Source organism: Brevundimonas sp., assembly GCF_036400995.1.
Taxonomy (GTDB): domain Bacteria; phylum Pseudomonadota; class Alphaproteobacteria; order Caulobacterales; family Caulobacteraceae; genus Brevundimonas.
On the sequence record NZ_DASWWG010000058.1, the window covers coordinates 1 to 54,017 of the forward strand.

The 54,017-nt window shown below is 69.1% G+C and carries 57 protein-coding genes, 3 tRNA genes and 1 pseudogene (1 of these 61 running past the window's edge); 31 read left to right on the forward strand and 30 right to left on the reverse strand.

Features of this window, described 5'->3' with window-relative positions; genetic code table 11:
- Positions 1-681 (reverse strand): annotated as a pseudogene (locus VGE03_RS08170) (TSCPD domain-containing protein); the annotation flags it as partial.
- Positions 682-885: 204 nt separating this feature from the next.
- Between VGE03_RS08170 and VGE03_RS08175 the strand changes: the two are divergent.
- Entirely contained in the window at positions 886-1,278 is a 393-nt protein-coding gene (locus VGE03_RS08175; RefSeq protein ID WP_331045987.1) for an NADH:ubiquinone oxidoreductase subunit NDUFA12, read from the forward strand.
- Complete coding sequence (locus VGE03_RS08180; protein ID WP_331045988.1) at positions 1,275-1,922, forward strand: DUF2155 domain-containing protein; 648 nt, start codon at positions 1,275-1,277, stop codon at positions 1,920-1,922. Before VGE03_RS08175 ends, VGE03_RS08180 begins: the two co-directional genes overlap by 4 nt.
- Here the strand turns inward: VGE03_RS08180 and aat are convergent.
- The 4 genes from aat to aroQ form a co-directional block, all read right to left on the reverse strand.
- Positions 1,889-2,494 carry a leucyl/phenylalanyl-tRNA--protein transferase gene (aat, locus tag VGE03_RS08185; protein ID WP_414644914.1) on the reverse strand — a complete coding sequence of 202 codons (606 nt, stop codon included), beginning with the start codon at positions 2,492-2,494 and terminating at the stop codon, positions 1,889-1,891. The two genes, VGE03_RS08180 and aat, sit on opposite strands and share 34 nt — an antisense overlap.
- A gap of 96 nt (positions 2,495-2,590) precedes the next feature.
- Positions 2,591-3,943: an acetyl-CoA carboxylase biotin carboxylase subunit gene (gene accC, locus VGE03_RS08190; RefSeq protein WP_331045990.1), complete on the reverse strand. Its 1,353-nt coding sequence runs from the start codon at positions 3,941-3,943 to the stop codon at positions 2,591-2,593.
- A gap of 3 nt (positions 3,944-3,946) precedes the next feature.
- Positions 3,947-4,453 carry an acetyl-CoA carboxylase biotin carboxyl carrier protein gene (gene accB / locus VGE03_RS08195; protein ID WP_331045991.1) on the reverse strand — a complete coding sequence of 169 codons (507 nt, stop codon included), beginning with the start codon at positions 4,451-4,453 and terminating at the stop codon, positions 3,947-3,949.
- A gap of 19 nt (positions 4,454-4,472) precedes the next feature.
- Entirely contained in the window at positions 4,473-4,940 is a 468-nt protein-coding gene (gene aroQ, locus VGE03_RS08200) for a type II 3-dehydroquinate dehydratase (RefSeq protein WP_331045992.1), read from the reverse strand.
- Positions 4,941-5,039: 99 nt separating this feature from the next.
- Here aroQ and thiS point away from each other — a divergent pair, with 99 nt between their 5' ends.
- Positions 5,040-5,237 carry a sulfur carrier protein ThiS gene (thiS, locus tag VGE03_RS08205; protein WP_331045993.1) on the forward strand — a complete coding sequence of 66 codons (198 nt, stop codon included), beginning with the start codon at positions 5,040-5,042 and terminating at the stop codon, positions 5,235-5,237.
- A gap of 6 nt (positions 5,238-5,243) precedes the next feature.
- On the opposite strand, the gene VGE03_RS08210 is transcribed toward thiS, so the two are convergent.
- On the reverse strand, positions 5,244-6,683 hold the full coding sequence (locus tag VGE03_RS08210; protein WP_331045994.1) for a vWA domain-containing protein: 1,440 nt from the start codon (positions 6,681-6,683) through the stop codon (positions 5,244-5,246).
- A gap of 198 nt (positions 6,684-6,881) precedes the next feature.
- Between VGE03_RS08210 and VGE03_RS08215 the strand changes: the two genes are divergently transcribed.
- The 12 genes from VGE03_RS08215 (at position 6,882) to VGE03_RS08270 (ending at position 19,461) form a co-directional block, all read left to right on the forward strand.
- Positions 6,882-9,296 carry a membrane-bound PQQ-dependent dehydrogenase, glucose/quinate/shikimate family gene (locus tag VGE03_RS08215; RefSeq protein ID WP_331045995.1) on the forward strand — a complete coding sequence of 805 codons (2,415 nt, stop codon included), beginning with the start codon at positions 6,882-6,884 and terminating at the stop codon, positions 9,294-9,296.
- 39 nt (positions 9,297-9,335) lie between these two features.
- Positions 9,336-10,139 carry a thiazole synthase gene (locus VGE03_RS08220; protein ID WP_331045996.1) on the forward strand — a complete coding sequence of 268 codons (804 nt, stop codon included), beginning with the start codon at positions 9,336-9,338 and terminating at the stop codon, positions 10,137-10,139.
- Between the two features lie 308 nt (positions 10,140-10,447).
- The gene (gene serS / locus VGE03_RS08225; RefSeq protein ID WP_331045997.1) at positions 10,448-11,962 is read left to right on the forward strand and encodes a serine--tRNA ligase; all 1,515 of its coding nucleotides are present in this window, start codon (positions 10,448-10,450) and stop codon (positions 11,960-11,962) included.
- A 146-nt stretch (positions 11,963-12,108) separates the two neighbouring features.
- Complete coding sequence (locus tag VGE03_RS08230) at positions 12,109-12,522, forward strand: hypothetical protein (protein WP_331045998.1); 414 nt, start codon at positions 12,109-12,111, stop codon at positions 12,520-12,522.
- Between the two features lie 82 nt (positions 12,523-12,604).
- On the forward strand, positions 12,605-13,396 hold the full coding sequence (gene surE / locus VGE03_RS08235; RefSeq protein WP_331045999.1) for a 5'/3'-nucleotidase SurE: 792 nt from the start codon (positions 12,605-12,607) through the stop codon (positions 13,394-13,396).
- Positions 13,393-14,037, forward strand: coding sequence for a protein-L-isoaspartate(D-aspartate) O-methyltransferase (locus VGE03_RS08240; RefSeq protein WP_331046000.1), 645 nt, complete (start codon positions 13,393-13,395; stop codon positions 14,035-14,037). Before surE ends, VGE03_RS08240 begins: the two co-directional genes overlap by 4 nt.
- 201 nt (positions 14,038-14,238) lie before the next feature.
- Positions 14,239-15,414 carry a M23 family metallopeptidase gene (locus VGE03_RS08245; protein WP_331046001.1) on the forward strand — a complete coding sequence of 392 codons (1,176 nt, stop codon included), beginning with the start codon at positions 14,239-14,241 and terminating at the stop codon, positions 15,412-15,414.
- Between the two features lie 119 nt (positions 15,415-15,533).
- Complete coding sequence (gene yajC / locus VGE03_RS08250; RefSeq protein ID WP_331046002.1) at positions 15,534-15,839, forward strand: preprotein translocase subunit YajC; 306 nt, start codon at positions 15,534-15,536, stop codon at positions 15,837-15,839.
- Between the two features lie 31 nt (positions 15,840-15,870).
- Positions 15,871-17,460: a protein translocase subunit SecD gene (secD, locus tag VGE03_RS08255; RefSeq protein ID WP_331046003.1), complete on the forward strand. Its 1,590-nt coding sequence runs from the start codon at positions 15,871-15,873 to the stop codon at positions 17,458-17,460.
- Positions 17,460-18,446, forward strand: a complete 987-nt coding sequence (secF, locus tag VGE03_RS08260; RefSeq protein ID WP_331046004.1) for a protein translocase subunit SecF — start codon at positions 17,460-17,462, stop codon at positions 18,444-18,446. Before secD ends, secF begins: the two co-directional genes overlap by 1 nt.
- A 73-nt stretch (positions 18,447-18,519) precedes the next feature.
- Entirely contained in the window at positions 18,520-19,143 is a 624-nt protein-coding gene (locus VGE03_RS08265; RefSeq protein WP_331046005.1) for a squalene/phytoene synthase family protein, read from the forward strand.
- A 9-nt stretch (positions 19,144-19,152) separates the two neighbouring features.
- Complete coding sequence (locus tag VGE03_RS08270; protein WP_331046006.1) at positions 19,153-19,461, forward strand: hypothetical protein; 309 nt, start codon at positions 19,153-19,155, stop codon at positions 19,459-19,461.
- 1 nt (position 19,462) lies between these two features.
- On the opposite strand, the gene VGE03_RS08275 is transcribed toward VGE03_RS08270, so the two are convergent.
- Both VGE03_RS08275 and VGE03_RS08280 read right to left on the reverse strand, forming a co-directional pair.
- Positions 19,463-19,924 carry a GNAT family N-acetyltransferase gene (locus VGE03_RS08275; protein WP_331046007.1) on the reverse strand — a complete coding sequence of 154 codons (462 nt, stop codon included), beginning with the start codon at positions 19,922-19,924 and terminating at the stop codon, positions 19,463-19,465.
- A complete protein-coding gene (locus VGE03_RS08280; protein ID WP_331046008.1) occupies positions 19,924-20,805 on the reverse strand; it encodes an oxygenase MpaB family protein in 882 nt (293 codons plus the stop codon). The genes VGE03_RS08275 and VGE03_RS08280 overlap by 1 nt, the downstream gene beginning before the upstream one ends.
- Before the next feature lie 51 nt (positions 20,806-20,856).
- Between VGE03_RS08280 and VGE03_RS08285 the strand changes: the two genes are divergently transcribed.
- Positions 20,857-21,351 (forward strand): hypothetical protein, encoded by a 495-nt coding sequence (locus VGE03_RS08285; protein ID WP_331046009.1) that lies wholly within the window; start codon positions 20,857-20,859, stop codon positions 21,349-21,351.
- 3 nt (positions 21,352-21,354) lie between these two features.
- On the opposite strand, the gene VGE03_RS08290 is transcribed toward VGE03_RS08285, so the two are convergent.
- Positions 21,355-21,801 carry a hypothetical protein gene (locus VGE03_RS08290; RefSeq protein WP_331046010.1) on the reverse strand — a complete coding sequence of 149 codons (447 nt, stop codon included), beginning with the start codon at positions 21,799-21,801 and terminating at the stop codon, positions 21,355-21,357.
- 4 nt (positions 21,802-21,805) lie between these two features.
- A complete protein-coding gene (gene trmFO / locus VGE03_RS08295; RefSeq protein ID WP_331046011.1) occupies positions 21,806-23,203 on the reverse strand; it encodes a methylenetetrahydrofolate--tRNA-(uracil(54)-C(5))-methyltransferase (FADH(2)-oxidizing) TrmFO in 1,398 nt (465 codons plus the stop codon).
- Between the two features lie 154 nt (positions 23,204-23,357).
- On the opposite strand from trmFO, the gene VGE03_RS08300 reads away from it, so the two are divergent.
- A complete protein-coding gene (locus tag VGE03_RS08300; protein ID WP_331046012.1) occupies positions 23,358-24,176 on the forward strand; it encodes a hypothetical protein in 819 nt (272 codons plus the stop codon).
- 25 nt (positions 24,177-24,201) lie between these two features.
- Here VGE03_RS08300 and uvrA read toward each other — a convergent pair whose 3' ends face one another.
- From uvrA to VGE03_RS08315, 3 genes are all read right to left on the reverse strand, one after another.
- The gene (uvrA, locus tag VGE03_RS08305) at positions 24,202-27,144 is read right to left on the reverse strand and encodes an excinuclease ABC subunit UvrA (protein WP_331046013.1); all 2,943 of its coding nucleotides are present in this window, start codon (positions 27,142-27,144) and stop codon (positions 24,202-24,204) included.
- Between the two features lie 142 nt (positions 27,145-27,286).
- On the reverse strand, positions 27,287-27,766 hold the full coding sequence (locus VGE03_RS08310) for a group III truncated hemoglobin (protein WP_331046014.1): 480 nt from the start codon (positions 27,764-27,766) through the stop codon (positions 27,287-27,289).
- Positions 27,767-27,793: 27 nt separating this feature from the next.
- Positions 27,794-28,234 (reverse strand): hypothetical protein, encoded by a 441-nt coding sequence (locus VGE03_RS08315; protein ID WP_331046015.1) that lies wholly within the window; start codon positions 28,232-28,234, stop codon positions 27,794-27,796.
- A gap of 128 nt (positions 28,235-28,362) precedes the next feature.
- Here VGE03_RS08315 and VGE03_RS08320 point away from each other — a divergent pair, with 128 nt between their 5' ends.
- Together VGE03_RS08320 and VGE03_RS08325 are read left to right on the forward strand one after the other, a co-directional pair.
- Positions 28,363-28,500: a hypothetical protein gene (locus tag VGE03_RS08320; protein ID WP_331046016.1), complete on the forward strand. Its 138-nt coding sequence runs from the start codon at positions 28,363-28,365 to the stop codon at positions 28,498-28,500.
- Complete coding sequence (locus VGE03_RS08325; protein WP_331046017.1) at positions 28,466-30,034, forward strand: ABC-F family ATP-binding cassette domain-containing protein; 1,569 nt, start codon at positions 28,466-28,468, stop codon at positions 30,032-30,034. The genes VGE03_RS08320 and VGE03_RS08325 overlap by 35 nt, the downstream gene beginning before the upstream one ends.
- Here the strand turns inward: VGE03_RS08325 and VGE03_RS08330 are convergent.
- The 4 genes from VGE03_RS08330 to VGE03_RS08345 are packed head-to-tail and all read right to left on the reverse strand — an operon-like array spanning position 30,031 to position 33,513.
- The gene (locus VGE03_RS08330) at positions 30,031-31,608 is read right to left on the reverse strand and encodes an EAL domain-containing protein (protein WP_331046018.1); all 1,578 of its coding nucleotides are present in this window, start codon (positions 31,606-31,608) and stop codon (positions 30,031-30,033) included. The two genes, VGE03_RS08325 and VGE03_RS08330, sit on opposite strands and share 4 nt — an antisense overlap.
- Before the next feature lie 56 nt (positions 31,609-31,664).
- Positions 31,665-32,108 carry a flagellar basal-body protein FlbY gene (locus VGE03_RS08335; RefSeq protein ID WP_331046019.1) on the reverse strand — a complete coding sequence of 148 codons (444 nt, stop codon included), beginning with the start codon at positions 32,106-32,108 and terminating at the stop codon, positions 31,665-31,667.
- Complete coding sequence (locus VGE03_RS08340; protein ID WP_331046020.1) at positions 32,105-32,404, reverse strand: rod-binding protein; 300 nt, start codon at positions 32,402-32,404, stop codon at positions 32,105-32,107. The genes VGE03_RS08335 and VGE03_RS08340 overlap by 4 nt, the downstream gene beginning before the upstream one ends.
- Before the next feature lie 2 nt (positions 32,405-32,406).
- Positions 32,407-33,513, reverse strand: coding sequence for a flagellar basal body P-ring protein FlgI (locus VGE03_RS08345; protein ID WP_331046021.1), 1,107 nt, complete (start codon positions 33,511-33,513; stop codon positions 32,407-32,409).
- 183 nt (positions 33,514-33,696) lie between these two features.
- On the opposite strand from VGE03_RS08345, the gene VGE03_RS08350 reads away from it, so the two are divergent.
- Both VGE03_RS08350 and dksA read left to right on the forward strand, forming a co-directional pair.
- On the forward strand, positions 33,697-34,122 hold the full coding sequence (locus tag VGE03_RS08350; protein WP_331046022.1) for a flagellar assembly protein FliX: 426 nt from the start codon (positions 33,697-33,699) through the stop codon (positions 34,120-34,122).
- Positions 34,123-34,303: 181 nt separating this feature from the next.
- The gene (gene dksA / locus VGE03_RS08355; RefSeq protein WP_331046023.1) at positions 34,304-34,732 is read left to right on the forward strand and encodes an RNA polymerase-binding protein DksA; all 429 of its coding nucleotides are present in this window, start codon (positions 34,304-34,306) and stop codon (positions 34,730-34,732) included.
- A 4-nt stretch (positions 34,733-34,736) separates the two neighbouring features.
- Here dksA and VGE03_RS08360 read toward each other — a convergent pair whose 3' ends face one another.
- Complete coding sequence (locus tag VGE03_RS08360; protein WP_331046024.1) at positions 34,737-35,129, reverse strand: type II toxin-antitoxin system VapC family toxin; 393 nt, start codon at positions 35,127-35,129, stop codon at positions 34,737-34,739.
- Complete coding sequence (locus tag VGE03_RS08365) at positions 35,126-35,377, reverse strand: type II toxin-antitoxin system VapB family antitoxin (RefSeq protein ID WP_331046025.1); 252 nt, start codon at positions 35,375-35,377, stop codon at positions 35,126-35,128. The genes VGE03_RS08360 and VGE03_RS08365 overlap by 4 nt, the downstream gene beginning before the upstream one ends.
- Positions 35,378-35,495: 118 nt before the next feature.
- On the opposite strand from VGE03_RS08365, the gene gltX reads away from it, so the two are divergent.
- Positions 35,496-36,830: a glutamate--tRNA ligase gene (gene gltX, locus VGE03_RS08370; RefSeq protein ID WP_331046026.1), complete on the forward strand. Its 1,335-nt coding sequence runs from the start codon at positions 35,496-35,498 to the stop codon at positions 36,828-36,830.
- A 76-nt stretch (positions 36,831-36,906) separates the two neighbouring features.
- On the opposite strand, the gene VGE03_RS08375 is transcribed toward gltX, so the two are convergent.
- Positions 36,907-37,200: a CC_3452 family protein gene (locus tag VGE03_RS08375; RefSeq protein ID WP_331046027.1), complete on the reverse strand. Its 294-nt coding sequence runs from the start codon at positions 37,198-37,200 to the stop codon at positions 36,907-36,909.
- 126 nt (positions 37,201-37,326) lie between these two features.
- Positions 37,327-37,923 (reverse strand): TIGR00730 family Rossman fold protein, encoded by a 597-nt coding sequence (locus VGE03_RS08380; protein WP_331046028.1) that lies wholly within the window; start codon positions 37,921-37,923, stop codon positions 37,327-37,329.
- Positions 37,924-38,004: 81 nt separating this feature from the next.
- Here VGE03_RS08380 and VGE03_RS08385 point away from each other — a divergent pair, with 81 nt between their 5' ends.
- Positions 38,005-38,766 (forward strand): hypothetical protein, encoded by a 762-nt coding sequence (locus tag VGE03_RS08385; RefSeq protein ID WP_331046029.1) that lies wholly within the window; start codon positions 38,005-38,007, stop codon positions 38,764-38,766.
- A gap of 67 nt (positions 38,767-38,833) precedes the next feature.
- On the opposite strand, the gene VGE03_RS08390 is transcribed toward VGE03_RS08385, so the two are convergent.
- Together VGE03_RS08390 and VGE03_RS08395 are read right to left on the reverse strand one after the other, a co-directional pair.
- Positions 38,834-40,042, reverse strand: coding sequence for a glycosyltransferase family 4 protein (locus tag VGE03_RS08390; protein ID WP_331046030.1), 1,209 nt, complete (start codon positions 40,040-40,042; stop codon positions 38,834-38,836).
- 171 nt (positions 40,043-40,213) lie between these two features.
- Positions 40,214-40,288 (reverse strand) — tRNA-Asn (locus tag VGE03_RS08395).
- 71 nt (positions 40,289-40,359) lie between these two features.
- Between VGE03_RS08395 and VGE03_RS08400 the strand changes: the two genes are divergently transcribed.
- Positions 40,360-41,163 (forward strand): RNA methyltransferase, encoded by an 804-nt coding sequence (locus VGE03_RS08400; RefSeq protein ID WP_331046031.1) that lies wholly within the window; start codon positions 40,360-40,362, stop codon positions 41,161-41,163.
- A 92-nt stretch (positions 41,164-41,255) separates the two neighbouring features.
- Positions 41,256-41,378, forward strand: a complete 123-nt coding sequence (locus tag VGE03_RS08405; protein WP_331046032.1) for a hypothetical protein — start codon at positions 41,256-41,258, stop codon at positions 41,376-41,378.
- A 97-nt stretch (positions 41,379-41,475) separates the two neighbouring features.
- On the opposite strand, the gene VGE03_RS08410 is transcribed toward VGE03_RS08405, so the two are convergent.
- Positions 41,476-41,549, reverse strand: a tRNA-Cys gene (locus VGE03_RS08410).
- Between the two features lie 116 nt (positions 41,550-41,665).
- On the opposite strand from VGE03_RS08410, the gene VGE03_RS08415 reads away from it, so the two are divergent.
- The 5 genes from VGE03_RS08415 (at position 41,666) to VGE03_RS08435 (ending at position 48,426) form a co-directional block, all read left to right on the forward strand.
- Entirely contained in the window at positions 41,666-42,295 is a 630-nt protein-coding gene (locus tag VGE03_RS08415; RefSeq protein ID WP_331046033.1) for a protein-L-isoaspartate O-methyltransferase, read from the forward strand.
- 125 nt (positions 42,296-42,420) lie between these two features.
- Entirely contained in the window at positions 42,421-43,923 is a 1,503-nt protein-coding gene (locus tag VGE03_RS08420; protein ID WP_331046034.1) for a TolC family outer membrane protein, read from the forward strand.
- A gap of 145 nt (positions 43,924-44,068) precedes the next feature.
- Positions 44,069-44,722 (forward strand): DUF2497 domain-containing protein, encoded by a 654-nt coding sequence (locus VGE03_RS08425; protein ID WP_331046035.1) that lies wholly within the window; start codon positions 44,069-44,071, stop codon positions 44,720-44,722.
- Positions 44,723-44,810: 88 nt separating this feature from the next.
- Complete coding sequence (locus VGE03_RS08430) at positions 44,811-47,537, forward strand: valine--tRNA ligase (protein ID WP_331046036.1); 2,727 nt, start codon at positions 44,811-44,813, stop codon at positions 47,535-47,537.
- 157 nt (positions 47,538-47,694) lie between these two features.
- Positions 47,695-48,426, forward strand: a complete 732-nt coding sequence (locus VGE03_RS08435; RefSeq protein WP_331046037.1) for a TlyA family RNA methyltransferase — start codon at positions 47,695-47,697, stop codon at positions 48,424-48,426.
- A 211-nt stretch (positions 48,427-48,637) separates the two neighbouring features.
- Here the strand turns inward: VGE03_RS08435 and VGE03_RS08440 are convergent, their stop codons facing one another.
- Positions 48,638-49,261: a glycine zipper 2TM domain-containing protein gene (locus VGE03_RS08440; RefSeq protein ID WP_331046038.1), complete on the reverse strand. Its 624-nt coding sequence runs from the start codon at positions 49,259-49,261 to the stop codon at positions 48,638-48,640.
- 158 nt (positions 49,262-49,419) lie between these two features.
- Between VGE03_RS08440 and VGE03_RS08445 the strand changes: the two genes are divergently transcribed.
- Positions 49,420-50,667, forward strand: coding sequence for a class I SAM-dependent RNA methyltransferase (locus VGE03_RS08445; protein ID WP_331046039.1), 1,248 nt, complete (start codon positions 49,420-49,422; stop codon positions 50,665-50,667).
- Here VGE03_RS08445 and VGE03_RS08450 read toward each other — a convergent pair.
- The 5 genes from VGE03_RS08450 to VGE03_RS08470 form a co-directional block, all read right to left on the reverse strand.
- Positions 50,664-51,518, reverse strand: a complete 855-nt coding sequence (locus VGE03_RS08450) for an alpha/beta hydrolase family protein (RefSeq protein ID WP_331046040.1) — start codon at positions 51,516-51,518, stop codon at positions 50,664-50,666. The genes VGE03_RS08445 and VGE03_RS08450 overlap by 4 nt on opposite strands.
- A gap of 62 nt (positions 51,519-51,580) precedes the next feature.
- Complete coding sequence (locus tag VGE03_RS08455; RefSeq protein ID WP_331046046.1) at positions 51,581-52,654, reverse strand: PA0069 family radical SAM protein; 1,074 nt, start codon at positions 52,652-52,654, stop codon at positions 51,581-51,583.
- Positions 52,655-52,840: 186 nt separating this feature from the next.
- A tRNA-Leu gene (locus VGE03_RS08460) sits at positions 52,841-52,925 on the reverse strand.
- 53 nt (positions 52,926-52,978) lie between these two features.
- Positions 52,979-53,239, reverse strand: coding sequence for a hypothetical protein (locus tag VGE03_RS08465; protein WP_331046041.1), 261 nt, complete (start codon positions 53,237-53,239; stop codon positions 52,979-52,981).
- 183 nt (positions 53,240-53,422) lie between these two features.
- Positions 53,423-54,017 carry the end of an amino acid permease gene (locus tag VGE03_RS08470; RefSeq protein ID WP_331046042.1) on the reverse strand. The gene runs 974 nt beyond the window's last position, so the window shows 595 of its 1,569 coding nt (coding positions 975-1,569); its start codon lies off the right edge, out of view — the gene reads right to left on this strand; it ends in the stop codon at positions 53,423-53,425.

The following is a 54,017-nucleotide window of genomic DNA, read 5'->3' on the forward strand; positions in this document are numbered from 1 at the left end:
CCCTTCCGCGGCGAGGGTGACTTCAGGCGCGCCCGAGGCGGCGAGGTCGCGGTCGGCGACGGCGATCCAGGGCGCTTCGGCGCGAGCGGGGCGAGGGGCGGCCTCGAATGATTCGCCGGCGATCGCGCGCAGGATATCGGCGTCCGAGGCTCCGGCCCGCCGCGCGGTCAGGGCGGCGCGAGCCAGCGCCGGATTGTGGGCCGGATCCGTGCAGTCCCCACGCGGGCCTTCGCAACGGCTGACTGCCTCGCTGACCGCGGTCAGGGCTGTCGCGAGGGCGTCCACGGCGCCCGCAGACAGACGCAGCGCGCGACGCCGGGCGGTTTCGCCGCCGAGATGGCGCGCGGCGGCCGGATCGGACAGGTTCAGGGCGTCTCCGCCCGACACCGCCTGGAGGCGGGCGGGCGTGGCCAGCCCCAGCCGGAGGGTCGCGGCCAGTTCGGCGGCCGCGGTTTCGTCTGCCCCGTGGCGCGCCGCCCAGGCGTGCGCGGCGTCGATGATCGGATCTTCGCCGTCCAGCGGCAGGCTTTCGTCGGCGGCCCAGTCCAGCCAGGCCTCGGCGCGGGCGTCGGACCAGTCCTCGGGCGTCACGACCTCGACCAGCCGGCCGCCGCGCTCGATTTCACGCACGGAGCGGCGGACGGCGGCGGAGAGGACGGCGAAGCGGAGCTGTGGACGCATGAAGGTCTCGGGGCGGCTTTCGCCGATGCTAACGACGAAATCCGGCCGCCTGCAATAAATCTGGCGGTGCGCGGTAGGGTTACCCCCAAGATGTTGAGTGACGCTTCCGATGCGTTGCGCTGGACGGGAGGCCTTGCGGTTTCTATGATCGCACCGCTGTCGCCGGGGTGTTCCGGCCGACGCGAGACGAGTGGAATTCCCGACGTGCTAGGCAAGATCTTCGGTTGGTGGGACGGCGCCACCATCGGCACCCTGTTCACCATCGCCAAACGTGGCGAGCACATCGGGACCGACGAGTTCGGCAACCGCTACTATCAGGCCCGCGACAAGATCAGCTACGACGGCCGCCGTCGCCGCTGGGTGATCTACAACGGCTACGCCGACGCCTCGAAGGTGCCGCCGGACTGGCACGGCTGGCTGCACTACACCTATGACGAGCCGCCGACCGAGCAGCCGCTGCACCGTCACGCCTGGGAGAAGGACCACCTGCCCAACCTGACCGGCACGCCGATGGCGTGGCGTCCGCAGGGCTCGCTGTCCGCCGAGGGCCGTCGCCCGGCCGCGACCGGCGACTATGAGGCCTGGCGCCCGGAATGAATCGTTCCGGCCTGATCCTCGCAGGTCTGACCGCCACGGCGATTCTCGCCGGAGGCGCCGTTGTAGCGTCCGCGCTCAACGACCTGCCGCAGGACGCAAGGCCGATCCAGGACACCACGGCGGACCTGAACCGTCAGGCGACCCCGCCCGCCGAACCGGCTCCGGAAGCGGCGCCGGCGCCGACCGCCCCCGTCGCCGTCACGGTCCCGGTCCCGCCGACCACGGCTCCGACCGAGGAAGAGGCGAAGAAGGACGAGGCCGAGGCACCCGCCGAAGAAGTCGCCGAGGCCCAGCCGGAGCCCTCGACCACGCCGGGTCGTCGCCAGCGTCGTCGCGTCGCCATCATCGAGGCCGTCGACAAGGTCACGACGGAGCGCATGCGTTTCGAGGTCGTGGTGGGCGGTCGCCCGGTGCGCTTCCAGCGCTCCCTGATCTTCACCGCCCGCGCCTGTGAGGTTTCGGCCTCCGACGAGCAGGTCGAGGACGCGATCGCCTACCTTGAGGTCAGCGTCCAGCCGCGCGGCACCCTGCAGAACTCGGACCCGCGCCAGATTTTCCGGGGCTGGATGTTCGCCTCATCGCCGGCCGTCAGCGGCCTGCAGCATCCGACCTACGACGCCTGGGTCGTGGGCTGCAGGGCGTAGTAGATCGCCTCGGCGCCGGTCATCGGCTCAAACAGCGACCGGACGTTGGGCCTGACGGACAGGGTGGGCCTCAGCCGTTTCAGATAGGCGGCCTGCGGCGTCTCCACGGCGCCGAACTGGCTCAGATGCTCGGTCAGGAACTGGGCGTCCAGCAGGCGCCAGCCGCCCCGCTTCAGCCGCGCCACCAGATGCACCAGCGCCACCTTTGAGGCGTCCCGCTCGCGCGTGAACATGCTCTCGCCGAAGAAGGCTCCGCCGAGGGTGACGCCGTAAAGCCCCCCGACCAGCCGCTCCTCCCGCCAGCACTCGATCGAGTGGGCGTGGCCGCGGGCCTGAAGCTCCAGATAGAGGCTGCGGATCGGGGCGTTGATCCAGGTGTCCTCGCGCCCGGGCATCGAGGCCGCGCAGGCGTCCAGCACCGCGTCGAAGGCCGTGCTGACGCGCACCTCGAACGGTTCGCCGCGCACGGTCTTTCGCAGGCGGGTCGGGGTGTGGAAGCCGTCCAGCGGGATGACGCCCCGCTGGTCCGGTTCGACCAGGAACACACGCGGGTCATCGCGCGCCTCGCCCATGGGGAAGACGCCCGTCGCGTAGCAGTTCAGCAGTTCATCCGGGCCGAAACGGCCGGAGGAGGCGCTGGCGCTGAAGCCCGGCTCCTCCACGCGGCCTTACGCTTCGCCCTTTTGACGCGCGGCCCACTTCTCGAGCCAGTGGATGTCGTAGTCGCCCGACAGGATGTCGGGCTCCTGCAGCAGCTTCTGGAACAGCGGGATCGTCGTATCGACGCCGCCGACGACCATCTCGCCCAGCGAACGCTTCAGGCGCGCGATGCACTCCTCGCGGTCGCGGCCGTGGACGATCAGCTTGCCGATCAGGCTGTCGTAGTAGGGCGGGATCGAATAGCCGGCGTAGATGGCGCTATCCAGACGCACGCCCAGACCGCCCGGCGCGTGGAAGTCCGTGACCGTGCCCGGCGACGGGGTGAAGGTCTCGGCGTTCTCGGCGTTGATCCGGCACTCGATGGCGTGGCCTTCGAAGGTCACGTCGTCCTGGGTGAAGGACAGCGGCAGGCCGGCGGCGATGCGCACCTGTTCGCGGACCAGATCGACGCCCGTGATCATCTCGGTGACCGGGTGTTCGACCTGCAGGCGGGTGTTCATCTCGATGAAGAAAAACTCGCCGTCTTCCCACAGGAACTCGATGGTGCCGACGCCAAGGTAGCCGATGGCGGCGATGGCCTTGTTGACCGTCTCACCGATCTTGCGGCGGCCCTCGGCCGACAGGGCGGGCGACGGAGCCTCTTCCAGCACCTTCTGGTGACGGCGCTGCAGCGAGCAGTCGCGTTCGCCCAGGTGGACGACGTTGCCGTGGCTGTCGGCGATGACCTGGATCTCGATGTGGCGCGGCTTCTGGAGGTAGCGCTCCATGTAGACGGCGCCGTTGCCGAAGGCGGCCTTGGCTTCGGTCTGGGCGGTCTGAACCGCCTCGACCAGATCGTCGGGGGTCAGGGCGACCTTCATGCCGCGCCCGCCGCCGCCGGCGGCGGCCTTGACGATCAGGGGGAAGCCGATGGTCTTGGAGGCCTCGATGGCCGCCTCGACGGTCTCGACCTCGCCGTCAGAGCCCGGGACGACGGGGATGCCGGCGTCCTTGACGGTCTGCTTGGCGCTGATCTTGTCGCCCATGACCCGGATGTGCTCGGGCTTGGGCCCGATGAAGGTCATGCCGTGGGCTTCAACGATCTCTGCGAAGCGCGCGTTTTCCGACAGGAAGCCGTAGCCCGGGTGGATCGCCTGGGCGCCGGTGATCTCGGCGGCCGCGATGATCGACGGGATGTTCAGGTACGACTTGGCCGCCGGGGCCGGGCCGATGCAGACGCTCTCGTCGGCCAGGCGCACCCACATGGCGCCGCGGTCGGCTTCGGAGTGCACGGCGACGGTGGAGATGCCCATCTCCTTGCACGCGCGGTGGATCCGCAGGGCGATCTCGCCGCGGTTCGCGATCAGGACCTTGCTGAACATGGCTTACGCCTCGAGCAGGACGAGGGGCTCGCCGAACTCGACCGGCTGGGCGTCGCCGACGAGGACCTCGGCCACCACGCCGTCGCGCGGCGCCTGGATCGGGTTCATCGTCTTCATGGCCTCGACGATCAGCAGGGTCTGGCCTTTCTTCACCTTGTCGCCCGGCTGGACGAACTTCGGCGCTTCCGGCGAGGCCTGCAGATAGGCGGTGCCGACCATCGGCGACTTCACCTCTTCACCCGAGCGGGCGACGATGGTGGCCGGGTCCGAGGCCATGGCGACCGGCGCGGCGGCGACGGCGGGCGCGGCGACCGGCGCGGCGGCCAGCGGGGCCGGAGCGGCGGCGTACTGCACCACCGGGGCGGCGGTGATTTCGCGGGCGACGCGGATGCGCAGTTCGCCCTTCTCGACCTCGATCTCGGTCAGGTCGGTGTCGTTCAGGATGTCGGCGAGCTGGCGGACCAGGGTCGCGTCGATATCGGCTTCGTTCTTCAGCTTCGGATCGGCCATGGGAGCCTCTTGTTGTCCTTTAAACCGAACGGTCCGCGGACGGGCTGCGTTCCTGCGCCAGTCCGAGGGCGGCCTTGACCGCCAGTTCGTAACTCATCGGGCCGAAGCCCGAAACCACGCCGGCGGCGATCGCCGACACATAGGTGCGATGCCGGAAGCGCTCGCGCGCCGCCGGATTCGACAGATGACACTCGACGATCGGAACCGTCAGCGTTTTCAGGGCGTCCAGCAGGGCCACGGAGGTGTGGCCGTAGCCGGCGGGATTGATCACAACCGCGTCAGCCTTCTCCCGGGCCTCCTGGACCCAGTCGATCAGCTCGCCTTCGTGATTGGTCTGGCGGAACACCACCGTGGCCCCGGAAGCGGTGCGTTCGCACAGCGCCTGGATGTCCGCCAGGGTCTCGCGTCCGTAGATTTCAGGCTCGCGGACCCCAAGCAGGTTGAGGTTCGGGCCGTTCAGGACGTAGAGGACGGGGCTGTCGGGCATTCGCTCGCAGAGGTGACGTTCCGACGGAATCGGATCGGGCCTTTTAGCTGAGGCGTGGCGTCAGGCAAGCGCGCGCCGCAAGAAGATTGACGCAAGGTCATGCAGATTCAGGTCAACGGCGAGCTTCGCGAGGTCCGGTCGGACACCATCCTGGCCCTGGTCGAGGAGCTGGGACTGGACGTGCGCAAGGTCGCCGTCGAGCGCAATCTGGAGATCGTCCCGAAGTCGCAGCATGCGGTCACCCCCGTCGCCGAGGGCGACCGCATCGAGGTCGTGCAGTTCGTCGGCGGCGGCTGACGACGGCTATTTCGGCGTGCAGACGCCATCGTCATACGGGCCGACGCGGCGGATGACCTCGCTCTCGGTCGGTTCGATGCGCCGGCCCGAGATCTGGCCGTCGAGCACCCGGCGCAGCAGGCTGTCCAGACGGGTGACGACGTAGCATTTGACCACCGGGGTGGCGTGCGGATTGCCCACGCCGCTGTCGTCGGTCAGGAACAGATAGCGGCTCTGGGTCGCCGCGGCGGCGGCCCGCATCACGAACTCGGCGCGATGGCCGACCCCGCTGGCCGCCACGGGCGTGATCTGGATGCGGCGGGCCCGGGCCTCCTGCACCTGATCCCAGGTCGCGCCGATCTGGCCGTCATGCGGCGGCGCATCGGCGACCAGAACGATCGAGCGCACGGCGTCGTCACGCCACGGATAGTCCATCGCGCGATCCAGCGCCTGGTCCATCGCCTCCGGATAGTCGCCGCCACCGTCGGCCCGCTGGGCCTCCAGCTGGCGGACCAGCTCGTCGACGTTGCCGGTGAAGGGGAAGTCGCGCACGACATACTGGTCGCCGTTGTCCCGATAGACGATCAGGCCGATGCGGGTGTCCACGCCCGGGTGACGTTCCGCCAGCGAGGCCATGATCGAGGCCAGCTCGCGCTTCAGATACTCCATCTCGTCGCCCATGCTGCCGGTGGCGTCCACGACCATCAGCAGGTCGAAGGCGCGGACGGCGGCGGCGCGGCGGGCGGTGCGGATCTCGACCCGGCTGTCCGGGCCGACGGTCAGGCGCCGGGTCCGGCCCTCGACGGTGATCTCGGCGGTGCGGCCGAGGTTATCCAGCGCCGGGAACAGCACCACGGTGCCGTCCGCCAGGGTGCGGAGGCGAAGCGGCTCGCCCTGCGGTCGGGACACCGACACCTCGACGAAGGGCGCGGGGCGGCCTTCGGAATCGCGGACCGAGACGGTGATCGCCTGACGGGTGTCGACCCACGGCAGGTCGCGCACGTTCTGCTCCTGCAGATAGCGGCCCACGTAGTCGGCGTACCAGGTCGGGTTCAGGAGGTCGTCGTAGTCGCCGGCGGTCAGGATGCCCGCCTGGGCGGCGCGCGGCGTGGCGGGCGGGGTGCTGCGCGGCGAGGTGGGCGCGACCGGGGTCGAGGCGGCGATGCGGGCGTCGCCTTCGGCCGCCGCGGCGCCCTCGGCCGGAACACGGCTGCCGGTGACCACGACCTCTCCCAGCTCGGTTCCCTCGTCCCGGTCTGCCCCGTAGACCGCGGACGGCGGCGGGGGAGCCGGCATGACCGGCGGCGGCGGGGGAGGCGGCGGAGGAGAAGGCGGGGGAGGCGGCGGCGGCGCGGGAGGCGCGGCGATGGTCGGCGCGGTCGAGGTCGAACAGCTGATGGTCGCGATGGCGGTGGACGCCAGAAGGATCGCCACGGCGCTCCTGACGACGGTGGACCTGACACGCATGCGATGACTCCTCCGGACTACGACTCAGGCCTGTAGTCAGCCACGACCTGTGGTGGGCGAAAACTGACGAAAGGCGCCGGAAACTGTCCAGAGCAACGGTTTGTGATCGGCGATCAGTAACTGATCCTGTTTTTGTCCGGAACCCCGAACAGGATGGGGGATTGCGCACGCAAATCCACAGTCACGCTGGAGGCGTGCATGTCCGTCGAACGCAAGCCGGGAGGCCTCGTCGGAGGCCTTGTCATCACCTTGGGCGTCATCCTTGCGCTCATAGGCCTGACCCTGATCATCGGCGGCGGCTGGCTGATAGGGTTGGGCGGCTCCTGGTACTATCTGCTGGCGGGTCTGGGGCTGCTGGCCAGCGGGGTGATGTTGGCCCGGCGCAGCCTGACAGGCGCCTTCATCTACATCGGCGTCTTCATCCTGACCGTGCTCTGGGCCCTGTGGGAGGTCGGCATCGACGGCTGGGGGCTGGTGCCGCGCGTGATCGCCCCGGCCGTGCTGCTGGCTTTCGTGCTGGCGACCCTGCCGGTCCTGAAGCCCGGACGCGGCAAGGTCTGGGCGGCGGGCGGCGCGGTCGGCCTGCTGGCGTTGCTGATGATCGGCGGCGTGGCCTCGGCCAATGCCGCCAGGGTTCATGTTGACGGCGACATCCCCGCGGCGCAGCAGATCGCGTCCAGTGATCCGGACGCCCTGCCGGTGGGCGCCGACTGGCCAGCCTATGGCGGCACCTATCATGCCCAGCGCTATTCGCCCCTGACCCAGATCACGCCGGAGAACGTCGGGCGGCTGGAGCGGGTCTGGAGCCTGCACACCGGGGATCTTCCGGGCGACCGGCCGGGCGCTCAGAACAAGTACGCCTCCGAGAACACCCCGCTGAAGGTCGGGAACACCCTCTACATCTGCACCGGCAAGAACATGGTGCTGGCCGTGGACGCTGCCACCGGCCGGAACCTCTGGAAGCATGACCCTCAGGTCAGCGACGACAACATCCCCTACACGGCGGCCTGCCGGGGCGTCAGCTACTACGTCGTGCCGAACGCCGTCGCGACCGAGCCCTGCGCCACCCGCATCATCTGGGGCACGCTGGACGCCCGCCTGATCGCCGTGGACGCCCGCACCGGCCAACGCTGCGCCGCCTTCGGCCAGAACGGCCAGGTCGACACCTCGGCCAACATGGGCCGCCTGATCCCCGGCATGGTCTCGATCACCTCGGCCCCGACCATCGTGCGCGGCGTGGTGGTCACCGGCCACCAGATCCTCGACGGCCAGTACCGCGAGGCACCGTCGGGCGTGATCAAGGGCTTCGACGCCGTCACCGGCCAGCTGCGCTGGGCGTGGGACATGAACCGCCCGGATATCAACACCACCCCGCCGGAAGGCCAGATATACACCCTGGGCACGCCCAATATGTGGACCACGGCCTCGGGCGACGAGCGTCTGGGGCTGGTCTATCTGCCGCTGGGCTCGACCGCCGCCGACTATGTCAGCGCCGATCGCCGTGGGCAGCAGCTCGACTATGCGACCTCGCTGGTGGCGCTGGACGTCACGACCGGCAAGCCGCGCTGGCATTTCCAGACGGTGCGCCACGACGTCTGGGACTATGACCTCGGCTCGCAGGCGACGTTGGTGGACTTCCCGACCGCGGGCGGTCCGGTTCCGGCGGTCGTGCTGCCGTCGAAGCAGGGCGACATCTATGTGCTGAACCGCGCCACCGGCCAGCCGCTGACCCCGGTCAATGAAATCCGCGCCCCGCGCGGCGGCGTCGAGCCGCAGATGCGCACGGCCACCCAGCGGACCAGCGGCTACCACACCCTGCGCCGCCCGGAGGACCTCTCCGAGAAGCAGATGTGGGGCATGTCGCCGATCGACCAGATGATCTGCCGCATCCAGTTCCGCAGCGCCGCCTACGAGGGCTTCTACACCCCGCCGACGGCGGATCGCCGGTACATCCAGTATCCGGGCTACAACGGCGGCTCGGACTGGGGCGGCGTCGCCGTCGATCCGGCGCGCGGCGTGATCGTCGCCAACTACAACGACATGCCCAACTACAACCGGCTGGTCCCGCGCGAGGAAGCCGACCGTCGCGGCTGGGCTCCGCGCGGCGAGCCCAACGCCCGCAAGGGCGGCGCCGAGGGGGCAGGGGACCCGCAGGCGGGCGCGCCCTATGCGATCAGCGTCAATGCCGGCTGGCGGATGCCCTTCACCGGCCTGCTGTGCAAGGAGCCTCCGTACGGCGGCATCCGGGCCATCGACCTGCGCTCGGGCCACACGATCTGGGACCGCCCGCTGGGGCAGGCCCTGAAGAACGGCCCGTTCGGCATCCCGTCCATGCTGCCCATCGAGATCGGCACCCCGAACAACGGCGGGGCGGTCGTGACGGCGGGCGGGGTGGTCTTCATCGCGGCGGCGACGGACGATCTGATCCGCGCCATCGACCTGAAGACCGGCAAGACCCTGTGGACCGACCGCCTGCCGGGCGGCGGGCAGGCGACGCCCATGGTCTATGAGGCAGGAGGCCGCCAGTTCCTGGTCCTCGCCCCGGGCGGCCACCACTTCATGGAGACCCCGGTGTCGGACGAGGTGATCGCCTGGGCGCTTCCTCAAGTCTGAGGGTTCAAACGAGGCGGTTGAAGGCGTAGGAGCGGGGGCATGAACGCACATGCCCCCGTTTCCGCCTCCGCCACGAACGACAGCTGGACCGTCGCCGGCCGCACCTTCAACAGCCGGCTGATCGTCGGCACCGGGAAGTATGCGACCTATCAGCAGAACGCCGAGGCGGCCGAGGCGGCGGGCGCCGAGATCGTCACCGTGGCCGTGCGCCGGGTGAACCTGACCGATCCGAACCAGCCGCTGCTGGTCGACTATGTGAAGCCGGACCGCTTCACCTTCCTGCCCAATACCGCCGGCTGTTTCACCGGCGAGGACGCGGTGCGGACCCTGCGGCTGGCGCGCGAGGCGGGCGGCTGGGATCTGGTGAAACTGGAGGTGCTGTCGGACACCGCGCACCTGTATCCGGACATGGTCGAGACCCTGCGGGCGCTGGACCTGCTGATCAAGGACGGCTTCCAGGTCATGGTCTACTGCACCGACGACGTGGTCATGGCCAAGCGTCTGGAAGACGCGGGCGCCGCCGCCATCATGCCCGCCGCCGCCCCGATCGGCTCGGGTCTGGGCATCCAGAACAAGGTCAACATCCGCTTGATCATCGAGCAGGCCAAGGTGCCGGTGCTGGTCGACGCGGGCGTCGGCACGCCCTCGGACGCGACCCTGGCGATGGAGCTGGGCTGCGACGCGGTGCTGATGAACACCGCCATCGCCGGCGCCAATGACCCCATCCTGATGGCCAGCGCCATGAAGCACGCCGTGATCGCCGGCCGTCAGGGCTATCTGGCCGGGCGCATGCCGCGCCGGATGTACGCCAGCGCCAGCTCGCCGCTGTCGGGACTGATCTAGGACCTTCATGCGGTGATCGCTCACCTCTCCATTCGCCCTCGAGCGAATGGAGAGGGCAGACCGGCGCGCGAGCGACAGTCAGGTGAGGGCGGCGCCGTCAGGGCAAGAGGGGGCTCGAACGCCGGTGTCGGCGGGCCAACGTCAAACGGCTGCGCCGCCCCCTCCTGATCGCTGCGCGATCTGTCCTCCCCATCGCCTTGAAGGGGCGATGGAGAGGTGAGCCCGGGCCCGCTACGATCACAGCCGCCAGCCTTGGCGGAAACCCCGTCGCCCGCTAGAGCATCGCTTCCAAACCAAGAGACCCAGCCATGCACGACATCCGCGCCATCCGTGACAATCCCGCCGCCTTCGTGAGCGGCTGGTCGTCGCGCGGGGTCGAGGGCGCCGACGGGCTGGTCGCCGACCTGCTGCGGCTCGACAAGGAACTGCGCCACGCCCAGACGACCGGGCAGGACGCCCTGTCGAAGCGGAACGCCACGTCCAAGCTGATCGGCGCCGCCATGGCGAAGAAGGACATGGCCGAGGCCGACCGCCTGAAGGCCGAGGTCGAGGCGCTCAAGGGCGACATCGCCGCCGCCGAGGACGTTGAAGCCAACGTCGGCAAGGAACTGCGCGACCTGCTGGCCGGGCTGAAGAACATCGCCGCCGACGACGTTCCGGACGGCGAGGACGAGGCGGGCAACGTCGAGGTCAGCCGCTGGGGCGCGCCCCGCGAAACCGGCCCGGCCAAGGATCACGCCGACCTCGGCGAGGCCCTCGGCCTGCTCGACTTCGAGGCCGCCGCGAAGATGAGCGGCTCGCGCTTTGCCGTGATCAAGGGCCAGCTGGCGCGTCTGGAGCGGGCCGTCGGCCAGTTCATGCTGGACACCCAGACCGACAAGAACGGCTATCTGGAAGTGAACCCGCCTTATCTCGTTCGCGGCGAGGCGATGTTCGGAACAGGGCAGTTGCCGAAGTTTGAAGACGATCTCTTCAGGACTGACACAACGAACTGGGAAGCCGTAAACGACTACGCTAGGGCTTTGGCTGAGCCCGCTCGCGCGGAAGACGATCAGCAACTCGCCGACATCCGCTTGCAGCTTGAGCGGGACTTAGCGCCTGAAGACGTGGATGCCGCTTGGCGAGGAGCTTTCGAGCACTTCAAACACACCTTTATCGAGAGCCATGCTCCGGTGATGTTGAAGAAGATTTCGGCTGGTGGGTTCTCGGACCGCCGCTACCTCATCCCCACCGCCGAAGTCTCCCTGACCAACCTCGTCCGCGAGCAGATCCTGCCCGAGAGCGAGTTGGCCGAACCCATCCGCATGACCGCCCTGACGCCCTGCTTCCGGGCCGAGGCCGGTTCGGCCGGGCGTGACACCCGCGGCCTGATCCGCCAGCACCAGTTCACCAAGGTCGAGCTGGTCTCCATCACCCGCCCGGAGGATTCTGACGCCGAGCACGAGCGGATGGTCGGCTGCGCCGAGGGCATCCTGCAGGCGCTGGAACTGCCCTACCGCAAGATGCTGCTGTGCAAGGGCGACATGGGCTTCTCGGCCCGCAAGACCTACGACCTCGAGGTCTGGCTGCCGTCGCAGGGCATGTATCGCGAGATCAGCTCCTGCTCGAACTGCGGCGACTTCCAGGCCCGCCGCATGGACGCCCGCTTCAAGCGCGACGGCGAGAAGAAGACCGAGTTCGTCCACACCCTGAACGGCTCGGGCCTCGCGGTCGGCCGCACGCTGGTGGCGATCATGGAGAACTACCAGCAGGACGACGGCTCCATCCGCGTGCCGGACGTCCTGGTCCCCTACATGGGCGGCCTGACCTCGGTCGGCGGCTGATTTTTCGCGCGTCGCCGGCAAGGCGTGGAGCCGTCGGCGGCGTCAGGCATTGCGAGAGGAACGGACCGGGGCGTCATCAGGATGTCGCGCCGGTCGGGTCCATAGCGAGGTCTCCCGGCCGGGAGACGAGCCAGAGGAAGACCGAAATGCGCATGATCGCCCGCCTTGCCCCCGCCGCCCTGATTGTCGCGGCGGCCGCGACCCTCGGAGCCTGCGCCTCGACCGGCGGCAATGTCGCGCCGGCCCCGTCTTGGGTGGACGCTTCCGCAACCACCTTCGAGGGCTGGGCCCGGGTCGAGGGGGGTGAAATCCGCCTGTACGCCCAGCAGCGCGACCTCGCCCGCGGCCTGCCCGCCGACTGCGTCAGCGCCGCCCTGCCGCGCAACCCGCAACGCGCCGCCGGCGACCTGAACGGCATGAAGATCCGCCTGTACGGCCGCACCGCCGCCTGGGCCGACCGCACCGGCGCCGAGACCCTGGACTGGCAGGGCTCGAACATCATCAACGCCTGCCGCCGCGACGTGGTGATCCTGGCCGATCGCGCCGAAGCGCTGCGCTAGGGGGCTGTTCCGGGCTCGCGGGTCGCGAGTTCGGGATTTTTCAGATGCGCCGGATCGGGCTTGGCGTTAGGTCAGGGCGATCATGAGAATCCTGCTGACCAACGACGACGGCATCGAGGCCGAGGGCCTTGAGTGTCTGGAACGCATCGCGCGGACGCTGTCCGACGACATCTGGGTCTGCGCCCCCGCCGTCGAGCAGTCGGGGAAGGGGCGGGGCATCACCCTGACCGAGCCCCTGCGCGTCAACCGGCTGGGTCCGCAGCGCTTCGCCGTGACCGGGACGCCGACCGATTGCGTGGTGCTGGCGGTCAATGACCTGATGCCCGAGAAGCCCGACCTGGTGCTGTCCGGCGTCAATCGCGGGCACAATGTCGGCGAGGACTGCTCCTACTCCGGCACCGTGGCCGGAGCCCTGCAGGGCATGGCCTTCGGCATCCGCTCGATCGCCCTGAGCCAGAGTCTCGAGCGCTTCCACGACGAGGTGACCGCCCACTGGGAGACCGCCGAGGCCTTCGCCCCCGGGATCATCAGCCGTCTGCTGGAGCAGAAATGGGCGCCGGGCGTGGTGATGAACCTGAACTTCCCCAACCGCCGGCCAGAAGACGTGACACAGGTCGAGGTGACCCGTCAGGGCTTCCGCGACATCGGCGAGATGCACGCCGTGCGCCGCACCGACCTGCGCGGCCGCGACTACTACTGGATGAGCTTCCGCGGCGAGAAGCAGGAGCACGCCGAAGGCACGGACCTGCGCGCCATGGACGAAGGCCGCATCTCGGTCTCGCCGCTGCACATCGACCTGACCCACATGTCCAGCGTCAACGACCTGAAGAAGGTGCTGGGCGGCGCTCCGCCCAAGGTGGTGGCGGCGGAATGAAGCTCAACGACGACCGCGCCGGACGACTGATCCTCGGGTTGCGCCAGCAGGGGGTGACCGATCCCCGTGTGCTGACCGCCATGGAGTCGATCGACCGCGCGGTCTTCGTGCACGAGAAATTCCTCGATCAGGCGTGGGAAGACCAGGCCCTGCCGATCGACTGCGCCCAGACGATCAGCCAGCCCTATATCGTCGGCCTGATGACCCAGGCGCTGGACGTCCAGCAACGCCACCGGGTGCTCGAGATCGGCACCGGCAGCGGCTACCAGGCCGCCGTGCTGAGCCGTCTGGCGCGCTATGTCTATTCGGTCGAACGCTATCGCAGCCTGCTGACCGAGGCCGAGAACCGGCTGCGGGTTCTGGACATCGACAACGTCATCACCCGCCACGGCGACGGCGGGCTGGGCTGGCCCGAGCAGGCGCCCTTCGACCGCATCATGGTCACCGCCGCCGCGCCCGGCGAGCCGACCGAACTGCTCAAGCAGCTGAAGCCCGGCGGCGTGCTGGTCTGCCCGGTGGGACGCAGCTCGGTGCAGATGCTGCATCGCTACGTCGGCCAGCCCGACGGCAGCTTCCGCCGCGAAAGCCTGACCGAGGTGCGGTTCGTTCCGCTGGTCGAGGGCACCGCCAAGGAGGGGTGAAACTCCTTCGTTGCGCTACCGCTCGCGGCGCGGCCGCTCGCTGCTTGAGCGCGTCAGGAGCCAAACCTTTGCGATCTGCCTGCTTTCGCTCGAGCCTTGATGCGGCTGCGGCAAGCTTTGATTAACCTTCCCGCCCAACTTTGGCGCGGTTTACCGGGTCAGGTCGGCCCGACAGGTCGGGCGCAGAAGCGGAGCGGGCGAATGAAACGAATGGGCGGCGGTGTGCGCATCCTGACGGTGCTGGGGGCGATGAGCCTTCTGGCGGCCTGTTCCAGCTATCCGCGCGAGCCGCGCTATTCGATCTACGCCGACGAGCCGAACGGACCGGCGCCCGCCGCGCCGACGGGTCCCGTGTATCCGACCCGCCCGGTTCCGACCGGCGAGGGCGTCCGCGGCCCCACCGATCCGGCCCGCGAGGCGCCGCCGCCGCGCGGCGCGCCGGTCGAAGCCATCGAGGGGGGAGAGCTGTCGGCGCCGGTGTCGACCGGTCCGCGTCCCTACACCGACGTCCCCGCGCGCCCGTACACCGAGGTGCCGAACGATGCGCCCTACGCCGCGCCGCCTCCGCCTGCGTCGAACGCGCCCCCCGCCAACCGTCCGGCCGCCGGTCCGGCGTCCGAAGGCTTCAGCGCCCCGCCGCCGCCTGCGCGCGGCCCGGCGACCGCCGGCGCCGCCTATGAAATCCAGCCGGGCGACACGATCTCGGGCATCGGCCGCCGCTTCCAGACCCCGGTCCAGACGCTGATCGACCTGAACGGCCTCGGCCCCCGCGCCGACATCTCGCCCGGCCAGCGGATCATCCTGCCGCAGGGCGCGGTGGATATCGGCGGCGACCCCTACGCCACCGGTCCGTCGCCCTATGGCGTCAGCGTGCCGGAAGAGGGCGTGCCGCCTCCGCCGCCTCCGCCGCCGCCGGCGAACACGCTCCCGCCGCCGCGCCAGCCCGCCGCGGTCGCGCCGCCGGTGGCCGCGCCGCCCGCCGGAACCTCGGTGGGGCTGGACTGGCCCGTGCGGGGCGACATCCTGCGCCGCTTCGGCCCGGTCGGCATGGGCGAGCGCAACAACGGCATCAACATCGGCGCCCCGGCCGGCGCCGAGGTGCGCGCCGCGGCGGCCGGTCGCGTCGGCTATGTCGGCGACGATCTGGCGGGGCAGGGGCTGACGGTCCTCGTGGTGCACCGCGACGGCTGGCGCACGGTCTACGGCCATCTCGGCTCGGCCGTGGTGCGCGACGGCGACGAGATCATGGCCGGCCAGCAGGTGGGCACCGTCGGCACGACCGCCGGCGACGGCCGCCCGTCCATTCATTTCGAGACCTGGCGCGTGCGCGGCGACACCCCGTCTGCCGTCGATCCGCTGACCGTGTTGCCGCGATAACGCAGGCGTCCCGGCGCGCTGTAGCGCCGCGTTGCAAAGTGTAACGACGCGCCCTAGGTTCCGCGCCTCATTTTAAGGGGGCGGCGCCGAGGCGCGCCCGGCGCTTTTCGGAGATCAAAGTGCAGGAACTTCTGGCTGGACCGTTCGGGACCTTCATTTTCATCATCCCGATGATCGTCCTGTTCTACTTCCTCATGATCCGCCCGCAGCAGCAGCAGATGAAGAAGCACAAGGCGATGATCGAGGGCGTCAAGCGCGGCGACTCGGTCGTGCTGTCGAACGGGATGATCGGCAAGGTGACCCGCGTCGAGAGCGACCAGGTCATGGTCGAAATCTCGCAGGGCGTGAACGTCCCCGTCATCAAGTCGATGATCGCCGACATTCGCAACCGCACGGCGGTCGCCGCCAACGACGCCAAGGCCTGATCGGTCTGTTGAAAGGTTCGGGGCCGCCCGCATGATCCATCTCTCGCGCTGGAAGATCATTCTTCTCGCCCTGTCCCTGGTGTTCGGCCTGCTGTTCGCGGCGCCCAACCTGCTGACCCCTGCCCAGCGGGAGGCCCTGCCGGGCTGGTTGCCGAAGAACAACCTGAACCTCGGTCTCGACCTTCAGGGCGGCTCGTACCTGCTGCTGGAAGTCGACGTTCCGGCGATGCGCGAGAAGCGCCTGAACAACCTGGCCGAAGACGCCCGCACGGTTCTGGGCGAGGCCAACGTCGGCGTCAGCACCATCGTGCGTCAGCGCGACGGGGTGATCGTCACCCTGTCCGACCAAGGCCAGATGGAACTGGCCCAGCAGGCGATGCGCGCCCTGATCGCCGCCGGCCCGCAGGGCGTCGCTGACCGTCAGGTCCAGCGTCAGGGCGACAACACCATTCGCTACTCGTTCACCGAGGCGACCATGAACGCCATGGCGGCGGACGCGGTCACCCAGTCGATCGAGGTCGTGCGCCGCCGTCTGGACAGCAGCGGCACCAAGGAGATCGCCATCACCCGTCAGGGTGTCGATCGCATCGTCGTCCAGGCTCCGGGCCAGAGCGACCCGGCCGAACTGGAACGCCTGATCGGCCAGACGGCCCAGCTGACCTTCCAGATGGTCGACGTCGACAACCAGGCGCTGGCCCTGCAGAGCGGCGTGATCCCGCCGGACGCCGAGCTTCTGGCCGACGCCCAGGGCAACCCCTATCTGGTCAAGCGCCGGATCCTCGTCTCGGGTGAAAACCTGACCAAGGCCGAGGTCACGACCGACCAGAACCAGCGCACCGCCATCGGCTTCCGCTTCGACGGCGCCGGCGCCCGCCGCTTCGCCGAGGCGACCGCCGCCAACATCGGCCGGCCCTTCGCCATCATCCTGGACGGCAAGGTCATCTCGGCCCCGCGCATCAACAGCGCCATCACCGGCGGCTCGGGCATCATCGAGGGTCAGTTCTCGATCCAGGAAGCCTCGGAGATGGTGAACCTGCTGAACGGCGGCGCCCTTCCGGCTCCGCTGAAGGTCGAGGAACGCCGGACTGTCTCGGCCGAACTGGGCGAGGACGCGGTCGCCGCGGGCGCCCTGTCGACCGCCATCGGCTTCGCGATCATCGTGGCCTTCATGATCCTGTCCTACGGCCTGCTGTTCGGCGGGGTGTCGGTGATCGGCCTGGTGCTGAACGGCCTGCTGATCGTGGCGGCCATGAGCCTGACCCAGGCGACCCTGACCCTGCCCGGCATCGCCGGCCTGATCCTGACCTTCGCGGTCGCGGTCGACGCCAACGTGCTGATCTACGAGCGGATGCGTGACGAGGCCCGGGCGGGCCGCAGCGTGATCGCCTCGATGGACGCCGGCTTCAACAAGGCCATGGGCACCATCGTCGACGCCAACGTCACGACCCTGGTGGCCGCCGCCATCATGTTCGTGTTCGGCGCCGGCCCGGTGCGCGGCTTCGCCTGGACGCTGTCGATCGGGGTGTTCACCTCGGTCCTGTCGTCCGTGCTGGTGGCCCAGGTGCTGCTGGCCTTCTGGCTGAAGACGGCCAAACCCAAGAAACTGCCGATCGCGGAGTGATGGCGATGCGTGGATGGCCCCTCATCAAACTGCTGCCGCAGAAGACCAATTTCCGCTTCGTCCGCTATGCGAAGCCCGCGGCCTTCATCTCGGTGATCCTGTGCGTGGCCGCGATCGTCGGCTGTTTCGTGCCGGGTCTGAACATGGGCATCGACTTCCGGGGCGGCGCCTCGCTGGAAGTGTCCAAGCCGGCCGGCCAGACGATCAATCTGGAACAGATCCGCGGTGCGGTGAGCAACCTCGACCTCGGCGACGTCGGCGTGCAGGGCATCGCCCGGCGCGACACCAACGTCGATGACGGCTCGACCGCCATCGTCCGCTTCCAGGTGCCGGAAGGCCGCGACCAGACCGCCGTGGTCAACCAGGTCGAGACCGCCATCACCCAGGCGACCGGCGAGGTCACCTATTCGGGTGTGAACGTCGTCGGCTCCAAGGTGTCGGGCGAGCTGTTCCAGTCGGGCCTGCTGGCGCTCGGCTCGGCCATCGTCCTGATGTTCCTGTACATCTGGTTCCGCTTCGAGCCGCAGTTCGGCTTCGGCGCCGTGGCCGGTCTGGTTCACGACGTGATCCTGACCTTCGGCCTGATCGTGCTGTTCCGCCTCGAGTTCAGCCTGACCATGGTTGCCGCGATCCTGACCGTCATCGGCTACTCGATGAACGACACCGTCGTCGTGTTCGACCGCCTTCGCGAGAACCTGCGCAAGTACAAGACCATGCCGCTGCGCGACGTGATCGACCTGTCGCTGAACGAGACCCTGTCGCGGACGATCATCACCGGCGTCACGGCCGTGATGGTGCTGGCGGCGCTGGCCTTCTTCGGCGGTGAGGCCCTGTTCGGCTTCTCGATCGCCCTGATGTTCGGCATCATCATCGGCACCTATTCGTCGATCTATGTCGGCGCGCCGATCATCCTGCTGTGGGGCGTGAAGCGCGGCTCGCTGGACGACGCCAAGCCGATCAAGCTGGGTATGGCCTCGCAGCCCTGATCCGGCCCGTGAAGCCAGACTGATCTGACGGGGCGGGTCTGACGATCCGCCCCGTTTCGCATGTGAAGGACCGATGACCGACCTCGACGCACAGGTGCGAGACGCCGACCCGGACCGCTGGCTGGCCAGCCGGTTCGTCGCCGACACGCAGGCGCGTGCGGATCTGGTCGCCCTGTACGCCCTCGAGGCGGAACTGATGGCCATTCCGTCGCGCGTCACCCAGCCCCTGCTGGCCGAGATGCGCTTCACCTGGTGGGCCGAGCAGATGGACGGGGTGTTCAGCGGCGTCGCCCGCAAGGGCCATCCGGTGCTGGAAGCCCTGACCGATCTCGCGGCCCGGCATGACCTGCCGCGCGCGCCGTTCGACGCCCTGATCGAGGCGCACATCGGCCGGGTGCACGGGGAGCCGCACGATCTGGACGCCTTCTATGTCGGGCCGATGCAACTGGCTGTCCGTGTGCTGGCCGGCGCGGGCCACGACGCCGCCGTCGTCGATGCGGGGCGGGTGCGCGGCCTGTCCCAGACCGGCCGCAAGGACGAGGCGAAGGCGCTCCGGTGTCAGGCCAATTCGGCCCTGAAAGCCTTGCCTGTCGAAGCCTTCCCCGCGGTGGCGTCGGCGGCCCTGACCGCGCCCGACGCGCCCGAGTTCCTGAAACGCCTCAAGCTGGTGGCCGCCACCGCGCGCGGCCGGATCTGAGGAGGGCCCATGGCCGCCTTCGCCGATATCATTCTGCTGCTGGGACAGGTCTTCGGCCTGGCCGCCGCGCCCGCCGCCGTCACCGGCTTTTTCATGCGCAACGGAGGCACGCCCCCGCGCGGCTTCGCCCGGGCCTTCAAGCTGGCCTATGCGCCCTGGCTCCTGACCATGGCGGCCTTCGCGGGCTTCCAGTGGTACTGGATGTCGATCCTGCGCTATCCGGCCGGAGAGGCCCCGATCATCGTCACCCTGGCGCTGCTCGGCCTGGGTGGATACGGCGCGGTCCAGTTCATTCGTCTGGCCGACGGCAAGGCCTGATCTACAGCGTCAGGTGCAGGAACTGGTTGAAGTCGGTGGCGACATAGCCGCCGAACGCCGGGCCGTCGCTGAAGCCCCGCCGCCGGTAGAGCGACAGGGCGGGATCGAAGGCCGGGCCTGAACCGGTCTCGAGGCTCAGCCGTGACAGGCCGCGCGCGTTCGCTTCGGCGATGATGTGCTCCAGCAGGGCGGCGGCCACGCCCTTGCGCAGGTGATCCGGGTGGGTGCGCATGGATTTCAGTTCGCCCTGTGACGACGACAGCTGCCGCATCGCCCCGATGCCCGCGATCGCGTCACCATCCCAGACGGTCCAAACGGTGATGTCCGGCGTCTGCAGCGCCGACAGGTCCAGGGCGTGGACCGACTCCGGCGGCGACCAGGCCTGCATCCCGCGCAGGTGCAGGGCCAGCAGGTCCTGTGTCGGGCCACCGGACAGATCATCAATGCGGATATCGAGGGCCATCAGTAGCTCGTCACTTCCGGGGGATGGACGCGGGTGTTGGGCGAGCCCCGGAAGGCCCAGCGGATGAAACGGGCCGTGGACAGGGCGCCGGCGCGGGTCAGGGCGCGCGGCGGGCCGAAAGGCCGCTCATGCATCGCCTGGGCCCATTCCGGCAGGAGGTCCAGCCCGGCCTGCATGATGACGCCCGCCGCGGCGTCGACGGCCGGGGAGCCGACCCGCTGGCGCATGACCATCCGCGCCACCTCGCGCGTGCGGGCGTCGGCCTTCAGTTGCGGACGATAGCTCTGGATCAGGGCCTCCGCCTCGGCCCGGGTCCGGGGCAGGGGATCGGCGTACAGGGCCGCGCCGATGCGGGCCATCTCGTCGAAGTAGCGGTCCTGATCGGCCATCGACATGTCCGGCTCGCCGTAGCGGATCCAGGAGTCGAGGAAGCTGATCGTCTCGGTCACATGCACCCAGGCCAGAAGGGCCGGATCGGAGACCCGATAGGGCGTGCCGTCGGGCAGGACGCCCGCCAGCTTCGCGTGGATGCGGTTGACCTTGTCGATCATCGCCCGGCCGTTGTCGGCGTGGTCGTAGGTGGTGGTGGCGATGAATTTGGCCGTCCGGCGCAGGCGGCCGTGCATGTCGGCGCGGAAGTCGGAATGGTCCCAGACGCCCGCCAGCACCGCCGGATGCAGCATCTGCAGCAGCAGGCCCGAGACCCCGCCGATCATCATGGTCACCACATCGCCGTTGACCCGGGCGGCCACCCCGTCCGGCGGGAACAGGGCGTCGGCGCGACGGAGTACAGGACGCTCGCCCTGGTCGGCGTCGTTGAAGACATCGGTGATCTTCTGGCGGACAGCCCGCCGGGCGAAGTCGAGGGAAGGGGGAGGCATGCAGGTCTCTACGGCCCGTTTCGCCGGGCTACGGGCATGATACTAAAGGGCATGAACCGCCTCGCGCCATGGCTGATCGCCGCAACCCTGTCCCTGACGACGGCTCCGGCGGCGCAGGCGCTGTGCCTCTATCGCGGCGCGCTGGACGCCCGAACGACCCTGCTGCAGGAGTTCGCTGACTCGCCCTGGGTGGTGTGGGCGCGGGTGATCTCCGCGGAGCAGGGTGAGACGACGCCCGAGCGCGATCCGTGGACGCTGTACCGACTCGAGGTCATCTCCGCCTTCAAGGGTGATCCGCCGTCGCGGATCGCCGTCTTCACCGAGCGGAACAGCGGCGGCTTCTACATGGATCGCGACGCCGGAGGGCCTGACGTCGGTCAGGACTATCTGCTGTTCCTGCAACCTCTGGAGATGAGCGGCGACGGGCCGCCGGCCGCCCGGGGCGCGCAACGGGTCAACTACAGCTGCGGCCAGTCCCGGCCGTGGCGGGAGGTCGACGCCGCCGCGCAAGATCAGCTGCTGGCCGGGCTTCCGCGCGAGAGCTGAGCCTCAGGCCTTCGGGGCGCCCCGGCCCATGATGTGGACCGCCTCCAGCAGGGCCTCGTCGCGGATCACATAGCGACCCCATTTGCCGATCCGGCGCAGCCGGACATTCCCGCACTCGCAGGCCCACCAGTAGATCCGGTTCCGCTTCGGGCGGCTGGGCGCGACCGAGCCGCAGCCGGTGCAGCGGAAATAGTGCCAGCCGGTGACGCCGTGGCGCATCGGCGCGGGGGCGATCACGCACAGGCGCTGGGCCCGTTCGGCGTGCAGCGCCGGGCCGTGGCGCTCCAGCCAGCGCGAGCGCGCCTGACCGCGTTCGTAGTTGCGGGCGTCGGCGAACGATCCGGGCGGGGCCGGATTGCTCTCCAGAAGCATGGCCTGGATCACGGCCTCATTGGCCTCGATCTCCGCCTTGCCGGCCTTCTTCAGTTCCCTCTTGCGGGCGGCGTCCATTCGGTCAGGCCGCCGCGTCGCGCCAGGCCTTGAGCGCGTTCAGGCCCCGGATGCTCTGCAGCCGCTTCTTGGCCCGGCCCCGTTCCTTGGGATGGATGCGCTTGCCGTCCTCATCGACCTTGGGCGCCTCCAGAGGGGGCAACAGGCCGTAGTTGATATTCATCGGCTGGAATTTGGAGCCTTCCATATGCCCGCCGGTGATGTGCTCGACCAGCGCCCCCATGGCCGTTTCGGGCGGCGGGGCGGACAGGTCGCGACCCAGCGCCTGCGCGGCGGCGAGACGGCCGGTCAGCAGCCCCATGGCGGCGCTTTCGACATAGCCCTCGACGCCCGTGACCTGACCGGCGAAGCGCAGGCGCGGGATGGCCTTCAGGCGCAGCTGCTTGTCCAGCAGTTGCGGGCTGTTCAGGTAGGTGTTGCGGTGCAGGCCGCCGAGGCGGGCGAACTGGGCGTTCTGCAGGCCCGGGATCATGCGGAAGGTCTCGGCCTGCGCCCCGTGCTTCAGCTTGGTCTGGAAGCCGACCATGTTGAACAGGGTGCCCAGCGCATTGTCCTGACGCAGCTGGACGATGGCGTGGGCCTTGACCGTCGGATTGCGCGGATTGGTCAGGCCGACCGGCTTCATCGGACCGTGGCGCAGGGTTTCGCGGCCGCGTTCCGCCATGACCTCGATCGGCAGGCAGCCGTCGAAATAGGGGACGTTCTCCCAGTCCTTGAACTCGGCCTTGGGGCCGCCCAGCAGGGCGTCGATGAAGGCCTCGTACTGGTCCTTGTCCATCGGGCAGTTGACGTAGGCGGCGGCGTCGCCGCCGGGGCCTTCCTTGTCATAGCGCGACTGACGCCAGGCGATGTCGAAGTCGATCGAGTCGGCGTGGACGATGGGGGCGATGGCGTCGAAGAAGCTCAGGCTCTCCTCGCCGGTGGCCTTCAGGATGGCGTCGGCCAGGGCGGGCGAGGTCAGGGGGCCCGTGGCGACGATGACATTGTCCCACTCTTCCGGCGGCAGTCCCGCGACTTCCTCGCGAACGATGGTGACCAGCGGGTGGGCCTCCAGCTTGGCGGTCACCGCCTGCGAGAAGCCGTCGCGGTCCACGGCCAGGGCGCCGCCGGCGGGCACCTGATGGGCGTCGCCGCAGGCCATGATGATCGAATTCAGCGCCCGCATCTCGGCGTGCAGCAGGCCGACGGCGTTGTACTCCCAGTCGTCCGAACGGAAGGAGTTCGAGCAGACCAGTTCGGCCAGGCCGTCCGTCTGGTGGGCGTCCGTCTTCACCCCGGGCACGCCGCGCATCTCGTGCAGGATGACGGGAACGCCGGCGTTGGCGATCTGCCAGGCGGCTTCCGAACCGGCGAGGCCGCCGCCGATGACGTGAACGGGAGAGGGGGACGTGGTCGTGCTCATGGGCGGGGTTCTAGCGGCCTGACCGCGAGATGCCAGTGCCTGCGCGCGGGTTTGACCATCGACAGCGTCGCGGCGCGTGGCCGCGTCGGGGCGGATTTCCACTGACACCAACCGGACCGGGCTCTAGAACGGGCGCCGAGTCACGGAGAATACGATGAAGATCGCCGCCACCGAAGCCGCCTTCGAAGGCTTCCGCCTGAGCCGGCGACGTCCCGCCGCCGTCGCCCTGTGGGGCGGGGTCTGGCTGCTGGGGCTGATCGTCATGTTGGCGGCGGCGCTGCCGGTGATCAGTCCCTTCCTGAACGAGATGACGGCCGCCGCCGGAGACCCCGCCAAGCTGTCTCCGGCCGCGACCGCCGCCGTCGGTCAGGTGTCGCTGATCATGATCCCCATCGCCATCCTGTTGCAGGCGCTGCTGGCCACGGCGGTCTATCGGGCCGTGCTGCGTCCCGAACAGGCACGCTTCGGCTCGATGCGGCTCGGACGGGATGAGGGGCGGATGCTGATCGTCAGCCTGGCCATCGGCTGTGTCAGCGTCGTCGTCAATCTGGGCGGCGAGGCGCTGGTCCAGGCGGCGACGGCGTCCGGCGGGATGATCATCGGCGCGCTGGTCTGGCTGGTCGCGACCGCCGCGTCGATCTGGCTGTCGGTCCGACTGTGCCTGATCGCGCCGCTGAGCTTCCATCGCGGACGGCTGTCGTTCGTCGAAGGCTGGAAGGTCACGCGGCCCCTGTTCTGGCCGCTCCTCGGCCTGCAGGTCGTGGTCTTCGCCCTGGCGGCCGTCGTCGTGCTGCTGCTGATCCTGATCGGCTGGCCGCTTCAGGTGGTCATGTCGGCCGGTGGACCGACCTCGCCGGGCGCGGCCCTGGGCGCCCTGCTGATCCTGATCCTGCTGCCGCTCGGGATGGCGATGGTCTCGACCCTGCTGTGGGCTCCCTTCGCCGCCGTTTGCCGGGACCTGCCGAAGCCCTGATCCCGGCTGAGGCGGGCGCGAGCCGTCAGGCCCGCGCCTTCGCCCTGGTCTTCACCGGCTTCGCCTCGGGCGCCGACAGCGTCGCCACCCGCGCCTTCCGGCGCTGCTCGTGCCGGTCCAGCACCTCCTTTAGGTATTTGCCGGTCCAGCTCTTCGGGTTCTTCGCCACCTCTTCGGGGGTGCCCACGGCCACGATCTCGCCGCCGCCGTCGCCGCCTTCCGGACCGAAGTCCAGCAGCCAGTCGGCGACCTTGATGACATCCAGGTTGTGCTCGATCACCACGATGGTGTTGCCGCTCTCGACCAGTTCCTGAAGCACCTCCAGCAGCTTGCGGGTGTCCTCGAAATGCAGGCCCGTGGTCGGCTCGTCGAGGATGTAGAGGGTCTTGCCCGTGGCCCGCTTGGACAGCTCCTTGGACAGCTTGACCCGCTGGGCCTCGCCGCCCGACAGGGTGGTCGCCGACTGGCCGACCTTGACGTAGCCCAGGCCGACCCGCTCCAGCGTCTGCATCTTGTCGCGGATCGACGGCACGGCCGAGAAGAACCGCGCGGCCTCTTCCACGGTCATATCAAGGACGTCCGAGATGGACTTGCCCTTGAACACAATCTCCAGCGTCTCGCGGTTGTAGCGCTTGCCGTGGCAGACGTCGCAGGTGACGTAGACGTCCGGCAGGAAGTGCATCTCGATCTTGATCAGGCCATCGCCCTGACAGGCCTCGCAGCGCCCGCCCTTCACATTGAACGAGAAGCGGCCGGGGCCGTAGCCGCGGGCCTTGGCCTCCGGCAGACCGGCGTACCAGTCGCGGATCGGGCCGAAGGCGCCGGTGTAGGTCGCCGGGTTGGAGCGCGGGGTGCGGCCGATCGGCGACTGGTCGATGTCGATGACCTTGTCGAACTGCTCCAGGCCCTCGATCCGGTCGAACGGCGCGGGGGCGTCGGACGCATTGTTCAGGCGACGCGCGGCGGCCTTGTAGAGGGTCTCGATCGTGAAGGTCGACTTGCCGCCGCCGGACACGCCGGTGATGCAGGTGAACAGGCCGACGGGGATTTCGCCGGTTACATCCTTCAGATTGTTGCCCGTGGCGCCCGAGACCTTGAGCATCCGCTTGCGGTTCACCGGGCGGCGGCCCTCGGGCGGCAGCTCGATCTCGCGCTCGCCGGTCAGGTATTTGCCCGTCAGGGAGTTGGGGTTGGCCATCACCTCGGCGGGGGCGCCGTGGGCGCAGACCGTGCCGCCGTGGACGCCGGCGGCCGGACCCATGTCGATGACATAGTCGGCGGTCAGGATGGCTTCCTCGTCGTGCTCGACCACCAGCACCGAGTTGCCGAGGTCGCGCAGGCCCTTCAGGCTTTCCAGCAGGCGGGTATTGTCGCGCTGGTGCAGGCCGATTGACGGTTCATCCAGCACATAGAGCACGCCGGTCAGGCCCGAGCCGATCTGGCTGGCCAGGCGGATGCGCTGGCTCTCGCCGCCGGACAGGGTGCCCGAGCTGCGCGACAGGTTCAGATAGTCCAGGCCGACGTTGTTCAGGAAGCCGAGGCGATCGTTGATCTCCTTCAGGATCCGCCGGGCGATCTCCATCTGTTTGTCGGTCAGCTTGTCCTCGAGGCCGAGGAACCACTCGTGGGCGTGCTTGATCGACAGCCAGGACACCTCGGCGATGTCCTCGCCGGCGATCTTCACCGCCAGGGCCTCGGGCTTGAGGCGCTTGCCGCCGCAGGCCTCGCACGGGGTCTCGGACTGGAACCGGCCGAGCTCCTCGCGCACCCACGCCGAGTCCGTCTCACGCCAGCGGCGTTCCAGGTTCGGCAGGACGCCTTCGAAGGCCTTCAGCGTCTCGTACTTCCGGGCGTTGTCGTCATAGACGAACTTGATCTTCTCGCCGCCCGAGCCGTGCAGGATGACGTTCTGCGCCTTGCCCGGCAGCTCGCGCCAGGGCTTGTCCATCGAGAAGCCGTAGTGGGTCGACAGCGACTGCAGCGTCTGGGTGTAGAGCGGCGAGGGGCCGCGTGACCACGGGGCGACGGCGCCTGCATGCAGGGTCTTGTCGCGGTCCGGCACCACCAGATCGGCGTCGAAGGCCAGCTTCACGCCCAGCCCGTCACAGACCGGACAGGCGCCGAAGGGGTTGTTGAACGAGAACAGTCGCGGCTCGATCTCGCTGATCGTGAAGCCCGAGACCGGGCAGGCGAACTTCTCGGAGAAGGTGATCCGGCGGGGACCGGTCTCGCCCTCCATGGTGTTGGCCCATTCGGCCACGGCGATGCCTTCAGCCAGCCCCAGCGCGGTCTGCAGGCTGTCGGCGTATCGGCCTTCCAGCCCCGCCTTGGTGACGATCCGGTCCACGACGATGTCGATGTCGTGCTTGAACTTCTTGTCCAGCGCCGGGGCGTCCTCGATGGCGTAGAACTCGCCGTCGATCTTCACGCGCTGGAAGCCCGCGCGCTGCCACTCGGCCATCTCCTTCTTGTACTCGCCCTTGCGGCCGCGAACGACCGGGGCCAGCAGCAGGATGCGCTCGCCGTCGGCCAGCGCCGTCAGCTTGTCGACCATCATCGAGATGGTCTGGCTCTCGATCGGCAGGCCGGTCGCGGGCGAGTAGGGGACCCCGACCCGCGCCCACAGCAGACGCATGTAGTCGTGGATCTCGGTCACCGTGCCGACGGTCGAGCGCGGGTTCTTCGACGTCGTCTTCTGCTCGATCGAGATGGCCGGCGACAGGCCCTCGATCAGGTCCACGTCCGGCTTGCCCATCAGTTCCAGGAACTGGCGGGCGTAGGCGCTCAGGCTCTCGACATAGCGGCGCTGGCCCTCGGCGTAGATGGTGTCGAAGGCGAGCGAGGATTTGCCCGAGCCCGACAGGCCCGTCATCACCACCAGCTTCTCACGCGGAATGTCGAGATCGACGCCCTTTAGATTGTGCTCACGGGCGCCGCGGACGCGGATGAAGTTGTGCTTTTCGGTCATGGAATCCGGAGAACGCGGAGGGGCCGGACAGGGTCCGGCGCGACAGCGCTATATGGGGGATGTTTCGCTGAAATCAGCAAGAACATTATAGGAACTCACGCACGGCTTCGCCAGACTGCTGACAGCAGGTGGCAGCAGCCCCTCAGTCCTGAGGCGTCCACGGCCGGCGATAGCGCTCGCCCGGGCCCAGCAGGACGCTGTTGGCGTTGGCCACGCCCAGCTCGAGGCTCTCCGCGATCCGGCGGGCGCGCTCCATGAAATGAGCGGCGGCGACCGGCGGACAGACCTCGCGGGTCGTCGCCTCGAACAGGGCCAGCCAGCGGTCGAAATGGGTCGCATCGATGGGCAGGGGCAGGTGTTTCGGCATCGGCCGTCCCTGATAGACGCCGGTCGACAGCGCGACCGAGGACCAGAACAGCTTCATCTGCGCCAGATGCGGCGCCCAGTCCTCGACCCGTTCGGCGAAGATCGGGCCGATCAGGGCGTCGTCGCGGACCTTGGCGTAGAAGGTCTCGACCAGCCGGTCGATCACCGCCTCGTCGATGCCGGTCTCGGCGCGGATGCGATCCGTCGCGGCCTTGCGGCGCTCGGCCAGGGCGTCGGCGGTGTCGGCGTGGGTCATGGCCGGGATGTAGGGAAGGCGGCGGCTTCAGTCACCCGCGATCAGGAAATCCCCGGCGTTGAAGGTCAGCACGCAGCGCGCATCGCCGCCGGAGGCGTCGACCGTGCAATAGTCGACCCCGATCAGGTTCCGCTGCACCCTTGCGGTCGAGCGATAGCGCCGCCCGTCATGCTCCCAGCCCGAGTCCATGGCGGCGCTGTGGGGTTCCAGCGCCGCCCAGAAGGCTTCGGCGATCGACCCGCTGCAGGTGAACAGCAGGAGTTCGTCACCCCCGTCGATCACCTGCTGATAGTGGCCGGCGGCCGCGGCCAGACGGATGCAGTCCGCATAGAGCCGGGCGTGCGGTCCGGCGGGCTGCGCATCCGGCAGGGCGTAGTTCGGCGGCGGAGGCGGGGCTTCCGGACCGTGGGCGCAAGCCGCTGCGGCGAGCAGGGCCGGGACAGCGGCGAACCGGATCAGATGGCGCATGAACACTCCTCCCGGCGGGGAGCCTTTCACGGTCTCGTCAGCGCCGCCAGAGCCGAAAAGGCTTGCGCCGCGAACCTTCCGCACCCATCCTTTCCGTACTGAGTGAGTTCACCGGAGGCCCGACGATCATGATCAGCACGCTGGAAATCGGTTTCGCCCTTTCCGCTCCGCTGCTGCTCGTGCTCGCCTATGTCCTCGCTCCGAAGCCCAAACCCGTCCGCATCCGCGTTCGTGACGCTCGATCGCGTCGCGGCCCGCACGCCTGACGGTCGCACCCTTTTCTCTGATCTGAGCCTCGCCCTAGGGCGGGAGCGTACCGGACTTGTCGGCCGGAACGGCTCCGGCAAGACGACCCTTCTGCGCCTGATCGCCGGCCTGTCGCGACCTGTCGAGGGCTCCGTCGCCCGCGACGGCGGTGTCGCCTGGCTGGAGCAGCGGGCCGAACCCGCGCCCGGCGAGACCGCTGCGGAGACGCTCGGCGTGGCCGGGCCGCTGGAGGTCATTACGCGGGTGGTGGCCGGAGGGGGCGATTCCGGGGATTTCGACGCCGCCGACTGGACGCTGGAAAGCCGCATCGCCGACGTGCTGGCCGAGGTCGGTCTGCCGGGTCTCGACCTGTCACGGCCGACCGCCTCGCTCAGCGGGGGCGAACAGACCCGGCTGCGGCTCGCGACCCTGCTGCTGGACCCGCCGGACCTGCTGCTGCTGGACGAGCCGACCAACCATCTGGACCCCGAAGGCCGCGCGCGGATCGCCGAGGTGCTGGGCCGTTGGCCCGGCGGGGTGGTGACCATCAGCCACGACCGGGCGCTTCTGCGCCGCATGGATCGCATTATCGAGCTGTCGGACCACGGCGTCGCGACCTACGGCGGCGGCTACGACCTGTATGCCGAGCGCAAGGCGGCCGAGCGGGCAAGCGCCGAGCGTGACCTCGGCCTGGCCGAGCGGGAGGCCCATCGCGTGGCCCGGGAGGGTCAAAAGGCGTTGGAGCGCAAGGCCCGGCGGGATCGGGCGGGCAGGGCTTTCGGCCTGAAAGGCAGCGAGCCGAAGATCGTGCTCGGCGCCATGGCCGAACGCGCCGAGAATTCCGGCGCGCGGGAGGCGCATCTGGCCGAGCGGCGGGCGGAGGCCGCGCAGGCGGATCTGGCCGCTGCCCGGTCGCGGGTCGAGCGGGTCAGGACGCTGGACATCCCCATGCCGCCGACCGGACTGGCGGCGGGGCGCACCGTTCTGAGCCTCGATCAGGTGCGTTGGGATGCGCCGGACGGTCGTCGGATCGTCGGCCCCCTGTCGCTGAAGATCACGGGGCCGGAGCGGGTGGCCATCCGCGGCGCCAACGGAGCCGGCAAGTCGACCGTGCTGAAGCTGGCGGCGGGGCTGTTGGACCCCACGCAGGGGCGGATCGAACGGCCGGCGAGGGCGGCCTTGCTGGATCAGGAGGCGGCCGTCCTGCGTCCGGACGAGAGCCTGCTGGAGGCCTATCTTCGGATCAATCCGGGTGCGTCACCGAATGAGGCCCATGCGGCCCTAGCCCGGTTCCTGTTCCGCAATGTGGCCGCGAACAAGGCGGTTTCGGCGTTGTCCGGCGGGGAGAGGCTGAGGGCGGCCCTCGCCTGCGTGACGGGGGGAGACCGCCCGGCCCAGCTCCTGTTGCTGGATGAGCCGACCAACCATCTCGATCTGGACTCTATTGCCGCGGTGGAGGCCGCGCTGAGCGGCTATGACGGCGCCTTGCTGGTGGTCAGCCACGACACCGACTTCCTCGAAGCCATAGGGATCGAACGCAGTCTGGAGCCTTAGCCCCAACCGACCATCTCGCCCTTCCGGCGGGATGAGACCGGGGCCGCCATCACCGGCGTCTCGCCCGGACGGCCGAACAGCCAGCCCTGACCGAAATCGACGCCCAGCGACTTCATGATCGCGGCCTGGCTTTCGGTTTCGATCATCTCGGCGACCGTGCGGATTTTCAGATCACGGCACAGGTCGAGCAGGTGGGTGGCGAGAGTGCGGACCTTGGCGTCGTTCTCGATCTCGCGGACGAACACGCCGTCCATCTTGACCAGATCGACCGACAGCTGTCGCAGGTAGTCCAGCGAGGTGGCGCCGACGCCGTAGTCGTCGAGGCAGACCTGGATGTCCGCCTCGCGGAGAGCCTGCAGGCGGCGGTTGGCGCCGGACAGGTCGCCGACGGTGGCGGTCTCGGTGACCTCCACCATCAGTCGTTTGCGGATTTCGGGCGCGGCGGCCGTCATGCGCAACAGGCCTTCGACATAGCGATCATCGGCCAAGGAGACGCCGGACACGTTGATCGCGGCCTTCACCAGGCCAAAGCCCGGCTTGCGGAGCTGGGCCACGGCCTTCTCCGCGACCGCGAGGTCGAAGTCCTCGATCAGCCCGAGTTCCTCGGCCATGGCGATCGGCCCGGTCGGCGCCTGCTGTGCGCCGCCGAAGCGGGACAGGGCCTCGAAATGGTGCACCAGCCGGGTTTCCAGCGAGACGATGGGCTGCCAGGCGAGGGTGAAGTCGCGGCTGCGAACGATACCCCGGAAACGGTCGGCGTTCTCAACGGTCCGTTTCAGGCGTTCGCTGAAGCGTTCGCCGGCGGCGGCGCCGTCCTTCAGACATTCCTCAAGCGCGAACCTCAGCGTCCGCACGGCCACGGCGGCCTCGGCCTCACCCACCTCGGCGCGGCTGGACACCGGCGACAGGTTCAGGCCCTCCGCAGCCCCGAGGGCCCGGATCTCGGCGGCGAGGTCCACGATGTCGTTGCGGTCCCGCATCAGGGCGAAGCGATCGGGCGCGACCCGCGCGGCGCTGGCGCCGCCGAAGGATGCGGACTGGAGGCGGGCCTCGATCCGCTCGCTGGCTTTCCGATGCGGCTCGTCGTCGATGGTGTCGAGACCTGGCACCTCCAGGAAGTCGACGGCCAGTTCCGGCCCCGTGCCGCCGACGGCGAGCAGGGACTTCAGGCGCTTCAACAGGCCGCGAGCGTCAAGCAAGGGCTCGGTCTTCGGCGGGGTCGCCTGATAGGCCACGCCCTGCCAGGCCAGGGCGCAGGAGACGAAGGGCGCCAGATCGGGCAGCAGAAAGGCGTGCATGACGCCGCGACGCGCCCGGCCGTCCCCGGTCAGGACCTCCACCTCGACCGGCTCGGAGCGGACGCCGGGGCTGAGGTCCGTCAGCGCGGCCCGGATCCCCGGAAGGGAGGAGGGCGCAAAGAAGGCGTCCAGCGGTTGACCCGACCAGGCCGCACCGGGCTCGACGCCGGAAACCGGCCCGGCGCCGATGGCCAGGGTGACCGTTTCCCGGTCCAGCTCGAACAGCACGTCGGATGCGGCGAACGCCATTCCGAGAAGGCGGGATTTGATCGTCATCCCAGAGGCTTACGCCTGCTTGCGTTAAGATCGCCTTTGCGCGCGAAAGGCGAAGGTTAAGCCGTGCGGTTAAGCGCCACGGCGCGGCTGTCGCCGGCGTTGGCCCGACCGGACGCGCCGTAGGCCGAGGGCGAGCCCCGCTGGCTGGCGATCTCGGCGGCGATGGTCTTGACCAGGCCTTCCGACACGACCCGTGCCGCCTCGACGGCGCGCCCGTGACGGGCCAGCACGGCCTCGAAGATCTGGGTGGCCTTGATAAGGGCGGTGCGGTGGGCGGCCGGAGCCGGCGAAATCGCCGCCGGATTGGCCTTCAGCTGCGCGGATTCCCGGCGATAGGTGTTGGCCAGCTCCTGGGTCGCGGCGACGGTGGCCGCGGCGTCCTGCGGGCGATGCGCCTCGAAGGCCTTGGATTCCTCGATCAGGCAGGCGGTCAGCCGCTCGGTCAGGTCGGTCATCTGCCGGACCCGGGCTGTGGCGTTCAGAACGGCGGCTTCGGTCATGCTTGTCCCTGTTCCTGCATCTTGATCATCTGGGCCATGACGTCATCCGCCAGGCCGATGCCGCCGGCTTTCACCGTCTGTTTGGCCATGGCGTCGATCATGAAGCTGCGCCATTGGCCCTCGGCCTCGCCGCCGCCGAACATGCCGTCGGTGCTCAGGCCCTCGAACATCGGCTTCAGCATCTGCGACAGGAAGGAGGCCTCGAAGGCTTCGGCGGTTTCCCGCATCCGGGCGGTGTCGCGGGCGCGCTGCGGATCGGAGCCGGTCAGGGCGGAGGCGATGGACAGATCGGTCATGCTCACATCACCTCGATGTCGGCCTGGAGGGCGCCGGCGGCCTTGATGGCCTGCAGGATCGAGATCATGTCGCGCGGGCTGACGCCGAGGGCGTTCAGGCCGTTGACCAGGCTGGACAGCGAGCTGCCGCCGCCGAGCATGCGCATCTGCACGCCGCGCTCTTCCTCGACCTGCACGTCCGACTGGGGAACGACCACGGTCTGGCCGCCGCGGCTGAACGGCTCGGGCTGGCTGACCATGGGGTTCTCCTGGACCGAAACGGTCAGGTTGCCCTGCGCGATGGCGACGGTGGAGACGCGCACGGCGTCCCCCATGACGATCACGCCGTTCACCTCGTCGATGATGACCTTGGCCGGGGCGTCGACCTCGACCGGCAGGTTCTCGACCCGGCTGATGAAGCCCGCCATGCCCAGACCGGTCGGGGCGCGCAGGGCGATGACGGTGCCGTTCTCGGCCAGGGCAGTACCCGGGTAGGTCTGGTTGATCGCCGCGGCGACGCGCTGGGCCGTGGTGAAGTCCGGATTGCGCAGCGTCAGCCGCACCTCATTCATGTTGGCCAGTTCGAACCCGGTCTCACGCTCGACCGTCGCGCCCGAGGCGATCCGGCCGGCGGTCGGCACGCCGCGGGTCACCGAGGAGCCCGAGGCGCCGGACGCCGAGACCGAGCCGGTCTGGATCGAGCCCTGGGCCACGGCGTAGACCTGCCCGTCGGCGCCCTGCAGGCCGGTGACGATCAGCGATCCGCCCAGCAGGCTCTTGGCGTCGCACATCGACGAGACGTTGACGTCGATCCGCGCGCCGGGCGTGGCGAAGGCGGGCAGGTCGGCGGTGACCATCACCGCGGCCATGTTCTTGGTGTTGGCGGTGGAGCCCCGGATGTTGTTGCCCAGGCGCTCGCTCATCCCCTCCAACGACTGGCGGGTGAAGGGGCAGTTGCGCAGCGAGTCGCCCGTACCGGCGAGGCCGACGACCAGGCCGTAGCCGATCAGCTGATTGGTCCGGACGCCCTCGATCGAGGCGATGTCCTTGATCCGCGACTGGGCCATCGCCGGCGCGGCGAATCCGGCCAGGGCGGCGGCGGTCAGGAGGGAGGCCAGCAATTTCTGCATCGGTCAGGTGTCCGGTGAACAGTCGATGCCCTCGTGTTGCTAACCTCATGCCAGACGGAAAACTCAATGAATACAATCTCGGGCAGGGAGGCCTTGCCGGGATTGGCGGCAGATTTTGCCGCGCCGTTAACCAAACGGTGACCAGCGCCCGCGATGGTCGCTCATGGTCTGGAGTTGCACCGCATGAAGGTCACCGGAGCCACTGGCCCCTCGGCTTCCCAGGGTTCGCGTCCCGCACGGGCCGCGGGCGGGTTCTCCGTGCCGGGCGCCGGACAGGCCGCGCCGGCCAGCGCGCCCGCCGCGGCGTCCTCGGTGTCGGGCGTGGCCGGGATGACCGCCCTGATGGCCTTGCAGGGGGTCGAGGACGCCACCGAGCGTCGCCGCCGCGCGGTGCGTCGGGGCTCCGGCCTGCTGGATCGCCTTGATGAGTTGAAGCTGGCGCTTCTGGCCGGCGAGCCCGGAAGCGGTGCGCTGGAACGCCTGAGCCGCTCGCTCAGGGAAGAGCGGCCGGACGACGCCGACCCGGGGCTCAAGGCGGTGCTCGATCAGATCGACCTTCGCGCTGCGGTTGAGCTGGCAAAGGCTGATCTTCGCCGCAGTGCAGCATAAATAGGCGAAATCGTTCCCGGAATCGCGCGTTGCGCCGCCCGGGTGATGAAGAAATGTCACGGTGGCGGCGGCAGATTAATCTTTGCAGGTCACGCTCGCGAGAGGCGTGTTGCCGCGACTCTTTCGCATCCCTATACGCAGCACTGCGCCACAGGGGGGCGCTGTTTAGAGCGTGAGTGCGATGAACGCATTGGCGTCAGTTATCGAACCGGCCGCGTACAGGCCGTCCGACGACGAACCGTTCATGAATGAGCGGCAGCTGGCCTATTTCAAGGCCAAGCTCATGGACTGGAAGGATGACATCCTTCGTGAGTCCAAGGGCACGGTGAGCAACCTGAAAGCCGAGACGGAAAACCATCCGGATCTCGTGGATCGGGCGTCTTCCGAATCCGACCGCGCGCTGGAGCTGCGCACCCGGGATCGTCAGCGCAAGCTGATCTCCAAGATCGATGAGGCCCTGCGCCGCATCGAGGACGGGTCGTACGGCTACTGCGAGGAGACCGGCGAGCCGATCAGCCTCGGTCGTCTCGAGGCCCGCCCGACGGCGACCCTGTCGGTCGAGGCCCAGGAACGCCACGAACGCCGCGAGCGGGTTCACCGCGACGACTGATCGTTCAGGCGGTCAGCGCCGCCTGGATGTCTGTCCGGTTGAAGTCCGCGCCTTTGTAGAGCAGGGGCGCGTCCAGCTGCTTCGCCAGCGCATAGGCGAAGCAGTCGCCCATATTCAGTCCGGCCGCGGTCCGTTTCCCGAACTCCCGCTCGGCCTTGATCGCGCGGCTTGCGACGTCATGGTCCGCATCAACGATCCGGATGTCGAAGTCCGCGAGCAACTGATCCAGCTCGGCCACGCCCGCCGGCCCTCGTTGCCGTCCGAGCTTGATCGCCGCTTCCCAGTACCCGACCGGCGACAGGCAGGCCCGGGCCTTGCTGACCACGTCGAAGAAGGCGGCGCGTTCCGGCTCATCCAGCAACATGGCGACCAGCGCAGACGCATCGACGACGATCACTTCGGCAGGCCGTCTTCGTCGTAAAGGTCGTCATCGGTCGGGAGCGGGCCGATGATCGGCAGGGCCTGAAAGCGCCGCACCGTCTCCATCGCCGCCGTCAGTTTCCGCTCGATATCCGCCTCACGAGCCGCCGTCAGCCGCTCATCCCGCTCGCGCACCATCTCCTCGACCAGGTCGGTGATCGACTTGCCCTCCAGCCGTGCAAGTTCGCGCAGGCGTTCCGCGACTTCGGGCTTCCGGATTTGCACGGGCGCGTTCATGACGCCGTCAAATCTATCATGATCCGACCTTGCGCCCAAGCCGCGCCTTGACTTCGCCGGGTTGCAGCGCGACCTACGCGCCTCGCATTCCAAGGTTTCTCTTCCCATGACCGTCAAGGTTCGTTTCGCCCCGTCGCCGACGGGTAAGCTGCACGTCGGCAACGTCCGCACCGCTCTCGTGAACTGGCTGTTCGCGAAGGGGCAGGGCGGTCAATTCGTGCTGCGGATCGACGACACCGACCTGGCCCGCTCGACCCCCGAGTTCGAACAGGGGATCGAGGACGACCTGACCTGGCTGGGCCTGGTCTGGGACGAGCGCCACAACCAGTCCAAGCGGTTCGACCGCTATGAGGACGCCGCCGCCCGCCTGAAGGCCGCCGGCCGCCTCTACGCCTGCTATGAAACCGCCGAAGAGCTGGACCGTCGCCGCAAGGTGCAGCTGTCGCGCGGCCTGCCGCCGATCTACGACCGCGCCGCGCTCGAGCTGACCGACGCCGAGAAGGCCGCCTATGAGGCCGAGGGTCGCCGCCCGCACTGGCGCTTCAAGCTGGAAGGCAAACGCGTCGCCTGGGAAGACCTGGCCCGCGGCCACGCCGAGGTGGACACCGCCTCGATGTCGGACCCGGTGCTGATCCGCGAGGACGGCCTGTTCCTCTACACCCTGCCGTCGGTCGTCGACGACATCGACATGGCCATCACCCACATCATCCGGGGCGAGGACCACGTCACCAACACCGGCGCCCAGATCGAGATCTTCGAGGCGCTGGGCGCGACCGTGCCGGGCTTCGCCCACATGCCGCTTCTGGTCGGCGCCGACGGGGCGGCCCTGTCCAAGCGTCTGGGCTCGCTGTCCATCAGCGAGATGCGCGACCTCGGCTATGAGCCGATCGCGATCACCAGCCACCTGGGCCGCATCGGCACCTCGGACCCGCTGGAAGTCGGCGCCTCGGTCGAGGCCTTGGGCGACAGCTTCGCCTTCTCCAAGATGGGCCGCTCGCCGGCGCGCTACGACACCGCCGATCTGGACCGCCTGAACGCCCAGGCCCTGCACGCCATGGACTACGCCGTGGCCCAGCCGCGTCTCGCCGCGCTGGACGCCGATCTGGGGCAGGCCTTCTGGGAAGTCGTGCGCCCGAACCTGCAGAAGTTCGCCGACGTCGTCGGCCTGGCCGCCATCGTGCGCGGTCCGGTCACCCCGGTGATCGAGGACGCCGCCTTCGCCGCCGCCGCGCTGGAGGTCCTGCCCGAAACGATCGACGAGACCCTGTGGCCCACCTGGACCAACGCCGTGAAGGAAAAGACCGGCGCCAAGGGCAAGGGCCTGTTCATGCCCCTGCGCCTGATCCTGACCGGCCAGGCCCATGGCCCCGACATGGCCTCGGTCGCCCCGATGATCGGCCGCGAGCGCATCGTGCAGCGCCTGAAGGGCGAGACGGCCTGAGCCGTCGCGACAGCCGGACAGCAAAAAGGCCGCCCGTCGCAGGGCGGCCTTTTCATTTCTAGCGATGCGCGGCCGATCAGGCGGCGTTGCAGGTCGCCAGCTGCTCGGCCGACAGGGCGGCGCCCTTGTAGGTGAAGGCCGAGACGTTGCCGAAGCGGGCGACGACGCGGCGGCAGGCGCGGGCGGCGGTCTGGTTGGCGCCGCCGTTGGCGGTGCAGGTGGCGCCTTCACAGCTCCACGAGGCGCCGTCGATGATGGTGCGGCCGGCCGGCGCCTTGGCGGCGTCGGTCAGAACGGCGGTCGAGGTGGCCGATTGGGCGAAGGCGGGGGCGGCGACCAGCAGGGTCGCGGCGATCAGGAAGGCGCGCATTTCAGAAGTCTCCGATGAGGTCGGTCGCGCTTGGCGCGTCCACCGTCTCAGTGTGCGTTGTTATTTGAAACTGTCAAGAGCGCGTTGCCAAACGAAACGCGGTAGCGCGATCTGATCGACGATTACTTACCGGCGATCATGTTGCAAGTGAGGCAGATCGTCCGCCGACTGCATCAGCGCGATCGCCTCCTCGACCGTGTTCACCACGCTATAGGCCTGACGGAAGGTGTCGGGCGTCATCTTCTGCTCGATGCCGGTCTCGATCGCCGCCAGAAGCGTATCCCAGAAGCCGTTGATATTGAGGAAGATCACCGGCTTGTGGTGCAGGTCGAGCCGCTTCCACGACAGGACCTCGATCACTTCCTCCAGCGTGCCCACGCCGCCGGGCGCGACGACGAAGGCGTCCGACTGGTCGTACATGATCGTCTTGCGCTCGTGCATCGAGGTCACGACCAGGGTCTCGACCTCGTCGAACAGGCGCTCGCGGCTGCGCAGGAAGCCCGGCATCACGCCCAGCACCCGACCGCCCGCCTCGTGCGCGGCCCGGGCCGAGGCGCCCATCAGGCCGACGCCGCCGCCGCCGTAGACCAGCCGCCAGCCCGCCGCCGCCGTCAGCGCGCCGAATTCCTGGGCGGCGACGGTGTAAACCGGATCGGACCGGTCGGAGGAGCCGCAGAACAGGCAGACGGACTTGCCGTCGAACGGCTGGATGGAAATGCTCATGAACCCTCGGGATCGAATGGGAAGACAGCGGCGGCCCCGCCGCGCTATCGGGGGCGTATTCCTAGCTGCGGGAGAGACAGGATGAAACGGCCCATCTGCGCGGTTGTCGCCGTTATCACTGTCAGCCTGTCGCTGGGCGCCGCCGGCTGCATGCCGGAACCTGAGCGCCCGGCCCGTGATGCGGCGGGCAATACGACGGGCTGGACCCAGCCGCCGCAGATTCTTTCGGTTCAACAGGCCGACGCCAGCCTCATCTTCGTCGGCCGCGCCGAGCCCGGTGCGCGCGTGGTCCTGCGCAACGACCAGGGCGCCGCTTACGCCGCCGCCGCCGATCCGGACGGACGATTCGAGATCCGCATGGCGGCCCCGCGAGGTCTCCTGCTCCTGCGGCCTGAAACCCAGATCGGACAGGATGCGGCCCGCTCTCCGGATCGCCTGCTGATCATCGACGGCGGGCGCGGGCCGATCGCCGTGCTGCGGCCCGGGGGACCGACCCGTCGGCTCGACCCGGCCCCGGTGCTCGGCGCCGTCGACAGCGACGCCCAGTCTGTCCTCGCCTCGGGACGCACGGCGGCGCGGGGGCAGAGGCTCGAGATCTCCGCCGCCGGCGACACCCTGGACGTCCTGTCGGGCGAGGGCGGGCGCTGGAGCGTCCTTCTGGGCCCGGTCGGCTCAGGCCAAACGGTGCGCGTCGGCGAGCAAACCTTCGCCTGGCCCGGGCCGGGCGCCGCCGGTTCGGACCTGCAGATCGATCGCGCCGGGGCGGGGTGGCGGGTCGGCTGGGCGGGGCCCGGCGGCGCCTATCAATGGACCTGGCTCCCGGATGCGCCCGCTCCGGCGTGATTTACGCACTGTTAACCAATTCGGTCGCACGGAGGGATTGTCTTCTCTTCTTCGAGGACACCCACCATCACCGAACTTTCCAGCCCGGCGTCCGCGTCGGGCTTTTTTCTTCCCCGGCGCCGCGACGGCGACGGGCGAGGGCGGCGGCCTGCCGGATACGCAGCAGGCCGTTCGCCCGTTCGACGGGACTGTGGGTCTCCAGCACATAGGCCTGGGCCGCCCGCGCCAGTTCGATCCGCTCCAGCGGATGTCGGATCAGGTGCTCCATGGCCCGGGCCAGCGACCCGGGCGTCACCTCGTCGACGTACAGGGCGTGTGGGCCGCTGGCCTCCCTCAACCCGCCGCGACCGGACGAGATCAACGCAGCGCCCGCCGCATGGGCCTCGACGGCGGTCAGGCCGAACGGCTCGGCCCAGGTTGACGGGGTCAGGGCGATGGCCGCCAGCCGCATCTGGCGCCGCACCTCGGCCAGCGGAGCCGACTTCAGCACCGTCACCCGCGATCCGTAGCGGCCGAGCGCGGCCACGTGCGGGGCCGCCCAGCCGGCATGCTGGTCCCAGTCGTTCAGCATCAGCACCGCGCGCCAGTCCGGATGCCGGTCCAGGACGGCGGGCAGGGCGGCGCAGAGCACGTCCACGCCCTTCTCGGGCATGGCGCGGCCCGCGAACGCGACCAGGGGCTGCTTCTGCTCCGGCGGGGCCAGCCAGGCGGTCGCATCGATCGGGTTGGGCGCTGACCGCGCGCGATCCGCCAGCTCCGGAAAGGCGCGGGCGAAGGCGGCGCGCTCGGCCTCGCTGACGAAGATGAAGCCGTCCATCGCGGCGTAGCGGTTCTGATAGCGCCAGCGGTCGATCCAGTGGCGGGGCGCCTTCAACGCATTGTGCCGGTACAGCAGATGCGCGGCTTGGGGGACCAGCGCCCTGATCGCCACCGCCTGCCGCACCTGCTGATGGTGTTCAATGACCTCCGGCCGGAACGTTCGCAGCCGGTCGGCCAGCAGGCGCAGGCGCTCGGGACCGCGCGACGGCAGAGCCTCCACCCCGGGCAGTCCGTGATCCTCGGCGCCCTCGCAGCAGAAGATTCGCACATCCTGATCGGCCAGCGGCGCGGCCAGGGTCCGGACGACCGTCTCCATGGAGTTCGGATGGGCCGCCGAGAACCGGCAACCCGACGGCAGCAGGATCGCGGTGCGCACCCGTGGCCGGATCTGCAGGATATTTCCGACCGGGGCCGAAAAGCGGGCGGGCGAAGAGGCGAGCGGGCGCAGCGCGGTCATGACTTCCGAAATCCGGAGACGCCGCCGAGCGGCTTTCGGATCACGGACGCCGCGCAACGCGCCTTGCCTTACGGCGGATGCGCGGAGGTCCCCGGCGGGCGGGTCAGGTCGCTCTGATTTCGGGGGAAGGCCCTGTCCCCGCCGACGCTGTCGGAGGGGAAGGTCGGGCGATGGCTCCGCAGGTAGGATTCGAACCTACGACCAGCCGATTAACAGTCGGCTGCTCTACCACTGAGCTACTGCGGAACAGGTTTCGCTCGGGAAGGCGGGCGCTATAGCAACGGGAATCGAATGTAGGCAACAGGAAATGTCGGACTTTGAAAAACTTCCGCATCGAAACCCCGGACGATCCCCGGATTGCGGGCTTCCGCGACATCCGTGAAAGGGACCTGACCGGCCGTCAGGGGCTGTTTGTCGCCGAGGGCGACGTCGTGTTGCGCGTCCTGACCTCTACACACGCCCTGTGCCGCCCGCGCGTGGTCCTGCTGGCGGAGAACCGGGTGGAGGCTCTGGGCGAGGCCCTGGCCGGCCTGCCGGAGGACGTGCCGGTCTATGTGGCGGGGCAGGGGGTGCTGGACGCCATCGCGGGTTTTCCCCTGCACCGGGGCATCCTGGCGCTGGGGGAGAAGCCCGCGCCGCGATCGCTGGAGGACGTGATCGCCGGGGTCGGCGACGAGGCGCTGGTCGTTCTGGCCTGCGGAATCGGCAATCACGACAATATGGGCGGCATCTTCCGCAACGCCGCGGCCTTCGGGGCCGACGCGGTGCTGCTGGACCAGCGCTGCTGCGATCCCTTCTATCGCAAGGCGATCCGGGTCTCGGTCGGGGCCGTGCTGCGGACGCCCATGGTCACGGGACTGGACGCCGGTCAGGCCGTGGCGGCCCTGCAGGCGGCCGATTTCCGCGTTCTGGCCATGACGCCGTCGGCGGTCACACCGCTGGACCGCTCCCCCGTCGGAGGGCGGGTCGCCATCGTTCTGGGAACCGAGGGGCCGGGCCTGCCCGCCGAGCTGATCGCCCGCTGCGAGCCGGTGGGGATTCGGATGTCGGGCGGCTTTGATTCGCTGAATGTCGCCGTGGCGGGCGCCCTGGCCCTGCATCATTTCGCGCGACAGACGTAATCCGATCACCAAATCGCGATTAACGCTTTGTACACCTTGATGAACCGCCGCGCCTGTGTCGCTGTAGCGCGGTCCGGGGAAGGGGTTGGGCTATGTTCGGCGGGATTCTGGTTTTCGTTCATCGCAACGCGCGCATCGGCGTTGTCGTCGCTGTCGTCGCCGCCGCCGTGGGTGCGGCCGCCTCGATCGGCTGGATTACGGCTCCGATCGCCTGAAACCGCGCTGCGAGGCGTCGGGGACCGCGGCTGCGGAAAGGCCGCCGCGCGTCGCTGCGCGCCGTGTCCGGACCGGCTTTCAGGGAAAATCCCGCGATGGAGGCCTGAGCCGGAATCGAACCGGCGTACACGGATTTGCAGTCCGCTGCGTAACCACTCCGCCATCAGGCCGAGAGCCCTGGAGAAACCAGGCCGTCCATCGCGAGGCGGGTTCGCTATCAGATCGGATTGTCCGCTGCAACGCACAGACCTATAAGCGCGCCAGATTTCAGCAGGATTCTTCCACAATGGATTTCGCCGCAGCACGCAAGGTCATGGTCGACAGCCAGGTTCGGGTGAACGACGTCACCGATCGGGCCCTGCAGGCGGCGCTGCTCGCCGTGCCGCGTGAACGCTTCATCCCGGCCGATCGCGCCTTCTCCGCCTATGTGGAGATCGAGCCCGAAATCGCCGGCGATCGCCGCCTGATGCTGCCGCGTGACCTGTCCAAGCTTCTGATGGCCCTGGCGCCGAAGTCCGGTGAACGGGCCCTGGCCGTCGCCGGCCCCTATGCCGCCGCCGTGCTGGCGCGCATGGGCCTGAACGTCACCGCCCAGGAATCGGACGCCGCCGTCTTCGAGGTGACCGGCGCCGCCCTGGCGGACGACGGCGTCGCCACCGTGGTCCAGCCGCTGTCGACCCCGGCGGGCGAGGGCTATGACCTGATCGTTTCCGAGGCCGCCGTGCCCGGCCGCCCGGAAGCCTGGCTGAAGGCCCTGTCGGTCGGCGGTCGTCTGGCCGTGGTCGAGCGCTCGGGCCCGGGCGGCAAGGCGGTCCTCTATATGCGTGGCGAGCAGGGCATATCGCGCCGGGAATTGTTCGACGCGGCGCCCCCGGTGCTTGCGGAACTGGCCCCGGAGCCCACCTTCGCGCTCTAGGCCCGCGATCCCGACGGAGAGCGGGGCCTTGTGCGTGAAAAAAACTTAACTGGCGCGGGGCGAAACCGTCCCGCATCAGGCCATGGGATACTAGGGCGCGCCCCCCGCGCCAGGCAGGAACAATCATGCTGAAACGCTCGCGTGCGCTTACCTCGGTCGCCGTCATCGCCATGGTCGCCGGTATCGGCGCCCCCGCCTGGGCCGAGACGCTGCAGGAAGCGATCGCCCTGGCTTACCGCACCAATCCGTCGCTGCTGGCCCAGCGCGCCAACCAGCGCGCGCTGGACGAGACGATCGTTCAGGCCCGCGCCGGTCTCCGCCCGACCCTCGATGTGACGCTCAGCGGGACCTACACCCGTACGGATTCGCCCGTCGTCGGCACGCCGCCACTGACCTCGGGCGGGGTTGTGGAGTCGGACAGCGCCTCGGCCACCGTCGGCGTCGGCCAGAACCTGTGGACCGGCGGCCGCGTCGGCCACGCCATCACCGCCGCCGAGGCCGACATCCTGGCCGGTCGCGAGAACCTGCGTGACATCGAACAGAGCGTTCTGGCCCTGGTGATCCAGTCCTACGCCGACGTGATTCGCGACACCGAGATCCTGCGCATCCGCGAGGCCAACCTCAGCGTCCTGCAGCGCCAGCTCGAGGAATCGACCGCCCGTTTCGAGGTCGGCGAAATCACCCGCACCGACGTCGCCCAGTCGGAAGCCCGTCTGGCCCAGTCGGAGGCCGATCTGGCCAACGCCCGCGCCCAGCTGTCGGTCTCCCGCGCCGCCTACGCCGCCGTCGTCGGCCAGGCCCCGGGTGATCTGGCCCCGATGCCGGTCCTGCCGGGCGTCCCGGCCGATTTCGACAGCGCCATGGACGTGGCCCTCGTCGACAATCCGGGCATCCGCGCCGCCGGCTATTCGCTGCAGGCCGCCGAAGCTAACGTCGCCGCCGCCAAGGCCGAGTTCCTGCCGTCGCTGCGCGCCACCGCCAGCTACGGCGGTTCCAGCGAGTTCGACCGTCTGGGCGACCTCGGGGACAACACCCGCCTGACCGCCGGCGCCACCCTGTCGGTGCCGCTGTTCACCGGCGGCCTGAACTCGTCGCGCGTCGCCCAGGCCCTGGAACGCGCCAACGCCGCCCAGATCGCCGTCGAGGGTGAACGCCGCAACGCCCTGCAGTCGGTCAGCTCGGCCTACGCCCAGTCGATCTCGGCCCGCGCCACCCTGCAGGCCGGTCAGGAAGCCGTCCGCGCCGCCACCGTCGCCGCCGAGGGCGTGCGTCAGGAGGCCCAGGTCGGCCTGCGCACCACGCTGGATGTGCTGAACCAGGAGCTGGAGCTGCGCAACGCCGAGGTCACCCTGGCCAGCGCCCAGCGCAACGAGTACGTCGCCCAAGCCAATCTGCTGGCCGCCATGGGCCGCCTGGAAGGGCCGGATCTCGACCCGACCCTCGATCCCTATGACCCGTCGGCCAACTATCAGCGCGTCCGCAACCGCGGCGCCCTGCCGTGGGACGGCGTGCTGGAAACCATCGACCGCGTCGCCGCGCCGCCGATCGTTCCGGCCACGGACGCCGAGGATGCGCCGCTCGACGCGCAGCTGAAGTCGGAGGTTGTGCGGACCGCGCCGCGCGACTGATTTCATGCGCTCGCCCCGTTGGGGAAAAACGCCCGTTGATTCCGACGGGCGTTGATGCGACGACATTTCTGCGGGGAGGGGTCCGCTTCTCCCCGCCTGCAATTCGTTCAGATCGCACGCACACGCGTTCGCCCGGGATTTCGACATGACCGACCAGACCGCCCAGGAACCGACGATGGAGGAGATCCTGGCGTCGATCCGCCGGATCATCTCCGAGGACGACGCGCCGGCCGAGACCGCCGCCGCGCCCGCTCCCGCGCCGGAACCCGCGCCTGCGCCGGCTCCCGAGCCCGAACCGGCCCCCGCGCCGGTCATCGAGGCCGCGCCGATCGCCCCGGCCTTCCCGGTCGAGCCCGAGCCGGTCGAGGAAGACGTCCTCGAACTGACCGAGACCTACGAAGCCCCGGAAAGCATCGGCGATCTGGACGTCACCGCCTCCGAGCCCGAGCCGTTCCCGGCCGAGCCCGTCAGCGAGTCGGTCTTCGCCCCGCCGCCGGAAGTCCACACGCCCGAGCATCCGTCGGTCCCCACCACCAACTACGACTCGCTCGTCGGCGAGAGCGCCGCCGCCAGCGCCGCCTCGGCCTTCGCCGGTCTGGCCGCCAGCTTCCAGAAGCCGGCCGCGGCTCCGGCCGCCTCGGGCCCCGACCTGACCTTCGCCAGCGGCTCGACCGTCGAGGCCATGGTCGCTGAAATGCTGCGCCCGATGCTCAAGGACTGGCTCGACGCCAACCTGCCCGGCATCGTCGAGGCCCAGGTACGCAAGGAAGTGGAACGCATCGCCCGCTCGGCCGGCTAAGCTTCACCTGCGCACCGATCTTCACTAGATCATTCCAGGGCGGCTCCGGCGGGGCCGCCCTTTCGCTTTTCTGCTCAAAGACCACCTCATGCTCGACAAGACTTTCGATCCCAAGGCGGCTGAGCCGCGCCTCTATTCGATGTGGGAGGACAGCGGTCTGTTCGCCCCTCGCGCGGCCGCCGCGACCGACGGCGCCGCTGACGCGTACTCGATCGTCATTCCGCCGCCGAACGTGACGGGGTCGCTGCACATCGGCCACGCGCTGAACAACACCCTGCAGGACATCCTGGCCCGCTATCACCGGATGAAGGGCAAGGCCGTCCTCTGGCTGCCGGGCACGGACCACGCGGGCATCGCCACCCAGATGGTCGTCGAGCGTCAGCTGGCCGCCGCAGGAAACGCCGGGCGGCGCGAGATGGGCCGCGAGGCCTTTGTCGACAAGGTCTGGGAATGGAAGGCCGAGTCCGGCGGGACCATCGTCCGCCAGCTGCGCCGTCTGGGCTCGTCCTGCGACTGGTCGCGCGAGCGCTTCACCCTCGACGAGGGCCTGAACGCCGCCGTCCGCAAGGTCTTCGTCCAGCTGCACAAGGACGGCCTGATCTATCGCGACAAGCGTCTGGTGAACTGGGATCCCCATTTCCAGACCGCCATCTCGGACCTCGAGGTCGAGCAGAAAGAGGTCGACGGCGCCTACTGGCATTTCGCCTATCCGCTGGCGGACGGCGTCACCTACGAACACCCGGTCGCCTTCGATGACGAGGGCAAGCCGACGGAGTTCGAGACCCGCGACTACATCGTCGTCGCCACCACCCGCCCGGAGACCATGCTGGGCGACACCGGCGTCGCCGTTCATCCGTCGGACGAGCGCTACGCCGGTCTGGTCGGCAAGTTCGTGACCCTGCCGATCACCGGCCGCCGCATTCCCATCGTCGCTGACGACTACGCCGATCCGACCAAGGGTTCGGGCGCGGTGAAGATCACCCCGGCGCACGACTTCAACGACTTCGGCGTCGGCAAGCGCGCCGGATTGGCGACGCTGAACGTCATGGATTCGCTGGCGCGCATCACCGCCGCCGACGCCCCCGACGTGCCCCCCGAGTACGAGGGCATGGACCGCTTCGCCGCGCGCAAGGCTATCGTCGCCCGCGCCGAGGAAGAGTGCTGGCTGAAGGAGATCGAGAAGACGAAGCACGCCGTCCCGCACGGCGATCGCTCGGGCGTCGTCATCGAGCCCTGGCTGACGGACCAGTGGTACGTCGACGCCCACACCCTGGCGCAGCCCGCCATCAAGGCGGTGGAGCAGGGCGACACCACCTTCGAACCGGCCAGCTATTCGAAGATCTATTTCGAATGGCTGCGCAACATCGAGCCCTGGTGCATCAGCCGCCAGCTCTGGTGGGGTCACCGCATCCCGGCCTGGTATGACGCCGATGGAAACATCTACGTCGCCGAGACCGAGGAAGAGGCCATCGCCCAAGCCGGCGGCAAGGCCCTGACCCAGGACGAGGACGTCCTCGACACCTGGTTCTCCTCGGCCCTGTGGCCATTCTCGACCATGGGCTGGCCCGAGAAGACCGAGGACCTGCAGCGCTTCTACCCGACCAGCGATCTGGTCACCGCCGCGGATATCATTTTCTTCTGGGTTGCCCGGATGATGATGATGGGACTTCACTTCATGGATGAGGTCCCGTTCAAGCGGGTCATCATCAATGGCCTGGTCCGCGACGAGAAGGGCCAGAAGATGAGCAAGTCGAAGGGGAACGTCATCGACCCCCTCGGCATCATCGACGAGCTGGGCGCCGACCCGCTGCGCTTCACCATGGCCATCCTGTCGGGCACGCGCGACATCAAGTTGTCGAAGCAACGCATTGAAGGCTATCGGAACTTCGGCACCAAGCTGTGGAACGCGGCCCGTTTCAGCCAGATGAACGAGGCGAAGCGCGTCGAGGGCTTCGATCCCGCGACCGTCCAGCAGTCGATCAACCGCTGGATCCGCGGCGAGCTGACCAAGGCCGAGCGTCAGGTCTCGGACGCCATCGAGGGCGGCCGTTTCGACGACGCCGCCTCGGCGCTCTACAAATTCGTCTGGAACGTCTTCTGCGACTGGTACCTGGAGCTGGCCAAGCCGGTCTTCAACGGCGCCGACGCGACCGCCAAGGCCGAGACCCAGGCCATGACCGCCTGGATGCTCGACCACACCCTGAAGCTGATGCACCCCGTCATGCCCTTCATCACCGAAGAGCTGTGGGACAAGCTGGCGGAAGAGGGCGCGCCGCGCGACGAGGCGATGCTGCTGGGCGCCGCCTGGCCGGTCCTGCCGGACGCCTTCATCGACGCCGCCGCGGACGCAGAGATCGGCTGGCTGGTCGATCTGGTCACCGAGGTCCGCCAGCTGCGCGCCGAGATGAATGTGCCGCCGTCGGCCAAGCCGCCGCTGACCTTCGTCTCGCCGTCGGCGGAGAACGCCCGCCTGATCGACCTGCACCGTCCGCTGATCCTGACCCTGGCCCGGGTGTCCGAGGTCTGGGTCGCCGACGCCCTGCCGGCCGGCGCGGTCTCGCTGGTCGTCAACGGCGACACGGCGGCCCTGTCCCTGGCCGACATCATTGACCTGACCGCCGAGAAGGCGCGTCTGGTCAAGGAAATCGGCGTCTTCGACAGCGACATCGGCCACGTGAACAAGAAGCTGGGCAACCCCAACTTCGTCGCCCGCGCCGCGCCGGAAGTCGTCGACGAGCAGCGCGAGAAGCTGGCCGAGGCCGAAGCCGGCAAGGCCCGCCTCGAGGCCGCGCTGAAGCGTCTGGAAGCGCTGTGAGTCTTCCTTCTCCCCTCGAGGGAGAAGGTGGGCGGCGAAGCCGCTCGGATGAGGGGGCTGTTTCGGCTCCCTCATCGCTGGAGGCTTGGGTTGCGTCAGCCAGCCCCCTCATCCGTCTCGCTCCGCGAGCCACCTTCTCCCTCAAGGGGAGAAGGGCGTGACCGCGCGCATCGACCAGCTCCTGGTCTCGCGGGGTCTGTTCGACAGCCGCTCGCGGGCCCAGGCGGCCATCGAGGCCGGGTTGGTCAAGGTGGACGGCCGGGTCGTGTCGAAGGCGTCGGAAAAGGTCGCCGACGACGCGGCCCTCGAAGCCGCAGCCGCCCATCGCTTCGTCGGCCGGGCCGCCCTGACGCTGGATCACGCCCTGACCCTCTGGCCCGTGGCGGTCGAAGGCCGGGTCGTGCTGGACGTCGGCGCCTCCACCGGCGGCTTCACCGAGGTCTGTCTGGAGCGCGGCGCGGCCCATGTCTGGTCCGTTGACGTGGGGCAGGGGCAGCTGCACCCCCGCATCGCCGCCGATCCGCGCGTCAGCAATCTGGAGCAGACCGACGCCCGAGACCTGACGCCGGATCTGATCCCTGACGCGCCCGAGCTGATCGTCTGCGACGCCAGCTTCATCGGCCTGTCGAAAGTCCTGCCGGTCGCCCTGGCGCTGGCCGCGCCCGGCGCCGATCTGGTCACGCTGGTGAAACCGCAGTTCGAGATGGACAACCGCGCCCAGGTCGGACGCGGCGGCGTGGTCAAGGACGCCGAGGCGCGCGAGGCCGTGCTCGCCCGCGTCGCAGACTGGATCGCCTCACGCGGCTGGTCGGTCCAGGCCACCGCCGAAAGCCCGATCACCGGCGGCGACGGCAACGTGGAATATCTCCTTTGGGCCCGGCGGGACTGATAGGGGCGCTAACGCTCGCGACGCGGTCGCTCGCTGCTTGAGCGCAAGCCGGCGCAAAGCGCTCAGGGCGCGTCGGGCCGGGAGGTCCCGAAGGGCCGACGGTCCGCGCCCCTCCAAAAATGAGAAACCGCCGGCGGATTGCTCCACCGGCGGCTCCCGTCACATCGCCGATCGACAGGGGGGCTGAAAAGTAACCGGCGACGCGATCTCGTCAGTAGCCGTTGCAGACTTCCTCGTAGCGGGTCACCAGACGGCCGCTCCAGTCACGGCTGCGGGTCTCGACCGTGCGGCAGCCGTAGCGGTCGCTGCGATAGCCCGAGCGGTCGTCGTAACGGTACCGGTCGTCATAGCGATACCGGTCGTCGTACCGGCTGTCGTAGCCGTAGCCGGACCGATCATCATAACGGCTGTCATAGCCCTGATAGCCGTAGCCGCGGTCGTCATAGCGTTCGCAGTCCCGGGCCGAGTCGTTGCCGACCGCGCCGCCCACGACCGCGCCGAGCACGCCGCCGAGGATCGAGCCCTCGGTCCGGCGACCGCGCGCCGCGACCTGGGAACCGGCCACCGCGCCGATCCCGGCGCCGATGGTCGCACCGGCTGCGCGTCGCTGGCTGCGGTCGCTGCGGCAGTAGTCATAGCTGCTCTGGTAGCGGTCGTCGTAACGGTCGCCGTAATAGCGATCGCCGTAGTTCTGGCCGTAGTAGTCGTACCCGGCGTAGCGGTCGCCCTGGTAGGTGTAGGCCTGGGCGGAGGCGGTCGCGGGGGCCAGCATCAGGCCGGCGGCCGCGACGGCGGCGACGCCACAGGCGGCCTTGCTGGTGATGGAGGCGAGCATCTGCGTCATCCTTGAACGGTTCAAACCCTGAGGACCGAACGATCCGGCCCCGCGTCTGTTGCATCCCTTATGCGGGGGGCTAGCTGAACGGCCTTTGATCGCGCCGTTCATCTTCGTTCATGTTTCGCACCCGGCCGGTTTGGCTCTAGAAGCGCCGGATGACGGAGACACTGACCATCGCGCGCGTGGGCGGGCAGGGCGACGGGATCGCCGAGACCGCCGCCGGCCCCATCTTCGCGCCTCTGACCCTGCCGGGCGAAACCGTGCGCGGCGTGGTCCGCGACGGGCGGCTGGAAGAAGTCGAGATCGTCACGCCCAGCGCGGAGCGCATCGCGCCCGTGTCGCCGCAGTATGGCGATTGCGGCGGCTGTTCGCTGCAACATTGGGCGGCGCAGCCCTATCTGGACTGGAAACGCGAGCAGGTGCGGCTGGCCCTGTCCCGCGAAGGCATCGACGTCCCGGTCGAGCCGACCGTCCCTGTACCCGCCGGGTCGCGCCGCCGCCTGGCGCTGCATGCCCGTCGGGGGGCTGACGGCCGCGCCATCCTCGGCTTCAAGGCGCGCAAGAGCTGGCGTCTGGTCGAGGTCACCAGCTGTCCGGTGGCCGATCCGCGCCTCGTCGCCGCCCTGCCGGCGCTGGCCAAGGTGGCCGAGCCCTTCCTCGAACATCCGAAATCCGCCCCGACCCTGCACGTCACCCTGACGCTGGACGGACTGGATGTGGACGTGACCGGCGTGGAGCGTCGTTCGGGCGGCGGTCTGTCCCGCGACGCCCAGATGCGGGCGATCACCGCCGCGGCCGAGGCCGATCTGGCCCGGCTCAGCCTCGCCGGCGAGACCCTGGTCATGGCCCGCCAGCCGCATGTGCAGTTCGGCCCGGCCACCGTGCCGATCCCGGCCGGCGGCTTCCTGCAGGCCGCGCCGCCCGCCGAACAGGCCATGGTCGAGCGCGCCGTGGCGGCGGTGAGGGGGGCGAAGAAGATCGCCGACCTGTTCTGCGGCGCCGGCACTTTCACCTTCCCTCTGGCCACGGTGGCCCCGGTCATCGCCGCCGACGGCTCCGCGCCGGGCATCGCCGCGCTCAAGGCGGGCTTCCGGACGGCGAAGAAGATCAAGACCATCGAGGCCCAGGCCCGCGACCTGTTCCGCCGCCCCATGGCCCCCTACGACCTGCGCGGTTGCGACGCCATCGTGCTGGACCCCCCGCGCGCCGGGGCGCTGGAGCAGACGCAGCAAGTGGCCCAGACCAAGGCGGCGACCGTCGTCTATGTCTCCTGCAATCCCGTCACCTTCGCCCGCGACGCCCGCGTGCTGCTGGACGCCGGTTTCCGGCTGGAGAGCGTCACTCCTGTCGACCAGTTCCTCTGGTCCGCCCACGTCGAACTGGTCAGCGTCTTCCGGCGCTAGTTCAGGGCCGCCGTCAGGCGCGGCGTGAAGTCCGGCTGGCGTCCGACGTCATTGTGATCGGCCGCGGGGAAGACGATCCGCTCGACCCGGTTGCCTTGCGCCTCCAGCCGGCGGGCGAGGGTGCGGCTGAGTACCGGGGGCAGGGTGTCGTCCTTTCCGGCTTCCAGCACGACCACCTTGCCCGGATAGCCGTTCAGCGCGGCGGGAATGTCTATGGTCTCCAGCGCCGGGGCCAGGGTCACGCGCACCAGGGGGCGCATCAGCCCGACCTGCTGCTCCACCGTCGCCCGCGCGCCCGGGGTGGTGGTTTCCAGCACCAGGGTGTCCGCCCGCGTGCGCACGGCCATCTCGGAGCAGACGATGCCGCCCAGCGAATGGCCCCAGACGATCAGCCGACGCCCCTCGGCGTCCGCCTGCCGTCGCGCCTCATCGGCCACGACCTCGCCGACCGCCCGGAAGTTCGCGAAGGTGTCCAAGCCGGCGGTGTCGCCGTAGCCCGGGTAGTCGAACATCAGCGGGTCGCCGAACGGCGCGAGGATTTCGGCGCGCGATCCGCCGGCGGCCGAGCGCCGGAACATGTTGCCACCGCAGAACAGGACCAGCGGCCGGGTCGCGTCCGGCGACCTGACCCGCGTCGCGCCGATCGGGCCTTCCGCATAGCGCAGGACTAGGGTCTCGGAACCCGCCGGCGGCGGATTGGAAGGCAGTGTGATGTTCTCCCGGGCCAGCCGCGCATCCGGCCAGAAGAAGGCCCGCTCGGGCACATTGACCTTCATGCAGGCGATGAGGGCGAAAGGCAGGGCGAGGGCCGCCGCCACCGACGCTGTCCGCTTGATCGTCCGCCGGATCATCGTCGCTTCCCCCTGTTCGATGCCGGTAGTTCGCAGCGGATCGCGTGTCGTGTCCAGCGTCCTCACGCCGCGTCAAACAGGTCCATCTGCTTGCGCGCCGAGGCCGGAACGCGGAACCGGCTCTCGTCCAGAACGGGCCGGGGGCCGTCGAGCCCATAGCGTTTGATCGCCGCCCGGAACCGGGTTCCGATCAGCTCGGCCACCGGGCCCGTACCCTTCATCCGCTGGGACCAGTCGGGGTCATAGTCCTTGCCGCCGCGCGTCTGGCGGACCAGCGACATGACCCGCGCCGCGCGGTCGGGGCGGGCGTCGGCCAGCCATTCAGCGAAAAGGGTTTTGATCTCCAGCGGCAGGCGCAGGGTCACATACATGGCCGTGGTCGCCCCGGCCTTTGATGCGGCCTCCAGAACGGCCTCCAGTTCATGGTCGTTCAGGCCCGGAATGACCGGGGCGAAGCCGACGCCGACCGGCACGCCCGCATCCGCCAGCCGGGAGATGGCCTCCAGCCGCTTGGCCGGGGTCGAGGCGCGCGGCTCCATCGCCCGCGCCAGCTTGCGGTTCAGGGTGGTGATCGAGACGAAGGCCGAGGCCAGCCCCTCGCGTCCCATGGGGCCGAGGATGTCGACGTCCCGCGCGATCAGCACCGACTTGGTGATGATGCTGAACGGGTGTCTGAATCGCTCCAGAACCTCCAGGATCGACCGCGTCGACTTCAGCTCGCGTTCGACCGGCTGATAGGGGTCGGTGTTGCCGCCTATGTGGAGACGTTTGCAGACGTATCGCGGCTTGCAGAGTTCCTGCTCCAGCAGACCTGCTGCCCCCGGCTTGAAGAAGAGCCGGCTCTCGAAATCCAGGCCCGGGGATAGGCCCATCCAGGCATGGGACGGACGGGCGTAGCAGTAGATGCAGCCATGTTCGCAGCCCTTGTAGGGGTTGATGGACCGGTCGAAACCGACATCCGGACTGGTGTTCCGCGCGATGATCGTCCGGGCCGTCTCGGGCGTCAGGGTGGTGCGCAGCGGCGCCGCCTCCGCGTCCTGATCGGTCCAGCCGTCATCGAAGGCCTCGACGGTTTCGGGTTCATGGCGTCCGGTCGCATTCGACCTTGCACCCCGTCCTTTCGCCGTCTCGACCATGAACAGGACGATACGCCGAAATGAGAACAAAGCAAGAACTATGAGAGCATCAAAAAAACCCGCTCCGGAGAACGGGCCGCCACGCCCTCAAGCCGCAAGCCGCAAGCCGCCGTGCGGCGAGTGACAAGGCAAGAACCTGCCCTCAAGCGGCGTGTGACCGCGTCACACGCGATAGGGCCAGAACAATGGTGCGGATGAGAGGACTCGAACCTCCACGCCTCGCGGCGCTGGAACCTAAATCCAGTGCGTCTACCAGTTCCGCCACATCCGCATAGGTTCGCCGCCGGTCCTAGGGGGCCACGGCGCTTCGGGCAAGAGCCCGGCTCAGGCGATCATCATCCGGACGCCGACGCCGGCCAGCACCGAGAAGATCACCGCCGCGCGACCGGGGCGCAGCACCTGTCCGCGCAGGCCCGATCCGTTGCGGTCGATGAAGCTCAGAAGGGCGATGGTCAGGCCGGCGATCACCGCGGCCCACATCATGCCTTTCAGCACCGCTGTGGCGAAGGGAACCGCGCCGATGGTCAACATGAACACGGCCACCAGACCGCCGCCCATAGCCGACTCCTGCCATTCCGTGTGCATCTGTTTCATCTCCCCAGACAGCCTAGGCGTCCCCGAATCGCGCGCCCTGGTCAAGCTTGCTGAGATGCCCGGAAAAGATAAATTTCTCGTCGATGACAGCGGTGTCTGAAGCGGCGGCTCCAACAAACTGAAAAGGCCCGGGATTGCTCCCGGGCCTCTCGATTTCCGGTTCTGATCCGTGGATCAGGTCGTCGCCGGCGGCGGCGGGATGTCGCTGTCCTGCTCGTGGACTTCGACGTGACCCTTGCCCAGGTGGCTCTTGCGGATGCCGTAGGCGAAGTAGATCACCAGGCCGATGGCGCCCCAGATCGGCAGCACCATCTTGGCGTCGTGCGGCAGGTTCCAGAACAGGAACGCACAGCCCGCCGCCGAGAGCGGCGCGATGATGTAGACCAGCGGCATCCTGAACGGACGGGCGCGGTTGGGGTCGGTGCGACGCAGGATGATCACGGCGATCGACACCATGAAGAAGGCGAACAGCGTGCCCGAGTTCGAGATGTCGGCCAGCTGGCCGACCGGGAACAGGGCGGCGCCGATGGCCACGGCCAGACCGGTGAAGATGGTCACGACGTACGGCGTCTTGAACCGCTTGTGCATCTTGGTCAGGCCTTCCGGCAGCAGACCGTCACGCGCCATCACGAAGAAGATGCGGGTCTGGCCGTAGATCATCATCAGGATGACCGAGGGCAGGGCCAGCATGGCGGCGACGCCCAGGGCGTTGCCGACCTGCTCGTGACCGACGACGCGCAGCACGTGGGCCAGGGCCTCGTTCGAGCAG

Bases quoted from the DNA above. Each gene is read 5' to 3' on its own strand.
- VGE03_RS08380 (WP_331046028.1), bottom strand. From the start codon at position 37,923: ATGAGCATTTCCATCCAGCCGTTCGACGGCAAGTCCGTCTGCCTGTTC.
- VGE03_RS08270 (WP_331046006.1), top strand. From the start codon at position 19,153: ATGGCCGCCTTCGCCGATATCATTCTGCTGCTGGGACAGGTCTTCGGC.
- VGE03_RS08280 (WP_331046008.1), bottom strand. From the start codon at position 20,805: ATGCCTCCCCCTTCCCTCGACTTCGCCCGGCGGGCTGTCCGCCAGAAG.
- VGE03_RS08450 (WP_331046040.1), bottom strand. From the start codon at position 51,518: ATGATCCGGCGGACGATCAAGCGGACAGCGTCGGTGGCGGCGGCCCTC.
- VGE03_RS08315 (WP_331046015.1), bottom strand. From the start codon at position 28,234: ATGCGCCATCTGATCCGGTTCGCCGCTGTCCCGGCCCTGCTCGCCGCA.
- VGE03_RS08405 (WP_331046032.1), top strand. From the start codon at position 41,256: ATGTTCGGCGGGATTCTGGTTTTCGTTCATCGCAACGCGCGCATCGGC.
- VGE03_RS08210 (WP_331045994.1), bottom strand. From the start codon at position 6,683: ATGCGTGTCAGGTCCACCGTCGTCAGGAGCGCCGTGGCGATCCTTCTG.
- VGE03_RS08345 (WP_331046021.1), bottom strand. From the start codon at position 33,513: ATGCAGAAATTGCTGGCCTCCCTCCTGACCGCCGCCGCCCTGGCCGGA.
- VGE03_RS08440 (WP_331046038.1), bottom strand. From the start codon at position 49,261: ATGCTCGCCTCCATCACCAGCAAGGCCGCCTGTGGCGTCGCCGCCGTC.
- VGE03_RS08425 (WP_331046035.1), top strand. From the start codon at position 44,069: ATGACCGACCAGACCGCCCAGGAACCGACGATGGAGGAGATCCTGGCG.
- VGE03_RS08240 (WP_331046000.1), top strand. From the start codon at position 13,393: ATGAAGCTCAACGACGACCGCGCCGGACGACTGATCCTCGGGTTGCGC.
- gltX (WP_331046026.1), top strand. From the start codon at position 35,496: ATGACCGTCAAGGTTCGTTTCGCCCCGTCGCCGACGGGTAAGCTGCAC.
- VGE03_RS08300 (WP_331046012.1), top strand. From the start codon at position 23,358: ATGAAGATCGCCGCCACCGAAGCCGCCTTCGAAGGCTTCCGCCTGAGC.
- trmFO (WP_331046011.1), bottom strand. From the start codon at position 23,203: ATGAGCACGACCACGTCCCCCTCTCCCGTTCACGTCATCGGCGGCGGC.
- aat (WP_414644914.1), bottom strand. From the start codon at position 2,494: ATGGGCGAGGCGCGCGATGACCCGCGTGTGTTCCTGGTCGAACCGGAC.
- VGE03_RS08430 (WP_331046036.1), top strand. From the start codon at position 44,811: ATGCTCGACAAGACTTTCGATCCCAAGGCGGCTGAGCCGCGCCTCTAT.
- VGE03_RS08385 (WP_331046029.1), top strand. From the start codon at position 38,005: ATGAAACGGCCCATCTGCGCGGTTGTCGCCGTTATCACTGTCAGCCTG.
- VGE03_RS08180 (WP_331045988.1), top strand. From the start codon at position 1,275: ATGAATCGTTCCGGCCTGATCCTCGCAGGTCTGACCGCCACGGCGATT.
- VGE03_RS08215 (WP_331045995.1), top strand. From the start codon at position 6,882: ATGTCCGTCGAACGCAAGCCGGGAGGCCTCGTCGGAGGCCTTGTCATC.
- surE (WP_331045999.1), top strand. From the start codon at position 12,605: ATGAGAATCCTGCTGACCAACGACGACGGCATCGAGGCCGAGGGCCTT.
- VGE03_RS08285 (WP_331046009.1), top strand. From the start codon at position 20,857: ATGAACCGCCTCGCGCCATGGCTGATCGCCGCAACCCTGTCCCTGACG.
- VGE03_RS08375 (WP_331046027.1), bottom strand. From the start codon at position 37,200: ATGCGCGCCTTCCTGATCGCCGCGACCCTGCTGGTCGCCGCCCCCGCC.
- VGE03_RS08420 (WP_331046034.1), top strand. From the start codon at position 42,421: ATGCTGAAACGCTCGCGTGCGCTTACCTCGGTCGCCGTCATCGCCATG.
- VGE03_RS08455 (WP_331046046.1), bottom strand. From the start codon at position 52,654: ATGGTCGAGACGGCGAAAGGACGGGGTGCAAGGTCGAATGCGACCGGA.
- VGE03_RS08265 (WP_331046005.1), top strand. From the start codon at position 18,520: ATGACCGACCTCGACGCACAGGTGCGAGACGCCGACCCGGACCGCTGG.
- aroQ (WP_331045992.1), bottom strand. From the start codon at position 4,940: ATGCCCGACAGCCCCGTCCTCTACGTCCTGAACGGCCCGAACCTCAAC.
- VGE03_RS08230 (WP_331045998.1), top strand. From the start codon at position 12,109: ATGCGCATGATCGCCCGCCTTGCCCCCGCCGCCCTGATTGTCGCGGCG.
- VGE03_RS08350 (WP_331046022.1), top strand. From the start codon at position 33,697: ATGAAGGTCACCGGAGCCACTGGCCCCTCGGCTTCCCAGGGTTCGCGT.
- VGE03_RS08415 (WP_331046033.1), top strand. From the start codon at position 41,666: ATGGATTTCGCCGCAGCACGCAAGGTCATGGTCGACAGCCAGGTTCGG.
- uvrA (WP_331046013.1), bottom strand. From the start codon at position 27,144: ATGACCGAAAAGCACAACTTCATCCGCGTCCGCGGCGCCCGTGAGCAC.
- dksA (WP_331046023.1), top strand. From the start codon at position 34,304: ATGAACGCATTGGCGTCAGTTATCGAACCGGCCGCGTACAGGCCGTCC.
- VGE03_RS08335 (WP_331046019.1), bottom strand. From the start codon at position 32,108: ATGACCGAAGCCGCCGTTCTGAACGCCACAGCCCGGGTCCGGCAGATG.
- VGE03_RS08445 (WP_331046039.1), top strand. From the start codon at position 49,420: ATGACGGAGACACTGACCATCGCGCGCGTGGGCGGGCAGGGCGACGGG.
- serS (WP_331045997.1), top strand. From the start codon at position 10,448: ATGCACGACATCCGCGCCATCCGTGACAATCCCGCCGCCTTCGTGAGC.
- secF (WP_331046004.1), top strand. From the start codon at position 17,460: ATGGCGATGCGTGGATGGCCCCTCATCAAACTGCTGCCGCAGAAGACC.
- VGE03_RS08220 (WP_331045996.1), top strand. From the start codon at position 9,336: ATGAACGCACATGCCCCCGTTTCCGCCTCCGCCACGAACGACAGCTGG.
- VGE03_RS08390 (WP_331046030.1), bottom strand. From the start codon at position 40,042: ATGACCGCGCTGCGCCCGCTCGCCTCTTCGCCCGCCCGCTTTTCGGCC.
- VGE03_RS08310 (WP_331046014.1), bottom strand. From the start codon at position 27,766: ATGACCCACGCCGACACCGCCGACGCCCTGGCCGAGCGCCGCAAGGCC.
- VGE03_RS08340 (WP_331046020.1), bottom strand. From the start codon at position 32,404: ATGACCGATCTGTCCATCGCCTCCGCCCTGACCGGCTCCGATCCGCAG.
- VGE03_RS08330 (WP_331046018.1), bottom strand. From the start codon at position 31,608: ATGACGATCAAATCCCGCCTTCTCGGAATGGCGTTCGCCGCATCCGAC.
- VGE03_RS08320 (WP_331046016.1), top strand. From the start codon at position 28,363: ATGATCAGCACGCTGGAAATCGGTTTCGCCCTTTCCGCTCCGCTGCTG.
- VGE03_RS08290 (WP_331046010.1), bottom strand. From the start codon at position 21,801: ATGGACGCCGCCCGCAAGAGGGAACTGAAGAAGGCCGGCAAGGCGGAG.
- secD (WP_331046003.1), top strand. From the start codon at position 15,871: ATGATCCATCTCTCGCGCTGGAAGATCATTCTTCTCGCCCTGTCCCTG.
- accB (WP_331045991.1), bottom strand. From the start codon at position 4,453: ATGGCCGATCCGAAGCTGAAGAACGAAGCCGATATCGACGCGACCCTG.
- VGE03_RS08275 (WP_331046007.1), bottom strand. From the start codon at position 19,924: ATGGCCCTCGATATCCGCATTGATGATCTGTCCGGTGGCCCGACACAG.
- VGE03_RS08465 (WP_331046041.1), bottom strand. From the start codon at position 53,239: ATGCACACGGAATGGCAGGAGTCGGCTATGGGCGGCGGTCTGGTGGCC.
- accC (WP_331045990.1), bottom strand. From the start codon at position 3,943: ATGTTCAGCAAGGTCCTGATCGCGAACCGCGGCGAGATCGCCCTGCGG.
- VGE03_RS08245 (WP_331046001.1), top strand. From the start codon at position 14,239: ATGAAACGAATGGGCGGCGGTGTGCGCATCCTGACGGTGCTGGGGGCG.
- thiS (WP_331045993.1), top strand. From the start codon at position 5,040: ATGCAGATTCAGGTCAACGGCGAGCTTCGCGAGGTCCGGTCGGACACC.